Source organism: Ruminococcus sporogenes (genome assembly GCF_054655175.1).
Genome location: NZ_BAAHOA010000006.1, coordinates 1 through 46,248, shown reverse-complemented (window position 1 = coordinate 46,248; position 46,248 = coordinate 1). Strand labels below are relative to the sequence as shown.

The following is a 46,248-nucleotide window of genomic DNA, read 5'->3' as shown; positions in this document are numbered from 1 at the left end:
ATCTCCTATGCTTTATAAGATTGAGTTTAATTCAAATTAGTAATAATATAAAAAGACCACCCTATAAAGAGTGGTTATATAATATGTTATTTATCTTTTCTTTCAGTTGATTCTATAAAAACTTCAAGTAATTTAATAGCAAACTTCTTGTTTTCAATTGACATAGCATTAAGCATGGCTTTTAATTCATCGGATTCATCTGGTTCTTCATCACCATTAACAATATAATCTGTTGTCACAAATAATGCTTTAGATAATTTTCTAAGTGTATTTATTGTCATGCTTTTCTTATCTTTTTCAATGTCTGATAAAAATTGAACAGAAATATTAGCACGTTCAGCTAATACTTCTCTTGTATATCCTCTATTTTTTCTTAATTTAGTAATTCTACTTCCAACACTCATATTGTCACTCCCTTAGTTATAGTATAACGTAAACTAAAGTTTTTATAAATCATCAATAGTAGTTGACAATATACTACTATTGATGTATAATAATATCGGAAACAATATATTTGCTAAATATTGGTTATGTAAAAAAGGAAGTGTTAAAATGAAAAAGGAATTTGAAGGAATTAATGAATATATGAAAAGTAAGGCTTATAGGGAAAAATGTAAGATTCTTGGCAATAACATTAAATATTACAGAAAGAAAAAAAGATTAACAGAAATGCAACTTGGTAAAATGATTGGAAAAAGCAGAAAATTTATAAGTCGTATCGAATATAGGGGATATAGTATGATAATTTACATTTCTACTCTCTATGATATTGCAAAAGCTTTGGATATTGAAACAAGCTGGCTGTTAAGAGGTATAGATTAATCTCCTACTTGCAATTCACTTCAACTATGTTCTTATCTAACAGAGGAGATTTTTTCATCCGAGATATGTAAGCTTTTAATGGGAGTCAATTTAGTTATCTCACACATTCATGTATAAAATTTGCCGCTTTATGCGGCATAGCGGTCCGGCGGCGTTTGAGCCGGCGCATTTCTTTGTTTCGTTTCTTTGTGCGAGCAAAGAAATGAAAAATACTTTTGCTTTGCTTTTTTCAAAAGCTAAATTTTGCGTGCAAAGAAATGAAAAACAACTTTTACTATGCTTTTTGTAAAAGCAATAAAAAACCCCCGTTTCAAACGGGGGTTTCATTTATTGCATTGTAAATCCGATAAATATGGAGCCTGTGCCTGTAAAGTCAATAAGAATCATCTTGCTTTCCGTATCATAAATCAGCGTCATAACCGAACCGTCAGAATCGTCAGTCATAGAAATAACCGCTCCGTCGACCGTATATGTTCCGGTTTCTTCACCGTCGGAGGTGGAATTTACGAGTACTGTTTTATCGTCCTTAAACTCAATCTCCATATCGAGGGCGTCCGCCTCCTGACCTAACTGTTCGCTGTATTGAGCCACAGTAGCCGCGTTGCCTTGAGAATCGAGAACATATTCTGATTTCCATTTTCCCAAAATACTTTCTTCTGTATTAGCAGTGTCCGCGCTTCCGGAATTTTCACTTTCAGCCGCGGTTGGTTCGGACTCTGCCGGAGCTTCTGTCAGGGTTTCCGTCTCTTCCTCTGTGATTTCTTCAGTTATAGCTTCGGTTGTCGCGGAGGACTCGTTTTTTGACGATGAATCCTTATCGTTTCCGCAGCCGGCAAGAGCAGCGGTCATAGCTATAAGGATTAGTATTGCCGATAATTTTTTTAACATCTTTTTTCCTCATTTCATTTTTTGTATTCTTAATTATATCATATAATAAACGATATGTCATTATCAAACTTAAACAATAAAGCGATTATGATAAAAATATATTTGTATAGCTTATCGCCGTCTTTTTCTTGAAAAGAACATTCCAATACCTGATATTACGGGGACGGCAAATGAAAATCCCAGTGAAATGAGAAGAGGAGTTTTTCCAAGGGAAACTGTTGAAAAAACCGTCTGTACCACCGGTATGTACATGGCGGCGGCAAGTACGCCGAGAGAAATCAGAACGGCGCCTATCAGCTTTAAATTATCGAAATAATTGATACTGAAAATCCCCTTTGTTTCCGATTTACATTCAAAAACGTGGACAAGCTGTGAAATTATAAGCGTAGCCAGCGCGCCTGTTCTTGCGGCGGCTATTCCGCAGTTCATCCGCAGCAGAACAGTAAAGCAGCCTAACGTGCAGAGACCGATCATAATGCCCCTGAAAATTATCTTGAACATAAGACCGTCAGAGAAAAAGCTTTCGTCCGGCTTTCTCGGAGCTTTTTTCATGACGTCTTTTCCGCATGGCTCCATTCCCAGCGCAATAGCCGGAAGTCCGTCTGTAACAAGATTTACAAGCAAAAGCTGAGTCGGAAGCATAACCATAGGAAAGCCCATCAGAATACTGAGAAACATTGTTATTACCTCTCCTATATTGCAGGAAAGAAGATATCTTACAAATTTTCTTATATTCGCGTATATTCCTCTGCCCTGCTCGGCGGCTTTCACCAGCGTTGCAAAGTTATCGTCAAGAAGTATAACGTCGGCCGCCTGCTTGGTAACGTCCGTTCCGGTTATACCCATAGCTACTCCCACGTCGGCTTCCTTGACGGCGGGAGCGTCGTTTACTCCGTCGCCTGTCATGGTTACTATATGCCCTTTTCTCTTATATGCCTTGACGAGCCTCAGCTTATGGGACGGATTAACTCTGGCATATACGGTGAATTCATCAAGCCGTCTGTCAAGCTCGGCGTCGCTCATAGCGTCGAGCTCGGCGCCGGTAACGGCCTTTCCGCCCTTAAGCAGTCCCGCCTGCTTTGCGATAGCTACCGCTGTTTCCTTATGGTCGCCTGTTATCATAACTGTTTTTATCTTTGCGCCGGCACACTTCCTGATAGCCTCCTTGGCCTCCTCCCTCGGAGGATCCTGCATTGCCGCGAGTCCAAGAAAAACAAGTCCGCTGCCGGAGGCGGTATCGCTGTTAATAGATTTTTCCGCAAGCGCAAGAACTCTTAAAGCCCTTGATGATAACGAGTTTATTTCATCCTCTATTTTTCTTCTGAGCTGTTCAGTCATTGGCTTTTCGCCGTCAGACGTCATAATAAAGGCACATTTTTTAAGGAGTATATCCGGAGCGCCTTTAAGATATTCCGTAACCGAGCCGGAGCTTGCTTTCATTTTTACGGACATGAATTTCGTCTTGCTGTCAAAGGGTATTTCCGATATTTTACGCATATCGTTAAGTCCGCTTTTTGTTATCCCTCCCTTAGCCGCCGCAATAAGCAGAGCCGCCTCGGTAGGATTTCCGCTTACCTGCCAGCTTCCGCCGCCTGAAATAGAGCCTCTGTTTCGCATATTAAGCTTGCTGTCGGAAGATATTTCAGCGTTGGAGCAGTAAACGGCGCATTTTAAAAGCTCGTAAAGGGGAGGTACGGCTTTCGGATTAGGCTTTGTTTCTCCCAGTCTGATTTCTCCGTTTATCCTGTAGCCGCTGCCCGTTACGTCAAATTCCTTCATATCCGTGTAAATATTTTTGACTGTCATTTTATTTTCAGTAATAGTGCCTGTTTTATCCGAGCAGATAACGGAGGTACAGCCGAGAGTTTCAACAGAATGAAGCCTGTTTACCAAAGCCTTTTGTTTCAGCATTCTGCTGACCGCCAAAGCAAGAGCTATAGTTACCGTTGCGGGAAGTCCTTCGGGAATAGCGGCAATTGCTATTGTTATACCGGTCATAAGCATTTCAAAGACCGGTTCTCCTCTTAAAACTCCGGCGCCGAACACAATAAAGCAAACGGCTATACAGATAGCCGCAACCACCTTTCCAAGCTCCCCCAGACGCTTTTGCAGCGGAGTCTGCTGGTTTTCAGCCTGACTTATCATTGTGGAAATATTGCCCATCTGTGAATTTTTACCTGTGGCTATAACCAGTCCCTTTGCGTTTCCTCCTGTTATAACAGTACCGGAATAGGCTATGCAGCGGCGGTTCAGGGAATTGTCGGTATCCGATTCGGAGCCGTTGGTTTTGTTTACCGGTTCGGATTCTCCCGTCAGCATTGATTCGTCCGCATAGAAATTGTTTGTTTCCAGCAGAACGCAGTCCGCCGGAACCCTGTCTCCCGTTTCCAGCAGCACCAGATCCCCCGGCACTATTTTTGCGGCGGGAACAATAGTTTTTTTACCGTCTCTCAACGCCTTTGCAGACGGCGCGGTCATGTTTTTCAGCGCCTCCAGCGTTTTTTCGGTACGGTATTCCTGAATAAATCCAAGTATAGCGTTTAAAAGTACTATGAGAATGATTGTTATAGCGTCGTAAATTTCTCCCAGAAAAACCGAAATTCCGGTTGCCGCAAGAAGGATCATCACCATTACGTCCTTGAACTGTCCTGCAAATATTTTAATCGGACCGTTCCCTTTTTTGCTTTCCATAACATTTTCGCCGTATTGCTCAAGCAGCTTTTCCGCTTGCTTTGATGTCAGTCCTCTCATAATTATATCTCCTTTGATACAGTTGTCCTTAAATTTTATGAGAGTTTGTCTGTAAATATGTTTTTTGCTTTTGAAAAAAGCAAAAAATATCCCCCCTTTTTCGGGGGATATTTTTATTTAAGGCTTTTTGAGCTTATTGCGGGAAACGCCTCTTTATATTCTATCCATTCATTTTCCAGACTGTTTATATCGTAGCTTTCACCCTTTTCGTCCGCGTTATATTTATATTCCTCCAGCGACGTAAAGTTGAAAAATTTTTTAAGCAGATTAAATTCGTTCCAGGTCTGCTTTGCCTCCTCTGAAACATCATTGCCCAAATTCCGTGAATATTCGCTGAAATCACCGACGTTTCTTATCCATCGCATATCCATCGCTTTTTCTATATCAGCATAAAAATAATAATCTCCATCAATTAAATCGTTTATAAAAGCGTCCGCGTCGCTGTAATAGCTTAAATCCTCCATAAATTCGTCAAATTCATATCGGTTTACTTTATTCCTGCTATCCTCATAAAGCTTAGCCGCCTTTTGGCTGTTTTCCGCCGGCACTGCGTAATATTCGCCGTTTATTTCCATAACATAGCAGTCTTCCTCTGCGTAAAAGCTTGAGGTTGCGTATTTAAGCAGATCCAGAGTCTGACCGTTTGTTAAAACATGTCCCAGCGATTCCATTACCTTAACGTAGCCGAAGGTTGCCGTTACATCATTTCTGCCCCAGCTTTCAAAGCCCTCCGGCGGATAAAGTATACCCTCTAATTCCAGCATGTAATACGGATAATGTGAAGAAATCTCAAGACCGCCGTGATTTTTTATAAAGCTTATTGTCCTCTCAAAGCATTCCCTGATTGGTATATTTCCGTTTACATAGCATACGACTCTTGAGGACGAAAGCTCGTCTAAGGAGGATTCAAGATAGTCGAGCCTGTAATTTTCTTTGAGCTGCTTGGCCTCGTCAGGATTCATAGATATTTGTTCCGTATCGCTGTAATTATTTTTTATGTAGTTATAGTTTAGCGTATATACCTTATATTTGTTATTGTTGAATTCCCTGATAAGCGAATCGTAAAGATAGTCCGCACGCCGCTCCGCAAGCTCCTCTGTGGAATCAAGAATGAAAAGCTCCTTTATCTGATTAAAGCTTAGCTGATAATTTCTCTTAACCTTTCCTCCCGTCTTAAGATTAAACCTAAAGGTTATATCATAACAGGGATAATCATAGGATTCTTCATAATTTAAATTGTAATCTCCCTCATAATAAACAGATTGGTAAAAAATATTCTCCATGCTGCTGTAATTGCCGTATTCTCCGCTGCGGTAGGTTTTTATAGCGTCCTTTTGAACCTGCGTTATTTTCTCTATTATTTCACTGTCCTTATATTCAATCAGATTACCGTTTTCCATATACATAGACATGCTGTATCCGTCTATTACGCTATATAAGTCCATAATATTGTCAATTCCGCCGTAGCTTACCTCCACGCTTTTAACTCTAGACGGCGAATATGTCTTTCCCTCAACGCCGAAACCGCGGGTACCTATTGCGGCAACGCAGATAATCAGTATTCCAACCATTGTGACGGCGTATCTTATCAAGGACTTATAAATTTTCTTAAAGCCCCTGTTTGTTATTACCTCAAATATCATATAAACTATAAATGAGAAAATGATTACCGGAAATATCATAGAAAACTGATATCTCGCAATAAGAGATATTGCCATTGATATAACGGTAACAACTATGTAATATAACAGCTTGAAAACGTAAGGCTTAGATACGTCCTCCGCCTTTCTGCGGTTATAGAGAAACATAGTCAGCAGAAAATAAAGCGCCGTCGCGCCGAGAAAAAACAATACCCACTTTCCGTAGACGCCCGCATTTATACTGAATACTTCCGAGCTGTATATATATTCCTCGCTTCCCAAAACGTAAATCATATATATAACCGCGCCCAAGGGACTTGTATATCCTAAAACCGGCGCTACCGTTTCAAATATCGGCACTCCGTAAAGATTGGCGAAAAGCATTGCCGCAACAACCGATATTGCCCCGGGAATAAGTCCGTTTATCATAAATATATTCATGATGCTTTCAAAAAGCGTCCCGCAGCAGGATAAAACAAGTACTGAAAGCGTATAAAGCATTATCATAACTAACAGTCCCGCAAACTCTCCCTGCATAACAAGAGTCATTAAGGAACCGTCTGAAAATATTTCAGTAAGCTCATCAACGCAGACTCTGCCGCAAAAAAGTATAAAATTGCAGATAATGCACGCGACTATGTAGGGTACTATATATATAACAAGTCCGGACGCATAATCGCTGAGGAACTTGAATTTTTTCTTTATGGGAAGGGAATAAATCATATCGACCTGCGATTTTTTATAGAGATAGCTGAAATTGTTCACAGCTATAATTATTCCGCAGAGTACGGCGGCCGCAAGACAGAAAATTGATATGAGTATGAAAGCTACCTGAGACTGCGCCGAGTTTCCGCCGTCGTCCGCCGCGGCTGAAACCGCTACCGCCGCCATGACAGGCAGTCCGAGAAGCTGCAAAACTGATAAAACGATAAGTATTTTCCTGCCGGATTTTACAGATAATTTAAAATTGGTCAGAAATCTCGTATTATTTGTCGATTTCAATCGCGTTAAAGTCATAGCCCAGCGCCTCCATTTCATAAATAAATATTTCCTCCAGCGAAAGCGGTATAATGTCAAGCACTACAGGATCCTTAGGCTGAAGCTTTTCTTTTATATCCTCCACATCTCCCTTGGCGATTATGTGATAAACGCTCTGGTTTTTTTCAAAATGGAGAATCTCAATCCCCGTTCCGGAAAGCTCCTCCTTGCTGTAATACTGAGGCATAGACGAATCCGCGGCTCTGAATACCGCCTGAATCTTATGTATATTACCCTTTACGCTGTCAAGCTCTCTTGCAAAAACTATTTTCCCCTGATGAAGCAGCGCTACCCTGTCGCAGACCTCGTTAATTTCCTTGAGATTGTGGGAAGATATAACCGTAGTCAGCTCCCTGTCTAACATGGCGTCAACCAGCATTCTTTTAACAATTATTCTCATGGTAGGATCAAGACCGTCAAACGCCTCGTCCAGCAGCAGATAGTCCGTTTGGCATGCAAGAGCCGTTATTACAACCGCCTGACGCTTCATTCCCTTTGAAAAAGCGTTCAGCTTCTTTTTTAAAGGCAGATTTATCGTAGTTCTCAGCTTTTCAAAAAGCTCCTCTGAAAATTTAGGGTAAAAGCTTTTATAATAATTTTTAAGCTCTTCCAGAGTAAAATTAGTAAATTGTATAGTTTCGTCGTTTATAAAAAATATTCTTTCCTTTATTGCCGGATTATCGTATATGTTTTCATTATCCGCCGTTACCTCGCCCTCCTCCGCCGAATAAATACCGGATATAAGGCGGAGAATCGTCGATTTTCCGGCGCCGTTCGAGCCTAAAAGCCCAAAAGCAGCGCCTTTTGGAATAGTAAGGCTTATTTTATCAAGCACCTTGAAATCGTCAAACTGCTTTGTAACCTCTTTAAGCTCTATCATATTTCCATCTCCTCTATTCTTTCCTTGAGCTCATCCTTTGAAATACCGATTTTCAGCGCCTCGGAGGCTTTTTCATCAAAATCGGAAAGTATATAATCCTTGACTGAAGAATCCACGATCTTTGAAACAAAGCTGCCCCTTCCGGACACCGAATATATTATCTTATTTCTCTCAAGCTCCTGATAAGCCTTTGATACTGTATTAGGGTTTACGCTCAGATCCTTTGCAAGACTTCTAACGCTGGGTAATTGTTCATTTTCCTTTAACACCCCTTTGATGATCAGCTCCACTGTTTTTTTATAGAGCTGCTCGTATATCGGAGTTCTGCTTTGAAGATCAAGGTCAAACATTATGCCACCTCCCCGGCCATTTGGTGTACGATATCAACTAATACAGTTAGTATACAACAATTTTTAGCCTTTGTCAAGATATATTTATAACGGAAAATTTTCAAAGAAAAAGGAACGCCTTGTAAACGTTCCGTAAAAAATATATTATTTTCCGGATTTTTTTAAATTCCGCCATATTTTTGAAATAAAAATATCAATGCCCGAATAAGCCAGAAGATAAACAGAGGTTATAAATATTCTGCCCGAATAAAGGGCAATCAGCTCGGAGGGTATGCCGCTTTCCTGCCTGACCGCTGAAAACGTGCTTATATCGGGATAATTCAAAAGCATAAATACGCTTATTATAAACGCGGCTGCAAGGGGCAGCGCAACCGTAAATATAAATATAAACGGCTTGGAAAATCTTCCTCCGTTTTCGCTGTCCGCCATGAGCAGACGATACATAAAGCATAGTACAAGCGGAGTAAAAAACAGATAAAAGCTTGAAAATTCTATCTTTTCAAATATAAACCAATGCGCCCACTGTGCGAAAAGACTTGCCGCGGTCATAACCGCGGCGCATCCCGCCTTTGTTTTTACATTCAAAGACTCCATTATTTTTCTTCCTCGTCAATAGCGTCCAGATCGGCGGCTTCGCTTTCCGCCTCCTCCGCCTCAGAATTTTTCATATCCTCGGCAATTTCCTCTTCTGTCGGCTGTTCCACAGCCTCAACCTCAGCTTCCTCGTCCCTTTCGGCTCTTGTAAACGATACTACCTTGTTTTCATCGGAAACCTTCATAACTCTAACGCCCGCGGCATATCTTCCCATAACCCTGATATCCTCGCACCTTATTCTTATTATAACGCCGTCGCTGGATATAAGAATTATATCGTCGCTTTCATCAACCACCTTGATACCGCAGATATAGCCCTTTTCCTCTCCGACCTTATAATTTTTCAAGCCGTAGCCGCCTCTGTTCTGAACCTTATATCCTGATATTTCGGTTCTTTTTCCGTATCCCTTGTCAGTCACAGTCAACAGAGTGGCTCCGTTTCTTACTCTTGCCATTGAAACTACATAGTCGCCGTCCCTGAGCTTGATAGCTCTTACTCCGTGCGCCGAACGCGACATTGCTCTTACCTTATCCTCTTCAAGATGTATAACCATTCCGTCATGCGTAGCCACGAAAAGCTGAGCGTTTCCGTCCGTCATTCTCACTCCGGCAATCTCGTCGCCCTCGTCAAGACCTATAGCGATAAGACCGTTCTTGCGGACGTTTTTATAAGCTGAAAGAGCCGTTCTCTTGATTTTGCCGTTTTTCGTAACCATATTGATATATTTGCCTTCGTCAAAATCTGAGGTTTTTATCATTGCGGCAATTTTCTCATTTTCCTCCAGCGGCAGAAGATTTACGGCGTTTAAGCCTCTTGACGCCTTTGAGCCTTCCGGCACCTCGTAGCACTTTAGCTTATACATGATTCCCTTATTTGATATGAAAAGAATATTATCATGTGCGGAGGCTATAAACATTTCGCTTACAAAATCCTCCTCGCGCTGCTTCATACCGGAAACTCCGCGTCCCCCTCTTTTCTGAGTCTTATAAACGTCGACCGGCATTCTTTTAATATATCCGATATTCGTATAAGTCACGACGCATTCCTCATTGGGAATAAGATCCTCTATATCGACCTCTCCGCTTACGGATTCAATCATAGTTCTTCTGTCGTCGTTATACTTTCTTCTTATTTCGGCAAGCTCGTCCTTTATAATCTGATGTATTTTTTCCTCGTCGGCTAAAATTGCCTCAAGCTCGGCTATCTTCTTCAGAAGCTCGTCCAATTCGTCAAGAATTTTCTGTCTTTCAAGACCCGTCAGCTTTCCGAGCGTCATCTGTACTATCGCTTCAGCCTGAGCCTCTGAAAGATTAAATCTTTCCTGTAATCTCCGCTTGGAATGAGGTATGCTTTCAGAGGTCTTACATATCTCTACTACCTCGTCTATATTATCTGCGGCAATTACCAGACCTTCAAGTATATGCGCCCTTGCCTTTGCTTTTTTCAGATCGAATTCCGTCCTGCGGCGGATAACCTCTACCTGAAACTTTACATATTGCTCAAGGCACTGCTTTAAGGTCAGAACCTTCGGCTCTCCGTCAACCAGCGCGAGCATAATAACTCCGACCGTATCCTGAAGCTGGGTATATGAAAAAAGCTTATTCAGCACAATCTGCGCGGCAGCGTCCCTTTTCAGCTCAACCACGATTCTCATACCGTCTCTGCCAGATTCGTCCCTTATAAAATGAATTCCGTCGATTCTCTTGTCCTTAACAAGGTTAGCCATACTCTCGACCAGTCTTGCCTTGTTAACCATATAGGGAATTTCGGTTATTATGATACACTGTCTGCCCTTTATCTCTTCGATGGAGGTTTTAGCCCTCAGCGTTATTTTTCCTCTTCCTGTTCCGTAAGCGGCTCTGATTCCCGAGCGTCCCATGATAATACCGCCTGTAGGAAAATCCGGTCCCTTTATACACTCCATTATTTCGTCGAGAGTGCAATCGGGATTTTCCATCACCATATCGATAGCGTCGATGACCTCTCCCAAATTATGAGGAGGGATATTTGTAGCCATTCCCACTGCGATACCGGTTGAGCCGTTCACCAGAAGATTAGGAAATCTGCTTGGCAAAACCACAGGCTCTTTAAGCTTATCGTCATAGTTTGTGGTATAGGGGATCGTATCCTTTCCTATATCGGTCAGCATTTCCCCCGCCATTTTCGACATTCTTGCCTCAGTATAACGGTAAGCAGCCGGCGGATCTCCGTCTACCGAGCCGAAGTTTCCGTGACCGTCTATAAGCGGATAACGAAGGGAGAATTTCTGCGCAAGACGAACGAGGGCGTCGTAAACGGACGCGTCGCCGTGAGGATGATATTTACCCAGCACCTCTCCGACCGTATACGCGCACTTTCTATAGGCCTTGTCATAGGTGTTTCCCGACTCGTTCATTGTGTATATAATACGCCTGTGCACCGGCTTCATTCCGTCTCTGACGTCCGGAAGCGCTCTTGCCACTATAACCGACATAGAATATTCAAGGAATGATTTTCGCATTTCCTTGTCTATATCGACATTGCGGACCTTTGAATTGTCATTATACATTTTCTTACTTCCTCTTCACTGTTGTTTTACTCAAGCTTTTATCTGCACTGTAATTTTTTTCAAGCTTTTTTTGAAAATGAATCTGCATAACGGTTATTTCCTCTTCGGTAAAATCCTTTTTTGGAATAACGTAAAACATAGCCCTTTTTAAATAAACCATAAAAAAATCTTTTTTTTCTATTACCCTTACGTCTTTTGTAAGATATATTTCGGTATCTCTTATTTCTTCAGCCTTCGGAGTATCTCCGAAAACCTCCTCGTATTCCTCTTTCTGCCTTTCCCCGTTTTCCTCCGGCTCTATAACCGTTCCGATAATAAGCTTATCCGCCATTACCTGAAGCTGATAAACGTCGTTTTCTATCCCCTTTATGGATTCCATAAGATTTCTTCTGAGCTTTTTCGGATTATACCAGTTTACAAACGCAAGCGCAAGACATACGAGCACAAGCACATATCCGAAGGTCGTCGCTTTTCCCTGCGCAATATAAACTACGTTGAGAGCCGCCGCGACGATAAGCAGCGACGCCATAACGGTATTCCGAGGATAAACGAACTTCTTCTGGAACGTTATGAACGCCTCTCCGAACATCTCATAGGGAATAGAATATTTTCTCTTTATGATAGCTTCCTCTTCCATATAAATCCTTTCTCCGTTAAAATCCTCTATATATCAAGATTTTCAACATATTTGGCGTTGGCTTCTATGAATTCTCTTCTGGGAGCAACCTTGTCGCCCATCAGGATAGTAAACGTTTCATCAGCCTTAACGGCGTCCTCCATGTCGATTTTAAGCATTGTTCTGGTTTCGGGATTCATAGTCGTTTCCCAAAGCTGCTCAGGATCCATCTCTCCGAGACCTTTATATCGCTGAACCTCCGGCTTTGTACCGTTTTCCGTTGTAAGCTCGGCTATATATTCGTCTCTTTCCTCATCGGAAAAAGCATATCTTACCTTTTTTCCTCTGAAAACCTTGAAAAGCGGAGGCTGTGCAATATATATATTTCCGTTTGTTATAAGCGGCTTCATAAATCTGAAAAAGAAAGTAAGAAGCAGAGTTCTGATATGAGAACCGTCAACGTCCGCGTCGGCCATAATGATTATTTTACCGTACCTGAGCTTGCTTATATCAAAATCCTCGCCTATGCTTGTTCCCAGAGCAGTTACCACAGGCATAAGCTTTTCATTGCCGTAAACCTTGTCTATCCTTGCCTTTTCAACGTTGAGCATCTTTCCCCACAGAGGGAGAATCGCCTGATAGCGTCTGTCTCTTCCCTCCTTGGCGGAGCCTCCTGCCGAATCTCCCTCGACTATATATATTTCCGTCATTTCAGTATCGTGCTCCGAGCAGTCGGCAAGCTTTCCGGGCAGCGACGCGCTTTCCATAGCAGTTTTTCTTCTGGCGGTCTCTCTCGCCTTTTTAGCCGCCTCCCTCGCTCTCTGCGCCGCTACTGATTTTTCAAATATAGCCTTCGCCTCGACGGGATTTTCTTCAAGGTAACACATGAGCTTTTCCATTACCATTTTTTCAACAAAGCCCTTTACCTCCGGATTTCCCAGTCTGCCCTTGGTCTGTCCCTCAAATTCGCAGTCTGTCAGCTTAACGGATATAATTGCAGTCAGTCCTTCTCTTACGTCGTCGCCCAGAAGTTTTTCTCCGTCCTTGAGAAGATTGAATTTTTTTCCATATTCGTTAATAACCTTAGTAAGCGCGTTTTTAAAGCCTGTTTCATGAGAACCGCCGTCCACTGTATGTATATTATTCGCGAATGAAAGAATAACCTCGTTATAGCTGTCGTTATACTGCATTGCCACTTCCGCAAAGGAATCCCCCTGCATACCGGAAACATAGATAACCTTATCCGAAAGAGATTCAAGCCCCTTTGTTTTATGGATATGCTCCACAAATTGCCTTATTCCGCCCTCATAATGCAGAACCTCGGATTTTATATTCTCCTCGTCCCTCTTATCGCTGAATACGATCTTTATTCCGGCGTTTAAAAATGCCTGTTCCCTTAATCGCTTCAGCAGCACCTCGTAATCGTAGGTCGTATCCTCGAATATTTCTCCGTCCGCCTTAAACATAACGGAAGTACCCGTTTCTTCAGTTTCTCCTATTATTTTCAGCGGTTCGGAGTATTCTCCTCTTTCAAAACGCTGAAAATGCACGCTGCTGCCGTCCTTAACCGTAAGCTCAAGCCATTCCGACAAAGCGTTTACAACAGACGCGCCCACACCGTGGAGACCTCCGGAAACCTTATATCCGCCGCCTCCGAATTTTCCTCCGGCATGCAGAATGGTATATACCACAGTTGCCGCGGAAATACCCTCCTTAGGATGTATTCCGGTAGGTATGCCTCTGCCGTTGTCCGACACCCTTATAACGTTTCCCTCTAATATATCGACTCTAATTTCGGAACAGAAGCCTGCCAGAGCCTCGTCTATTGAATTGTCCACGATCTCATAAACCAAGTGATGGAGACCCTTCGGACCTGTAGATCCTATATACATTCCCGGACGCTTTCTAACCGCCTCCAGTCCCTCCAGCACCTGTATCTGATTTTCGTCATAATTCTGATTTTCCGTTATCTGATTTTCTGACATTTAAAATTTCCTCCTGACCGATTTATATGTATTCCCATCGGCTTAACTCTTTAAATTCAAGAAATACGGCGATTTCCTACCATTCCATGATCGGTTTATCTCCCGGCTTAAAAACCGTTTCCTTAAATTTATTTTACCGCGGATTGCAAACATTCTGCATTCATCTAAAAAGGCTTTTATATCTTTTTCTTAACGTCGCCGCTGAAATCTGAGAAATATATACCCTTTCCTCACCCTTTTCAACGCATATTATAAAGCTCTTGGGCATTTCATAGGATACGTTTACAACGCGTTTCTCCCTCTGCGCCCTGTCGAGCAGATGACCGGTGGTTTTTCCGGTCGTTGTATTTTCTATATCAAATATCCCGATTATTGAAGCGTCGCTTACCGACACGTCGCCGCCAAGGTGCAAATACAAGGCTTATCACTCTCCGTTTTCGGAAACTCTTCCGTTTTCTACTCTGTAATGCTTTCCGTCGCACAAACCCTTTACCGCGTTCTCATTGCAGGCTGTTATAAAAACCTGCATACCTTCTATCACTTCAAAAACAAGCTTCTGCCGGCTTTCGTCCAATTCTCCCATAACGTCGTCAAGGAGTATCACCGGAGCCTCGTCGCGGTTTTTATAAAAAATCTCCGCTTGTCCAAGCTTTAAAACAAGAGCCGCCGTTTTTTTCTGTCCCTGCGAGCCGTATTCCTTTATGCTCATTCCGTTTATTTTAATAATAATGTCGTCCCTGTGCGCTCCCCAGACGGTATAACCGAGCCTTATATCGTCTTCCTCCGAATCCCTAAGCCTTTTAAAATATCTGCCTACTGCAAATTCGCCCTTATCCTCTTCCTCAACCTCGCACCCGAAAATATTTGAGCTGTAACCTATAGAAAGCGTTTCCCTTCCTCCCGTTATACTGCTGTAAAGCTGGCGGCAGGTTTCGTCAAGCTGCTTAATATACTGACACCTTCTCTGTGAAACGGCTGTTCCTATTGCGGCAACCTGCTGATCCCATACGCTGAGAGAATCCGCCGAGGATCTTCCCGAAGCGATAGATTTCAAAAGAGCGTTTCTCTGATTCAGCAGTATTTCATACCGTCTTACCGTATCGAGATTTTTATGTCTAAGCTGACAGGCGCAGAGATCCGCGAAGCTTCTTCTTTTATCCGGCCCTCCCCTAATAAGATCAATATCGTCGGGAGTAAACACAACGCATTTAAAGCTTTCAAAAAGTCCGCCTGTACCCTTCATAGGAACTCCGTTTAAGGAAACTCTTTTTTCCTTTATACCGTCCCTGCTCATGGCATAGCTTATAATCTGCTTTCTTCTTCCGTCATAAAAAGAAAGCCCTATGCTCATACATCTTTTATCTATTCCGATATAATCTCTGTCCTTAGAGCCTCTGAAGCTGCGGCAGCCTGTCGTAAGCCAGATCGCCTCTATCAGATTTGTTTTGCCCTGCGCGTTCATTCCCGTAATCAGGTTAAGCTTAGGGTGGGGATTTATCAGAACCTCTTCAAGATTCTTAAAGCCGTCCGCTGCAAGCGATGTAACGATCATGACACCCTGATAATGAATTTTTCCACGGAAACCTCGTCCCCCGGTCTTATTTTCTTTCCTCTCATGGTGCATACCTCTCCGTTGACGCATACCGAACCGTTTTGTATAAGCTCCTTGGCAAAGCCTCCGGTATCCGTCAAACCGGAAAATTTAAGCAGAGAGTCGAGCTTTATAAATTCCGTCGTTATTGTAGTTTCAATGATTTCCTTGTCCATTTTTACACCTATCCCTTTATCTGGACCGGCATTACAATGAATGTAAAGCTGTCCCCCTCCATCGGAGCAATCTTGACCGCTCTGTTAGAGCCGGTCATCTGTATTCTTACCTTATCCGTTTCCGCCGCCTTAAGAGAATCCAGCAGATATTTGTTATTAAACCCTATAAGAACTTCGTCTCCGCTTATATCTGCGGGAATGCTGTCCTCAAGCCGTCCTATTGCGGTCCGGCAGCTTACCTTTATCTGACCGTCCTTAAAGCTGCATTTAACAGGCGCCTTGTTTTTTTCATTGAGCAGCAGCGAGCATCTCTCAAGACAATGCACGATATCGCTTGTATTTACTATCGCCTCTGTTGTAAAATCCTTGGGAACGCTGTTTTTATAGGCGTGAAATTCTCCCTCTAAAAGTCTTGTGAAAATCCTGTAGCCGTTTACCTCTATTACCACATATTTGGAGTCCACATAAATTTCGCAGTCGTTTTCAGCGTCGTCCTTGAGAAGGCGCGAAGCCTCCATAAGCGCCTTTGACGGAACTACAAAATAATATTTTTCCGAAGCGTTTATCTTCTCGTGTCTGATAGCCAGTCTGAAGCCGTCGATAGCGACCATATTGAAGCCGCCGTTTTCAATGTCGAAAAGCTCTCCGGTCAGAATCGGCTTTGTATCCAAAAGAGAAACGGCATAGTTTGTCTGGTTTATCATGCTTTTTAGTATTTCCTGATTGAGAAAAATACCGTTTTCTCTTGAAATATCCGGAAGCGCGGGATATTCCTCCGCGCTTATTGCTGAAATCTGATACTGGGCGTTTCCTCCGCTTATTTTCATATTCAGATTCTCATCAACCTCAAAGTATACCGTATCGGAAGGCATTCGCCTGGTTATCTCACTGAAAAGACGTGAATTAAGCACTATCTCTCCCCTGTCCTCCGAATCAACCTCTATTACGGTTGTAATACCGATCTCAAGGTCATAGCCCGTCAACTCAAGGCTTGTACCGTTTAGCAGAAGTCTGATTCCTTCTAAAGCGGTTATTGTGGATTTAGGCGAAACAGCCTTGGATACGTTTCCGATAGCGGCGCATATCTCATCCTTTTTACATGCAAATTTTATAGGATTCATATTATTCTCCTTTCACTCTTACTTTTTTGAAAAAAAGTAAGCAAAAAACTTTTATTTCTTTACCAATCATTTGAAATTTTTCAAGTATTTTTATATCTCCCATTTTTTTATATGTCGGAATATTATTTTTATAAGAGCAATCGAAAAGCTTTTATTTCTTTACCAATCATTTTAAATTATTCAAGTATTTTTATTTCTCTCATTTTTTTATGTCGGAATATTATTTTTATAAGAGCAAGCGAAAAGCTTTTATTTCTTTACCAATCATTTGAAATTATCCAAGTATTTTTATATCTTCCATTTTTTTATATGTCGGAATGTTATTTTTATAAGAGCAAGCGAAAAACTTTTATTTCTTTACCAATCATTTGAAATTATCCAAGTATTTTTATATCTCCCATTTTTTTATATGTCGAAATATTATTTTTATAAGAGCAAGAGAAAAGCTTTATTCCTCTACCGACTATTTAAATTTATCTAAGTATTTTTATATCTTTCAATTTTTTAGAAAGGAGCTATTATACTAAACGTAATAATTACAGTCTGTATAGAATTTAACATTCAGACTGTTTTTTATTTTATAAGCGAAGCTTATTAATCAATAATATATATTATTATTTTTAGTAGTAGTAGTAGTGTCTGTGGATTTGTTGAATTTTAGGACAAACCCTTAAATTTCGCGTATCAGAGGGTAATAAGTTTTCATAAAGCTCCTGTTGACAGAATATTGAAGATGTTTAATGTCCAAAACGTTGTTCGGAATGTTGAAGGATTGTGTGTTGAAATAGAAAAAAAGGTTGAAAAAAATGTGGAAATTATTTTTTGTTTAAACAGCCTGTTCAATCTAATATTTTGAATATTGTGGAAATATTATTTCCTTTTTCATAAAACCGCGGAGAACCGGCTTCAGAAATTCAACACAACTTTCAACACACTGTTGAAAACGCTGTTAAAAACTGTTTTTATAAAAAAATCAGGCGTTACTGCGGTCCTTGATATTTTTTATCATATCCTCGACAAGTTCTTTTAGATGAGAGTCCTTTTTTATGCTTGCGGAAACATTATTGACCGCGTAAACAATAGTGGAGTGATCTCTTCCGCCGAATTCCACTCCTATGGAAGCGAGCGGCATCTGCGTGATTTCCCTTACAACGTAAATTGCGATTTTTCTTGCGTTTGAAACTGCGGAGGCGCGCTTTGTCGAGCGTATATCCTCCGGCGTAACGCCGTAAACGTTTGCGACCTCGGCAATTATTTTTTCAACGGTTATAGGCAGCGGCTGATCGTCGTTGAGAATATCTCTTATAACGCTCTGCGCCATGGATATAGAGGGCTGACTGCCCGCGTAGTGATTTAAGGCCTTAAGCTTTTTTACAGCTCCTTCGAGCTGTCTGATATTTGTTTTTAGCTTGTTTGCGATGAACTGTGCAACGTCGTCCGGTATTTTAAGCTCTAAAAGCTCCGCCTTGCGCTTTATGATGGCCATTCTGGTTTCAAAGTCCGGAGTATTTATATCTGCGATAAGTCCCGATTCAAATCTGGAGCGTATTCTGTCCTCAAGGGTTTTGATAGCCTTAGGAGGACGGTCGGAGGTAAGAACAATCTGCTTTCCGTCCTGATAAAGAGCGTTGAAGGTATGGAAAAATTCCTCCTGAGTACTGTTTTTTCCTGCGATAAACTGAATATCGTCGACTAAAAGCACGTCCGCGCTTCTGTATTTGTCATGAAATTTAGTCGTGCTGTTGGTTTGTATGGCGTTGATGATCTCGCTTGAAAATGTTTCTCCGGTAACGTATATGATGTTGAGATCGTTATTCTTATTTTTCATTTCCTTTGCGGTCGCGGTTATAAGATGAGTTTTGCCAAGCCCCGAGGGACCGTATATAAACAGCGGATTGTATACCATTCCGCCGCCGCCGTCGGCCACAGCTTTGCACGCGGCGTAGGCGAATTCGTTCGAGCTGCCGACTATAAATGTATCGAAGGTATAGTCATATTTTGCGTATTCATAGCTTTTTTCAAGCTCGTGCTGCTTTTCCTCAAGAGAATCAAGATCCACAGGCTTGTTTATTCTCATTTCGTCGGGAATCCTGATGTCGATTTCAACGTCGAAGCCCAGCGTTGCCTTGAAAGCCTGCTTGAGGAGGTCTCCGTAGTTTGCTATGACGACTCCTCTCTGGAAATCGGAGTCTACCGAAAAAATAGCCCTGTTACCCTCAAGGCTTATGGGCTGGAGCGTTTTTATCCATAGCTTTATGGCGACGTCGCCTACTTCTCCTACGTCTCTGCAATAGTCTATTATACAGTTAAATACCTCTTCAAAGGAATTCATATCTTTTTACCTCCGGTTACCGAAACCGTTTAAAGTTCCTGATTTTTTACAATTAATAATAGTATAGCATAATTTATTAAAAAGTGCAAGCTGAGAGGAGGGCTTTTTTTAAGAGAAATTAAGGCGGAAGATAAAAAAATCGGGCCTTATAAAAAAATACTTGACAAGCACAGAATAATCATGTATAATTTATGGGTACATTAAAAGCTATGATTGGGCGAAAGTGTATCTGCTTGAATTTTAAAAGACCGCGCCGCTTGGAAACAGGCGCGTTTACTTATCTACCTAACGGGAGGAGGAAATAAAGTGAAAAGAACTTATCAGCCTAAGAAGATCCACAGAAAGAAGGAGCACGGCTTCCGTAAGAGAATGTCTGATTCGAACGGAAGAAAGGTTCTTGCCCGCAGAAGAGCAAAGGGCAGAGCAAGACTGACTCACTAAGCATAAGCGGACCACATTTTTCTTGTGGTCTTTTGTTTTAAAGTGCCGGAGGACGCCGCTTCAAAGCGAGGTCCGCCGAGCAGTTTCTTGCACGCCTTAAAGCTTAATCTGTCCGTTTTGACGGGCGGGAATAAAAAAATAAAATTTTAAAGCGTATAAGCCGTATTCTCGGAAATTATGCGGAATGTATAAAAAAACGTTTGATTTGTGCGCTTTAAAATATTCTCCTTTGAAAATTAAAAGGAGGATTTCATAAAAAAGAAAGAAAATTACAGCCGCATTGATAAAAGCGGGATAATAAAAAAATTATGCTTTACACCGAAATATTGAATAAAAACAAGGATTTCCTTTTTCTTTACAGAAAAGGCAGATCAATAGTTTCAAAATATGTCGTGCTTTATGTGCGTCCAAACGGAAAACCGTATAATCGGCTGGGTATAACCGCGGGGAAAAAAATCGGAAACGCGGTATGCAGAAACCGCGCTAAAAGAGTTATAAGACAGGCTTATTTTGAGAATGAAAAGGACTTGCCCGTCGGGATTGATATGGTTATTGTAGCGAGAGCGCCGGTATGCAGAATAAAGAGCTTTGTACTCAGCGGCTGGCTTGCAAAGAAAGGAATAAGAGAAATATGCTCCGCTTTATCCGGGGGGAATAAAATTTGAAATATCTGCTTATGGGTATTATCAGGATTTATAAGAAGATAATATCGCCGCTTTTTCCGCCGTGCTGTAAATATTATCCTACCTGTTCGTCCTACGCTTTGGACGCTGTGGGAAAATTCGGTTTTATTAGGGGAGGCTGGCTTGCCCTGTGGCGGGTTTTAAGATGCAATCCGTGGAGTATGGGCGGAGTGGATTATGTTCCTGAAAAATTTGATATTTTAGGACGTCATAACAAAAAATCAAAACGTAAGGAGAAATGAATTTGGGTAAGATCGGTGAATTGCTGGGTATTCCTCTCGGCTGGGTCATGTACTGGATTTATGAAATCGTTAATAATTACGGTTTGTCCATTATAATTTTTACGCTTCTGTCAAAGCTTATAATGCTTCCCGCTTCTTATAAACAGCAGCTCGGAACAGTAAGAATGCAGTCCCTTAATCCGAAGCTGCGGCAGCTTAAAAAGCAGTATGCCAACAATCCTCAGAAAATGCAGGAGGAACAGCAGAAGCTTTATCAGCAGGAGGGCGTAAATCCGATGGGAAGCTGCCTGCCGCTGATCGTTACCATGATAATACTTTACGGTATTCTTGACGTCGTATACCGTCCGCTTTCTCATATCCTGAGAATTTCCTCGGACGTTATTGAAAAGGCTAAGACGATTATAGTTGACAACGATCTTGCGGACAAGTATTTCAAGACGCGTCCTGAGCTGACTATTTTAAGGCAGGTAAAGGACGATCCCGGTTTATTCTCAAGTCTGGGAAATGAATTCGTTGAAAAGGTGAGCACCTTTAAAAATACGTTTATGGGGGTTGATCTCGGTTCTATCCCTACAATTCGTCCTGAAACATGGAACAGCGCGGCGATAGCTCTGATAATGATCCCTATAGTATCCGGTCTTGTTCAGCTTGCGTTTACGATTTATTCACAGTATAAAACAAGGAAAATGAATCCTGATATGGGCTCTGCCGCAGGCGCGGGTTGTATGAACGTTATGCTTTACGGTATGCCGCTGTTTTCAGTATGGCTTGCGTTCACAGTGCCGGCCGGCGTCGGCTTTTACTGGATATGGTCTTCGGTTTTCTCGCTTATTCAGTCGGTTGCGCTTTATTCCTATTTTACTCCCAAGCGTATTGAAGAAATTAATGTTAAGCTTAAGGAAAAGAACAAGAATAAAAAGCCCGGGCTTATGCAGCGTATGATGGATCAGCAGAATGAGCTTATGAGACAGCAGGAAGCCGCAAAAAACGGGGGACGCGTGGATTATGACGCGGATACCGAAGGTATGTCGCGTTCGGAAAAGCAGAATTATAACAGACAGCTTATAAACGAGGCAAGGAAAAGAATGGCTGAAAAATACGGCGAAGAATACACTGAGGATGATAAGGAAAAATAAGGTACCCCCTGTGTTATTTATTTGCTGTGACGAGAGGAGCGCTTCAAAATGGTTTATGACGACGAGGGAAAATTGATCCCGATGGATCTTTGCGGAGTTTTTACCGGAAAATCTATTGAAGAGGCTAAGCAGAAGGCCGCTGACGAATTTGATGTCAGAATAGATCAGATAACCTTCAGAGTAGTTAATGATGTAAAAAAAGGCTTGTTCGGTAAAATAAAAGAAGAAGCAAAGGTATGGGCGGGATATAATCATCCGGTTATAGCGGAGGTTACCGTTATAGATAGTATTAAAGCTGAAAATAAGCTAAAGGAGCAGATAGAAACATGCCGCAGGTATCTTCAGAATATTATGGAGAAGATGGGAATTGAGGCTGAAATTAATATCGCTGACTCGGAAGAGGGATTTTTTGTAGATATAGACAGCAACGGTTCCGGAGCGATAATAGGAAGAAGAGGTGAAACGCTTGACGCGCTTCAATATCTGACTTCTCTTGTAGTGAATAAAATGGACGGCGAATACAAGAGAATAACTCTTGATAGCTGCGGCTACAGAGAAAAAAGAGAAGAAACTCTTATTCAGCTTGCGGAAAAAATAAGCAATAAGGCGTTGAAAACAGGAAGACCTACTACGTTGGAGCCTATGAATCCTTATGAAAGAAGAATCATACATTCGGCGGTTGCAAAGGTAGAAGGAGTCAATTCAAAATCGGTGGGTGAGGAGCCTTACAGAAAGGTTGTTATTTCACCGGATCATCCTAAGAAAAACGACGTAAAAAAGAACGGCGGCTATAAGAAAAAAAGAAACGACGGACCGCGTTCTCTTGATTTAAAAACAAGCTTTGAAAAGGATTATAAAAAACCAAAGCCGGAGGACGATATAAACGCCGGTCTTTACGGTAAAATTGAACTTTAAAAAAGGCGGATTTTTATCCGCCTTATATTTTTGAAATATAAAGATATAATACCATGTATATAGAAATATATATTATATATTATTAGGAAAGTCTGGTGAAATAAATATGTCTATAATTGCAGCAATTGCAACGCCTGACACGCCCGGTGGAATTTCCGTTATAAGGATTTCCGGTGAGGAAGCAATAAAAATATGCGATAGATTTTTTAAACCGTTTAATGGCAGAAAGGTTTCTGAAATGGAGGGATATACCTGTGCATACGGCAGAATTTTCGACGGTGAAGAATATATTGACGACGCGGTGATTACGGTTTTCAGAGAACCTAAAAGCTATACGGGAGAAAATGTAGCTGAAATATCGTGCCACGGCGGTTTATATATAACAAGACGGATTTTAAGAATAGCGTTAAAAAACGGTGCGAGGCCGGCGGAAGCGGGTGAATTTACAAAAAGAGCGTTTCTCAACGGTAAAATGTCCTTGACTCAGGCAGAAGCGGTTATGGATATTATTTCTTCTTCCGGCGAAAGGGAATTGAAATATGCTAACGCGTTAAAGGAAGGAGCAATATTTAGGCGTATAAGCTCATTAAAGGATACTCTTATAAAAATATTGGGAGATTTGGCGGCTTGGGCAGATTTTCCGGAGGAAGACGTGCCGGAGGTTAGGCCGGAGATATTATCGTCAGAGCTTGAAAGTTTAATAAAAAGATTTAAGGAAACGGCGAAAACCTATGATTACGGCAGGATAATCAGAAACGGTATTAATACGGTAATAGTAGGTAAACCAAATGTCGGGAAATCTACCCTTATGAATTATTTAAGCGGATTTGAGAGAAGTATAGTAACCGATATTGAGGGAACAACAAGAGACGTTATAGAAGAAAGTGTAAGAATAGGAAGCCTGACTCTGCGACTTTCTGATACTGCAGGAATAAGAAAAACTGATGATGTTATTGAAAGTATGGGCGTTGATATTGCTTTCAGGCGCGCGGAGGAGGCGGATCTTATTCTTGCCGTCTTTGACGGTGGCAGAGAAATTTCTGGGGAAGATAAAGAAATAATTAAAAGAATTGTGGATAAAAATGCTGTAGCGATAATTAATAAAACCGATAAAGAAATAATTATTGATAAGTCATACTTAGAGAGAAACTTTAAATTTATAGTAGAAATTTCCGCAAAGAATGAAAGCGGTATGGATAAACTTGAAAATTGTCTGGAAAAATTATTTCTTGATTTTGACGACAATCCGGAACAGGGATTTATAGCAAATGAAAGACAGAAAAATTGCCTGGAAAAATCATTGGAAAATGTAATTGAAGCAAAGGAAGCTCTGGACGAGGGAGTATTGCTTGACGGAATAACAGTGCTGCTGGATTCAGCTGCGGAAAAGCTGATGGAGTTAACGGGTGAAAAGGCGTCGGAGGCTGTTGTAGACGACGTTTTTTCAAGATTTTGTGTTGGAAAATAAGTGTTCCACGTGGAACATTTTTTTAGTTTGGAGGTTGAGATGAGCTATTTAATGGGTGAATTTGACGTTGCAGTCGTTGGGGCGGGACACGCCGGAGTAGAAGCGGCTCTTGCGTCGGCTCGTTTGGGGTGCAAAACGGCGCTTTTTACAATATCGCTTGATCAGATTGCTAATATGCCCTGCAATCCTTCAATAGGCGGAACTGCAAAGGGACACCTTGTAAGAGAAATAGACGCTCTTGGCGGAGAGATGGGAAAGGCGGCTGACAGTTGTTTTATACAGAGCCGTATGCTTAATAGAGGAAAAGGACCTGCCGTTCATAGCTTAAGAGTTCAGGCCGACAGAGTAAAATATCATAATTATATGAAAGGCGTTTGTGAAAAGCAGGAAAATCTGTTTTTGAAGCAGGCTGAAATATCTGAAATTGTTGTTGAAGATAAAAAAATAAAAGGAATTATAACAAGGCTGGGAGCAGAATATAAGGTAAAGACAGTTATAATATGCACGGGAACATATCTTAAGGGTAAAATATATGTAGGCGAGGAATCCTATGAAAGCGGTCCGGACGCCGCATTACCATCGGTTTATTTATCAGAGAGTCTTAAAAAGAACGGTATTGAAATCAGAAGATTTAAAACCGGTACTCCTTGCAGAGTAAACAAGCGAAGTATTAATTTTGATATAATGGAAAAGCAAGACGGGGACGACGATATTATACCGTTTTCTTTTGAAACCGAAAAAGAAGAACTTAAAAATATAGCTTCCTGTTATATTACATATACTAATGCTGAAACTCATAAGAAAATACTTGAAAATCTTGATCGTTCCCCATTATATTCCGGAAGGATAGAAGGAGTTGGGCCTCGGTATTGTCCGTCTATTGAGGACAAGATTGTAAGATTTGCCGATAAGGAAAGACATCAGCTTTTTGTAGAGCCAATGGGACTTGACACTGAAGAATATTATCTGCAGGGTATGTCGTCCTCTTTGCCTGAGGATGTTCAGAAAAGCTTTCTGCGTACTATAAAAGGTCTTGAAAATGTCGAGATAATGAGGCCCGCCTATGCGATTGAGTATGACTGCTGCGATCCTGTTCAGATGAAGGCCACTCTTGAATTCAAAAGTATAAGCGGTCTTTACGGCGCCGGTCAATTCAACGGAAGCTCGGGCTATGAAGAAGCCGCTGCACAGGGACTTGTTGCCGGAATAAATGCGGCGCTGTCCGTCAAAGAAAGACAGCCTTTAATTCTTGACAGAGCAAGCTCCTATATCGGAACGCTGATAGACGATCTTGTGACAAAGGGCTGTGCCGATCCCTATAGAATGATGACTTCAAGAAGCGAATATAGACTTGTGCTGAGACAAGATAATGCGGATCAGCGACTTACTCCGATAGGTTACGATCTGGGACTGATAAGCAGAGAACGATATGAAAATCTTATAGAAAAAATGGATAAAGCAGATGAGGAAATAAAAAGAGTAAGAAAACTGAATATTGCACCGTCTGAAAATCTGAACAGCTTTTTAGAGAAAAAAGGAACATCTCCTATTTCAACAGGCTGCAAGCTTGCCGATCTTATAAGACGTCCGCAGCTTGGATATGATATTTTGAAGGAATTTGATGAGAGCAGACCGGATTTATCCGACGAGGTAAGAGAACAGGTTGAATTGCAGATAAAGTATGAGGGATATATTCAAAAGCAACAGGAGCAGATAGAAATTATGAGAAAGCTGGAAAATAAGCAATTGCCGGACGACGTTGATTATTTTTCCGTCAGAGGATTGCGTATTGAAGCCTCTGAAAAGCTTAATAAACAGAAACCCGAAAATTTAGGTCAGGCGTCAAGAATATCAGGAGTTTCACCCGCCGACGTGTCAGTGCTCGCGGTTTGGCTTGAACAGAAGGGCAGGCAAAAATGATAAGTTTTGAACAGGGTAAAGCAATATTTGTTGAAAACTCGCTGGAATATAGCAGGGAAATACATGAAAAATTTGAGATTTATTGTAATTTTATGGTAGAATATAATAAAAATGTGAATCTTACTGCGATTACCGAGCCGGAGGAAATATGGCTTAAGCATTTTGCCGATAGTATTTTGTTGATGAAGTATGTGGATATTCCTGAAAATGCGTCGTTGATTGATATAGGAACAGGCGCGGGGTTTCCGTCAGTGCCGCTGAAAATATACAGAAACGATATAAAGCTGACAATGCTTGACAGTCTTAATAAAAGGATAAGATTTCTCAACGAGCTTTGTGAAAGACTGAGTATAGAGACTGAAACGGTACATGGGAGAGCTGAGGAATACGGAAGAAAGGCGGAATTTCGCGAACGCTATGATATAGCCGTGGCTCGGGCGGTTGCGTCAATGCCTTCGTTAAGCGAATATTGTCTGCCTTTTGTGAAAACAGGCGGTATATTCGCCGCAATGAAGGGACCGAACGAGGACGCAGGAAATGCTGAAAACGCAGTGAAAATATTAGGCGGTGAAAAAATTCGGGTTTATGACTATTTACTTGGAAAAGATGATAGAAGAAAAATATTTTATGTAAAAAAAATATCGCATACCCCGACAAAATATCCAAGAAATGGCGGTCAGATAAAAAACAAACCCTTGTAAAATTAAATAAATGTGACGTAAATTCCGCTTTTATTAGTGTTAAAAGCGGAATTTTTGTATGGAAATTATTTCCTTTATAATATATAATAATTTCAGAGGCATACGGACAAGTATGTGAGAACAATAGAAAGGAAGTTGAAAATGGCAGCATTTCTTAATTTTACTAAGGAAAAGGAACGTGAGCGCGAGGAAAATAAGGTTGTGCAGATACCGGTTGCTGAAATTGTGCCGAATCCGCATCAGCCAAGAACTGATTTCGATTATAACGACATAAGCTCGCTGGCCGAGAGCATTTGTCAGAACGGCATACTTCAGCCGCTTTCCGTCAGAAGAATAGAGAGAGGCTATGAGCTTATAGCCGGTGAAAGACGTTTAAGAGCTTCAAAGCTTCTGCAACTGAAATACGTGCCCTGTATAGTTCTGGATATTTCAGCAAGAGCAAGCGCAGTGCTGGCGTTAGTGGAAAATATACAGCGTCAGGATTTATCTTTTTTTGACGAGGCAAACGCTATTGAAAAGCTTATAAGTTATTACGGAATGACGCAGGAGGACGCGGCTGTAAAGCTGGGAAAGGCTCAATCTACCATAGCGAACAAGCTAAGGATATTGAAGCTGAGCGACGAGGAAAAGGAGCTTATAACAAAATTCAATCTGACAGAACGTCATGCGAGAGCGCTATTGAGGCTTGGCAGCAAAGAGGACAGGATAGAAATAATTAATAAGATTATAAAGTATAATCTTAATGTGGAACGCACGGAAGCCGCTATCGACGAATACATAGGTAAGGTGAGGGATAAAGAGAGCTATAGGAAGAGAAGCAAGGTATTTCAGAATGTGAAAATATTTGTAAATACCATAAATAAGGCGGTTGAAACGATGAAAGCCGCGGGAATAGCCGCCGATTCAAAAAAAATACAGAATGAGGATTATATAGAATATCGGGTTAAGATACCGATAATAAAAGGTCAGAATGTTCCACGTGGAACAAATTATCCGTGAAAATAAAAACTGCTCTGAAAATCAGGGCAGTTTTTGCTGTTCAGGGGCAAAAAAAGCTAATATTGTCTTTACACATGAAAGAAAAAGTGGTATAATTTAATACAGTAACGAAAGGCAGGGGAAGCTGAATGGGATTGGTTTTTGCAGTTGTTAATCAGAAGGGCGGAGTGGGAAAATCCACTACTACCGTTAATCTTGCGGCCTATTTGGGATCGCGGGATAAAAAGACGCTTTGTATCGACATAGACGCTCAGGGTAATACTACAACAGGATTCGGAATAAGAAAAAAATCGGCTAAGGTCACGTCCTATGACGTGCTTATAGGGCAGGCAAGAATCCAGGAAGCAATAATCCGTACCGAATTTAAAAATGTCAGTCTTGTTCCGGCAACTTCTGCGCTCGCAGGCGGAGAAATAGAAATGATAGAGCTTGAGGATAGAATGAACAGACTCAAAATGCAGCTTCTTACATGCCGTTTGGATTATGATTATATATTAATAGACTGTCCTCCTTCGCTCAGCCTTATAACGGTTAATGCGCTTGTTGCCTGCGATCGTCTGATAATACCTATGCAGGCAGAATTTTATGCTCTTGAAGGACTTAGTCAGTTAATGGAAACAGTGAAGATAGTAAAGTCAAAATATAACCCTTCGCTGGAAATAGAGGGAATATTGTTTACCATGTTCGATCCCAGACTCAACGTCAGCGCTCAGGTGGTCGAAGAAGTAAATAAGTATTTTCCGGATAAGGTATTTGAAACAAAAATACCAAGAAACGTTCGGCTTTCAGAGGCGCCGAGTCATGGAAAGCCGGTTATGTATTACGATAAAAATTCAAAGGGCGCGGAATTTTATGAGGCGCTGGGTCTTGAAATATTAGGAGAAGCTGTTAAGCCCAAGGAAAAAAGAAAGCTATTCAGCAGAAAAAAATAAAGAGAGGTTGTAGAAATGGCGGCAAAGGGAGGACTGGGCATTGGACTGAGCGCACTTTTTGATGATAATACCACCGATTCAGCGGCGTCGCAGACGCTGCGTTTATCTGAAATTGAGCCGAACAGGTCGCAGCCCAGAAAAAAATTTGACGACGAATCAATATCCGCATTGGCGGATTCGATAAAGCGGCACGGTATTTTACAGCCGCTTCTGGTCAGACCATACGGAAGCGGATACCAGATAGTAGCCGGCGAAAGACGGTGGAGAGCCGCGAGAATGCTGGGAATGACGGAGGTGCCTGTTCAGATAAGGGAATTCAGCGACTCCGAATCCATGCAGATAGCTCTTATTGAAAATTTACAGAGAGAAAATCTGAATCCGATTGAAGAAGCGCAAGGATATTTTGAGCTTATGGAAAGCTTCGGAATGACGCAGGATGAAATATCAAAAACAGTCGGCAGATCGCGTTCGGCTGTGGCAAACGCAATTCGGCTTTTAAATCTGCCTGAAAAAATTAGGGACATGCTTGAGGACGGAGATCTGACAGTGGGACACGCTAAGGCTCTGATGGCGTTTGACGACGAGGGACTGATGACCGAGGCGGCAGAAAAAGCCTGCGGCGGCAGACTGACAGTGCGAGAGCTTGAAAAAATGGCGCAGAACAGGGATAAATCAGATAAAAATAAAACGAATGAAAGAATAGACAGCTATTTCAAGGAAATGGAGATAGGACTTCATGAGGCGCTGGGAAGAAAGGTAAAGGTTGAATACGGTAAAAATAAGGGCGCTTTGATACTTGAATTTTACGACAGGGACGATCTGTCGGAGCTTGCTAAAAGGCTTACAAAGGAATAATTAAGGAGAAAAAATTTATGCTGGACATTAAACTGATTAGAACAAATCCTGAAATTGTTAAGGATAATATAAAGAAAAAGTTTCAGGAGGAAAAGCTTGCTCTTGTTGATAAGGTTGTGGAATTGGATAAAAGGTATCGTGAAATAAAGGTTGAGTGTGATAATTTAAGAAATCAGCGAAAGACAAAGAGTAAGGAAATCGGCGGGCTTATGTCTAAGGGATTGAAAGATGACGCTGAGAAAATAAAGTCCGAGGTTGGCGAGATCGGTAAAAAGCTTGCCGAGCTTGAAGAACTTGAAGTAAAAATGGAAGGCGAAATCAGAGAAATAATGCTGGTTATACCTAATATTATTGATGAAAGCGTGCCTATAGGCAGGGACGACAGTGAAAATGTCGAGGTTGAGCGTTTCGGCGATCCGTATGTTCCGGAATTTGAAGTTCCTTATCATGTGGATATAATGGAAAAGCTTGACGGCATAGACCTTGACAGCGCAAGAAAAACCAGCGGAAACGGTTTTTATTATCTTTGCGGAGATATAGCTCAGCTACAGTCCTGCATACTTTCCTATGCGAGAGATTTTATGATTGATAAGGGCTTTACATATTATATTCCGCCGTTTATGATACGAAGCAGCGTTGTTACGGGCGTTATGAGCTTTGCAGAAATGGAAGGAATGATGTATAAGATTGAGGGAGAGGATCTTTATCTTATAGGAACCAGCGAACACTCCATGATAGGCAAATTTATTGACACGATTATTCCGGAGGGCGAGCTGCCCAAAACTCTTACAAGCTATTCGCCTTGCTTCAGAAAAGAAGTCGGCGCGCACGGCATAGAGGAAAGAGGAGTTTACAGGATACATCAGTTTGAAAAGCAGGAAATGATTGTCGTATGCAGACCTGAGGAAAGCATGGATTGGTTTAAGAAGCTATATATGAACACTGTTGAATTTTTCAGAACTCTGGATATTCCCGTAAGAACGCTTGAATGCTGTTCCGGAGATCTTGCCGATCTTAAGGTTAAGAGCATCGACGTTGAGGCATGGTCGCCAAGGCAGAAGAAATATTTCGAGGTGGGAAGCTGTTCAAATCTGGGAGACGCACAGGCCCGGAGATTGGAAATAAGAGTGAAAAATGAAAAGGGCGATAAGTATTTTGCTCATACTCTAAATAATACTGTTGTAGCGCCGCCGAGAATGCTTATAGCGTTTCTTGAAAACAATCTTAACGAGGACGGCAGTATAAGAATACCCGAGGCTTTAAGATACTATATGCGCAAGGATAAAATCGAGGTTAAAAAGTAATAAAAAGCAGCGGGAATACCGCTGCTTTTATTTTACATGTTTTAGGTATTGATAATAAAAAGTATGCGCTTTAAAAGCGCATACTTTTAAACCGCGGCTTTTCCCAAAGCAAGCTTAGGAGCTCTGACTGTGCATTTGGCTGCGGACAAAGTTATGCTAGAGCAAATGAATCTTATATAATTCCAGTCGTTTGCAACGGAGCTTTTAGCTCCGTAGTATTTTTGCTGCATTTTTTCAAGGAGAGAAACGCATTTTTTCGCGTTTGAAATATCAAGGCTGTCCTCCGTCATGATTTCGTTTTCAGATGTAATAATATGATTATGCAGACGACGCTCATAAGCAATATGAGCTGAAAGACTTCCATTGAAAAGAGGAGTATGCGGAAATGTGAAATAATCGCCTATAAAATGCATAGCTCGTCCGAGGTCGAAGTAATCCATAGGGGATTTAAGCCTGCTGTGAAGACGCGTAAGAGTATTTTTAACGTATGAAATAGTAGCGGAATAGGTATGTCCCTTGATATAGGTGAGAGGATTTATATCCGGGGAGATACATCCGTATTCAAAGGCCGAATTTTTCAGTCTGCCGCCCAGATCTGCCGCGGAGGTAATCAGCCTTGCAAGGTATAGATGATCCTTTGTTTCCATTGGTATCGCCTCCTTTATCTAAATTATATAATACAAATGTGATAATTTTATTAAAATCCGGTTAAAATTAACTGTTTTAGAATAAAATTACTTATCCTTCGGTTTGAAAATCAAAGCTGTAAGCAGACCGAATATCAAAGCGGCGGTTATGCCGCCTGCGGCGCTGGTCATGCCTCCGGTAAACACGCCGAGCAGGCCTTTTTCGTCAACCGCTTTTTTAACTCCCTCTGCAAGCAGATGTCCGAAGCCTGTTAGAGGTACGGACGCGCCGCCGCCGGCAAAATCAACGAGCTTTGAGTACCAGCCGAATGCTGAAATTATAACGCCTGCGACAACGTATGCTACAAGAATTCTTGCGGGAGTAAGCTTAGTATAATCTATAAGAAGCTGACCGATAGCGCAAAAAACGCCGCCGATCAAAAATGCCCATAGTAATTCCATTGAAAAAAATCCTTTCTTTTCAAAGTTTTCAACATTTATTTTTATTATGTTGAAAACTATATTTTATGACAGATATGAACAAGGTGAGCGATGGAAGGAATTGATTCTCCCTGCTGCGAGGCCGTAGGCGACATGAGAGCGCCTGTTCCGATAAACAATAATTCTTTTATTTCGCCGGTCTGCAGCTTTGGCAGAAAATATCCGCAGAGAACGCTTGCGCTGCATCCGCAGCCTGACCCTCCGGCGTGGGTATCCTGTTCCTCCGGATCGAATATCATGACTCCGCAGTCCTTGTGCTGACTCCTGATGTCAATGCCGTCCTTTTCAAGAAGCTGAAGAAGAAGATCGCTTCCGACGATACCGAGATCTCCGGTTACAATATAGTCAAGATCGCTTGGAGAAAGCTTTGTATCCTCCAGATATTTTTTTATGGTTGAAGCGGCGGCCGGGGCCATTGCAGCTCCCATATTGTTGGCGTCGGTTATTCCAAGATCAGTTATAGTACCTATTGAAGCTCCTCTGATATAAGGGGCTCCTCCCTCCGGGGAAAGTATAACGGCTCCGGACGCCGTACAGGTCCATTGCGCGGAGGGAGTTCTCTGACCTCCGTACGAGAGGGGAAAGCGGAATTGTCTTTCCGCAGTAGAGAAGTGGGATGAGGTAGCGGCGGCAATATTTCCTCCGATACCGCTGTCTGTAAGGAGCGAACCGAGAAGCAGTCCTTCCGCCATTGTAGAGCATGCTCCGTAAATTCCGAGAAAAGGTATATTAAGAGAACGTAAACCGTAGGTTGTGCCTATGCATTGATTTATCAGGTCGCCGGAAAGAATGTAGTCTATATCGGCGTCCTTAAGACCTGCCTTGGAAATTGCCAGACCGACAGTTTGCTTTTGAAGCTCGCTTTCAGCCTTTTCCCATGTATCCTGACCAAAATAGCTGTCAGTTTCAATTTTGTCAAAGCATGTACCTATCGGACCTTCCGATTCCTTTGAGCCAGCTATTGAAGCGAAAGCTTTTATTGACGGTGAATTATCCGTTAAAAATGTATTTCTGCTGATTTTTTTTGCCATAAAAATGACCTCCGATAGAAGTTTTTATTATTATCCTCCAAAAATAAAAGAATATTCGGAAAAATTAAAATTGCTCTTGACCTGATATATTTAATGTGGCATAATAAATATTATAAAATAAAAAATTATTTTTTGAAGTGGGGAGGTTATAATATATGGACGAGCTTTTTAAACCTATAAGCGAGCTAAAGGGCGTCGGAGAAAAAAAAGCGTCTTATTATAAGCGTCTCGGCGTTTTAACTGTTTATGATCTCATATATCATCTTCCCAGAGGATATATTGATTATTCATGTCCCGTTTCGCCGATGGACGCTCCGCTTAATGAATACAGTGTTTTAAGAGGCGCGGTAGTAATGAAAATGCCTGAGCAGCGAATCAGAAAAGGTCTTAGCATATTTAAGGCAAAGGTATCCGACGGTCATAACGATTTTATGGTGGTCATATATAATAATTACTATGGCTTCAAGGCTTTGCAGATAGGCTGTGAGTATCTTTTTTACGGTAAGGTAACGGGGAATCTTTTAAGGCGCGAGATAAGCTCTCCGAGAATAGTGAAAGCAGATTCAAGCCCTCTTGTTCCGGTTTATCATCTCACGACGGGGCTTACCTCGGCGGCAATATTGCAGAATATGCGCGAGGCTTTAACGATATTGGAAAGAGAACCGTTTGAAAGCATGCCTGCCTATTTACTTATTGAAAACGATCTTATGAGCCTTCCCGCGGCGCTTAGGGCGATACATTTCCCAAAAAATCAGGAGGAGGCGGATTCGGCCGCAAAACGTCTTGCCTTTGATGAAATGCTGATACTTCAGCTTGGTATGCTGATGCTGAAGGAAAAAAGCAGGAAAAGCACTCCCTGCGTAATGAATAAAAAAACCGGTTTAGACGAGTTTTACGCAAGTCTGCCGTTTAAGATGACCGCCGCACAGCTTCGCTGTGTAAAGGAAATTACCGACGATCTTAGTTCCGGAGTTCCTATGAACAGACTTTTGCAGGGGGACGTGGGCAGCGGAAAAACGGCGGTTGCCGCCGCCGCATGTTATTTTTCTTATAAAAACGGGTATCAGTCCGCTCTTATGGCTCCCACAGAAATTCTTGCCGTTCAGCATTATAAGACTCTTAGCGGATTTCTGGAGCCGCTTGGTATTAAAACAGTATTGCTTACAGGCTCTATGACGGCTAAGGAAAAACGTGCTGTTAAAGACGAGCTGATGTCGGGCGAAGCGGGAGTCGCCGTGGGAACTCACGCAATTATACAAAAGGACGTTGAATTCGCTTCTCTGGGCCTTGTTATAACCGACGAGCAGCACCGCTTCGGCGTTTCTCAGCGGGCGGCTCTGGCGGATAAGGGTAAAAGTCCTCATAAGCTTGTAATGTCGGCCACTCCTATACCAAGAACGCTTGCGCTGATAATTTACGGGGATCTTGACATATCCGTCATAGACGAGATGCCGGCAGGCAGACTTCCCGTCAGGACATATGCCGTTACAGGGAAGCTGCGTAAGCGAGCTTTTAATTTTGTCAGACAGCAGCTTGACAGCGGACGTCAGGCATATATAGTATGTCCTGTTATAGAGGAAAACGAAAGCGATATGCTCGCCGTTAAGAGCTATTTTGAAAAGGTAAGGGGAAACGACTTCGCCGATTACAGCGTGGGACTGCTGCATGGAAAGATGAAGGCGGCTGAAAAAGAGAGCGTAATGGAGGATTTTAAAAACAGAAGGATTGACGTCCTGATTTGCACAACCGTTGTCGAGGTAGGCGTCGACATTCCGAACGCTTCGGTAATGATGATAGAAAACGCGGAGCGTTTCGGACTCTCACAGCTTCATCAGCTCAGGGGACGAGTCGGCAGAGGAGAATCCCAGAGCCACTGCATACTTGTTACGGATAATTCAGGAGAAGAATGCATAAGGCGAATGAAAATAATGAGTAGTATAAACGACGGATTTAAGATTTCAGAGGAGGATCTGAAAATGAGAGGCCCCGGAGATTTTTTCGGAAGCCGTCAGCACGGACTTCCGCCGCTTAAAATGGCCGGTATCGCAGGTAATATGGATATGGTAAACCAAACAAGAAATATAGCGGAAAGACTGCTTAGGGACGATCCCGGTCTTGTAAAAAGAGAAAACAGCGGACTGAAAATCGATGTTATAAGGCTTTATTCTAATAATGGAGAAAACGGATTTAATTAAAATGCATAAAATAAAATGTTGACAATTATACAAAATGCTAATTATCATCTTTTTTTGAAAAAGTACTTGACTTTTGGCGGAATATGTAGTAAAATAATTAAGTCGCTAAGAGATATAGCGACATAAAGATAAATGATGTGGGAGCATAGCTCAGCTGGGAGAGCATCTGCCTTACAAGCAGAGGGTCATAGGTTCGAGCCCTATTGTTCCCACCATTTATGGCCTGGTAGTTCAGTTGGTTAGAACGCTAGCCTGTCACGCTAGAGGTCGTGGGTTCGACTCCCATCCAGGTCGCCATTTAAACGCCTCTGTAGCTCAGTCGGTAGAGCAGGGGACTGAAAATCCCCGTGTCGATGGTTCGATTCCGTCCGGAGGCACCATAAAGAATATGCTTGAACGCCGTATTTACGGCTGCCATTTTTATTTTCAAGGATAAGAATGCTTCATATTCTTTATAAGACGCGGATTTAGCTCATCTGGTAGAGCGCCACCTTGCCAAGGTGGAGGTAGCGAGTTCGAGCCTCGTAATCCGCTCCATTTCGCTGGGGAAATATTCTTGGCGTATTATCAATCCTAAGACTTGATGTCTTAGGATTTTTTATTTTATATAAAGGAAATTCTACAGATGGACGATACGGAATACATGAAAGCCGCGTTAGCGGAAGCCGCGAAAGCCTTCGATATAGGAGAAGTACCGGTTGGCGCCGTTGTTGTGAGAAAATCCGACGGAAGAATAGTCGGCAGAGGCTATAATAAGCGTGAAACTGAGAAGAACCCGCTGGCTCATGCCGAAATAGAAGCGATTGCCGAGGCGGCGGCGGAGCTGGGCGGATGGAGACTTATAGGCTGTGATATTTACGTCACTCTGGAGCCTTGTCCTATGTGCTGCGGAGCTATAATCAATTCGCGGCTGGAAAGAGTGATTTACGGCGCGGAGGATAAAAAATCAGGCTCTGCGGAATCTGTTCAGAAAATGTTCGAGCTGCCCTATAATCATAAGCCCCGCGTTATAAAGGGACTGATGGCGGACGAATGCTCGTCAGTTCTGTCGGATTTTTTCAGACAGCTTCGTGAAAGAAAAAAGGCCTTGAGCAACAAAAAAAACGGTAAAATTTAGTTTGACCTGTAGGTTAATATATGTTAAAATAAAAATAGTATATGTAAAGGAGCGTCAGAAAATGGTAGAGTTCGGAAACGACTGGGACGAGCTTTTAAAGGACGAATTTAAAAAGGATTATTATCTAAGGCTTCGTCAGTTTTTAATAAACGAGTATAAAACCCGCAGGATATTTCCCGGAATGTACGATATATTCAACGCCTTCAAATATACCTCCTTTGACAATGTTAAGGCGGTTATAATCGGTCAGGATCCTTATCATGGAATCGGTCAAGCTCACGGTCTCTGCTTTTCCGTTAAAAAAGGAGTTATGCCTCCTCCGTCGCTTGTGAATATCTTCAAGGAAATAAAAAACGATCTTGGAATTGATAATACGGGAAAACACGGCGAGCTTACAAAATGGGCAAAAAACGGAGTTTTGCTGCTTAATAATGTTCTGACAGTCCGCGAGGGCTGCGCTAACAGCCATAGGGGTATGGGCTGGGAGGAATTTACAGACTATGTTATAAGGCTTCTGAATACCAGAGAAAAGCCGATGGTATATCTTCTCTGGGGAGCTAATGCAAGAGCGAAGAAAAAGTTGATAACCAATCCCGCGCATCTTGTGCTGGAATGCGCTCATCCAAGCCCTCTTTCAGCCTATAACGGATTTTTCGGATGCAGACATTTTTCAAAGGCAAACGAATTTCTTAAAAATAACGGATTAGAAGAGATAGACTGGAGCATCGACTGATGAAGATTAGGGATATGTTTGAAAGAGGAACGGTATTCTCATTTGAGATTTTTCCTCCTAAAAAGACTGCTCCTATTGAAACAATTTATAATACGCTTGAGGAGCTGGGAGACTTAAAGCCTGATTTTATAAGCGTTACATACGGTGCGGGAGGAAGCTCTCAGAGCGTTTCAACATGTGAGATCGCTCATACTATTAAGGAAAAATACGGTATAGAGCCGGCGGCTCATCTCCCGTGCATTAATTATGCCAAAGACGAAATAACCGCTATACTTGCGGAATTCAAAAGTCGCGGAATTGAGAATATACTTGCTTTGAGAGGAGATATAAACCCCGAAGTACCTCCTAAAAGCGATTTCAGATATGCAAGCGAGCTTGTGGAGTTTATAAAAGGCTTCGGAGATTTCGATATTGCCGGAGCATGCTATCCCGAGGGACATATAGATACGCCTGATATGGTTCAGGATATTCTGAATCTTAAAAAAAAGACGGACGCAGGAGCTTCTCATCTTATATCACAATTATTTTTTGACAATAGCTGTTATTATTCATTTATGGAAAAAATAAGGATAGCCGGAATAAACGTTCCGGTAGAAGCAGGAATAATGCCGGTTACGAATAAAAAATCAATAGAGCGCATGGTTTCTATGTGCGGAGCCAGCCTGCCGCCGAAATTCACAAAAATAATGCAGAAGTATGAAAATAATCCGGAGGCTCTTAGAGACGCGGGAATAGCTTACGCGATAGACCAGATAGTAGACCTTGTGTCAAACGGAGCTGACGGTATTCATCTTTACACCATGAATAACGCATATGTGGCAAGAAGGATAAGCGAGGCTGTTGAAAGCATTATAAGAGTCTGAATTATAGATCCGCTGCCTGAAACGGTCTGATTATAAATCTTTTTTAGCTTTTTATAGAAAAGGGAACACTTTTATGGTAGAATTGAAAGGCGTCAACAGAGACGAAGCGCTTCGCTATATGGGACATCAGGGAAAACCCTCGGAAGGCCTTGAAAAAATAATAGAGGACTGTGAAGCAAAATTGCTTGTAACTGCCCGTCCCGGCTATGTATACAGGATATTTGATATTTCGTCAGAGCCGGAAGGAGTAAGAGTCGAGGGCAGCTCTCTTCTGTTAAGGGGAAACGATATAAGAGGACATTTAGAGGGGTGCGGGAGAGCGGCTCTGCTCTGCGCGACGCTTGGAGTTGAAACGGACAGGCTCATAAGAACTATTGAAATAACTGATATTTCTTCGGCTTTCGTCATGGACGCTCTTGCAAGCGCCGCAATTGAAGAGGTATGCAGAATCGCCGACGAAGATATCAAGGGACAGCTTGACGGAGAATTTTTAACATGGCGGTTTTCGCCGGGCTACGGAGATTTTCCGTTAGAAATACAAAAAGAATTTCTGGAGGCTGTGAACGCCCCTAAAAGAATAGGACTTTGCACGGGGGAAAATAATATTCTTATTCCGAGAAAGTCCGTAACCGCTGTCGCGGGAATTTCAGAAAAGCCGATTTCGCGTAAAAGAAGAGGATGCGCATGCTGTAATATGTCGAAAACGTGCGCTTTCAGAAAAAGAGGTGAACATTGTGGATTTTAAAGAGCTTATAAAGCAGGGAACGGTATTGCTTGACGGAGCTATGGGGACCATGCTCCAGAATGCCGGACTTGAAGCGGGAGCCGCTCCGGAGCTGCTGAATATAGACAAGCCCGAGCTTATAGAGGATATACACAGAAAATACGTTGAAGCAGGCTCTCAGATAGTTTATGCCAATACCTTCGGAGCAAACCGTTATAAGCTGAAAAATAACAGCGTCAAGGAAATTATTTCCGCGGGAATTTCCATTGCCAAAAAAGCCTGCGGTAAAAAAGCGCTTGTCGCATTGGATATAGGACCTATAGGACAGCTTCTTGAGCCAAGCGGTACAATGACTTTTGAGGAAGCGTACGATATTTTTAAGGAACAGATTATTGCGGGAAAAAGCGCCGACGTTATAGTATTTGAAACCATGACCGATCTTTACGAGCTGAAGGCGGCCGTACTGGCGGCAAAGGAAAATAGCCGTCAGCCGATTGTATGCACTATGACCTTTGAGGAAAACCGGCGTACCTTTACCGGCTGCTGCGTTTCCTCAATGGCTTTGCTTTTGAACGGTCTGGGCGTAGACGCCGTAGGAATTAACTGCTCGCTCGGACCGTCTCAGCTTATTCCTATATGTAAGGAGCTGCTGGAATGGACGGATATGCCGGTAGTACTAAAGCCTAACGCCGGTTTGCCGGATCCGGTTACTGGAAAATACGACGTTTCTCCGGAGGAATTTGCGGAGCAGATGAAATACGCCGCCTCCTGCGGCGTCAAAATATTCGGAGGCTGCTGCGGAACGACGCCGGAGTATATATCGGCTCTGAAAAAGGCGCTGGATGGAACGGAGGTCAGACGGCGTAAAGCCTTGCCGCGGTCCGCTGTCTGCACGCCTTCCAGAACCGTTGTAATAGACCGGCCGCGTATTATCGGAGAGCGGATAAATCCTACGGGAAAAAAGCTTTTTAAAGAGGCGCTCAGAAATAACGATACGGGCTATATTCTGAATCAGGCCATAGAGCAGATCAGAGCAGGAGCCGATATACTTGACGTAAACGTCGGACTGCCGGAGATTGACGAAAAAGCTATGATGATAAAGGCTGTAAAGGAAATACAAAGCGTTACCGACGCGCCCCTGCAAATTGACTCGACTATACCGGAGGTATTGGAGGCGGCTCTCAGGATATATAACGGAAAGCCTATAGTCAATTCCGTAAACGGCGAAGAAAGCTCTCTTGAAACGGTTCTTCCGCTGGTTAAAAAATATGGCGCCGCGGTGGTCGGACTTACCCTTGATAAGAACGGTATACCTCCCAAGGCGGAGCAGAGATTTGCCATTGCGGAAAAAATTCTGAAAAGGGCGATGTATTACGGTATTCCAAAGGAGGACGTGTTTATTGACTGCCTTACTCTTACCGCGTCGGCGGAGCAGGAGGCCGTTATGGAAACTCTGAGAGCGTTGGGACGAGTTAAAAAAGAGCTTGGACTTAAAACTGTTTTAGGTGTTTCAAATATTTCCTTTGGACTTCCAAACCGTCCCCTTATCAATCAGAATTTTCTTACGATGGCTCTGACCTACGGTCTTGATCTTCCTATAATCAATCCTAACGTAGACGCTATGACAGGGGCGGTAAGGGCGTATAAGCTGCTGGCGAATATTGATAAAAATTCGTTTGATTTTATAGCGGCATATAATTCCGCCGCTGTGCAGAAAACGGAAAATAAGGACGAAAATAATATAAGCCTTGAATATGCCGTTGAAAACGGGCTTAAAGATGAAAGCGCAAAGGCCACGGCAGAACTGCTTAAGATCGCAGATCCTATGGAAATTATCAACGGGGCTCTTATTCCCGCGCTTGACAAGGCAGGAGAACAATTTGAAAAGGGAACGATTTTTCTGCCGCAGCTTATACTTACGGCAGGCGCGGCGCAGGCGGCGTTCGGCGTAATCCGAGAAAAAATGATTTCTGAAAATTCGTCTCCGGTCAGCAAGGGTAAAATAGTGCTGGCTACGGTAAAGGGAGATATACATGATATAGGTAAAAATATAGTCAAGGTACTGCTGGAGAATTACGGATATACCGTTATAGATCTTGGAAAGGACGTTCCATGTGAAGAGGTGGTAAGGGCGGCTTTGGAGCATAGAGTAAAGCTTGTGGGATTGTCCGCGCTTATGACTACTACTCTAAAATCTATGGAGGAAACCATCAGGCTGCTAAGAGAAAGCGGATCGGAATGTAAGGTTGTCGTAGGCGGAGCGGTGCTTACACCGGAATACGCTGAAAAAATAGGAGCTGATTTTTACGCTAAAGACGCTAAGGAAAGCTGTGATATAGCAAAGCTTGTCATAGGTTAAACCGGTTCTGTAAAGCCATCCGGCTTCTGTTCAATCAGTGCGGCGCAGATAAGCTCGTTTTCCGGCGTTAGCAGCAGCTCGGCAATTACTTCGCTGTCGCCGTAATTGTCAACGGAATAAGTAAACCGCTTTACTTCCTCGCCCTTATGAGAATCAAGATTGTAGCCTGCCTGTTTCATTTTGCCGGCAAATTCGGCATAAACGCCGTCAAAGCTTTCGGGGATCGTTACGGCGTCGCAGGCTTCTCCGCTGACCTTCCAGCCTCTTATGTTTAGGAAAGGCTCAAGCTGATGCTCTGTGAGTATAAGCTTTTCCTGTGATTTATCTTCTTTGCCGCAGCGGCGGCTGAAAACAAATATGGCGGCGAGTACAGCTATTATCAGTAAAACAGCTATAATTTTCTTCATGGTAAGATATTCTCCATTCTGTTTGATTTTAAGCTCCTGATACTTTGAAATCTTGATGTATTAACAAGGAGCTGCGCTTTTTAATAAATATTATGATAAGAAATAATTTTTAATGCAAGGGGGAGTCAATGAAGAGTCAGAGACTTGATAAATTCCTGTCATCGCAGACAGTGTATACCCGAACAGATATCAGCAAGCTTTTATGGAAAAGAAAGGTCAGCGTAAACGGAAAAACGGTCAGGGACGGGGAGTTTAAGATTAATCCGGATTTGGACAGGATCGAGGTTTCCGGACGTGAAATCAAATATCGTGAAAATATGTACATAGTACTTAATAAGCCGGCTGGCTATGTCTGCGCCACAGAGGATAAAAACGATCCTACGGTGATCGGGCTTATACCCGAGGAGCTGAGGAGAAAGGATCTTTTTCCGGCAGGACGTCTTGATAAGGACAGCGAGGGTATGGTTCTGATAACCGACGACGGAACGCTCGGTCATAAAATTTTATCTCCGAAAAATCACATTGCCAAATATTATGTTGTGAAATTAGCCGAAAGGTTTGGTGAAAATTATGAACGGCTTTTCAGGGAGGGTATTACTCTGGGGAACGGAGAAAGTTGTCTTCCAGCCGCTGTCAGATGCTGTCCGGACTCGGAAAATATAGCGTTTATTGAGCTTTTCGAGGGTAAATATCATCAGGTAAAACGCATGTTTGCCGCTGTTGAAAACCATGTTGAAAAGTTGGTGAGGATCCAGATGGGAGGGCTGGAAATGCACGCAGGCATTGGAATTGGCGAGTGTATGGAGATTTTGCACAACGATGTTGAAAAGTTGTTGAAACCGACACGCTTTGATGAGGTTTTCAGCAGTTTTTCAGAAAAATTTTCGTCATATTGGATAAACAAGTTATAATAACTTTGGGTAATTAGTGACTTGAAACATTGTTAAAAATTTGGTATTATATTATTATGGTTAATCTGGAGATTCGGGTTAGCAAAAATTTATGTGGGAGGAATAGGTAAAATGGCAAGTTTATCATTACGCGGAATTTACAAAAAATATCCCGGTGGCTTTGTTGCCGTTAAAGATGTAAATTTGGAAATCACAGATAAGGAATTTATTATATTGGTAGGACCTTCCGGTTGCGGAAAATCTACAACCCTTAGAATGATTGCCGGTCTTGAAGAAATTTCGGAGGGCGAGCTTTATATCGGCGATCGCCTTGTAAACGATATTGCTCCGAAGGACAGAGATATCGCGATGGTTTTCCAGAACTACGCTCTTTATCCTCATATGACGGTTTACGATAACATGGCGTTCGGTTTAAAGCTCAGAAAGGTTCCTAAGGACGAAATTGACCGCAAGGTTAAGGAAGCTGCAAAGATACTCGACCTTGAGCATCTTCTTGACAGAAAGCCTAAGGCAATGTCCGGCGGTCAGCGTCAGCGTGTGGCGCTCGGTCGTGCTATCGTGCGTTCTCCTCAGGTGTTCCTGCTTGACGAGCCGCTTTCAAACCTTGACGCTAAGCTTCGTGCGCAGATGAGAACTGAGATCGCTAAGCTCCACCAGAAGCTGGGAACAACGTTTATTTATGTAACGCATGACCAGACAGAGGCTATGACAATGGGCGACAGAATCGTTGTAATGAAGGACGGAATTATTCAGCAGGTTGATACTCCGCAGGCTCTTTACGAGAAGCCCTGCAATAAATTCGTTGCCGGCTTCTTAGGTTCGCCTCAGATGAATTTCGTTGAATCTGTTCTGAGAAAGAACGGCTCCAAGTATGTTGTTGAATTCGGTTCTGCTGATACTAAATCCACAAGAGGCGTAATATATTCCGTTGAGCTTCCTGAAGCGAAAATAGTTCCGGAGCTTGCAAATTATGTGGATAAGGAAATAATAATGGGTATTCGTCCTGAAAGCGTGCACGACGAGGAAATGTATCTTTCCAACGCTTCTACGGGAATCATCGAATGCGATGTTGACATAACGGAAATGATGGGCGCTGAAACGTTCCTTTATCTTACATGTCAGGGTATTCCGCTTACTGCAAGGGTTTCTCCTCGTTCTAAGGCAAGACCTCAGGATAAGATAAAGGTGGCCATTGATCCTAACAGAGTTCATCTCTTTGATAAGGATACTGAAGCTACGATCATTAACTGATTATAATTATAATATACTGTCAGGGACCGGTTTTATCAACCGGTCCTATATTTTTTAAAATATAAAAATTTTCCTTGATTTGTCTTAAATCCTGCACTACTTGTAAAAATTATTGAAACGTGGTATACTATTTTAAATAACATGCAAAATATAAAAAAGGAGTGTCGGTTTTTGATAATTACAGAAAATTATCTGGGTAAAATAAATATTACCGAGAATTATATAAAATCCGTCGTCAGCAAAACAGTTTCAAGCTGTTTCGGAGTAGCGGCTATGAATTGCAGCAGTCTGAAAGAATTTTTCTTGTCGAAAATACTACGCAGAAAGGTTCCGGGATTGGGAGTGTCAGTTTCGGTTGTGGATAACGAGGCAGCGGTTGTCCTTCATATTTCAATGGCTTACGGAACGAATATATCGGCGGTTGTGAGGAGCGTTAAAAACAAGGTGTATTTTGTGCTGTCCGAGACCGTAGGCATATCGGTTAGGTCAGTTAATATTTTTGTAGATGAGATAAAGTCGTAAATGAAAGGGGACAAAACCTTGCTCAATGGTAATTTATTGAGAGACAGTCTGATATCCGCGGGAATCAGCATAGAAAATAACAGAAAGGCTGTCGATAGGCTCAACGTTTATCCGGTTCCCGACGGCGATACCGGCACTAATATGTCGCTGACTATGAACGCGGCGGTAAAGGAGCTTGAAATGCTCGAAGACAGCGCGGGCGTATCAAAGGTTGCGGAGACCGCTGCGACAGCGTTGTTAAGAGGCGCGAGAGGAAACTCAGGAGTTATACTCTCATTGATATTCAGAGGATTTTCAAAGGGGCTTAGCGGCCTTGAAAAGGCGGGCTGCGCCGACATAGCGAAAGCCCTTGAATCGGGCGTAGAGGCGGCTTATAAGGCGGTTATGAACCCGACGGAGGGCACTGTTCTGACAGTTTCAAGGGTTGCGGCAGAGAAAGCGGCGGAGCTGGCGGAAAGCGCCGGAGATATTGCGGTTTTCTGGAATGAAATCTGCAAGGCCGCAAAGGAGGCGCTGGAAAAAACGCCTGAACAGCTTCCGGTACTGAAAAAGGCCGGAGTCGTTGACGCGGGAGGTCAGGGACTTGTTATAATCTTTGACGCTATGCTGGAAATATTCAGAGGCGGAAAGGTCGTAAAGAGGGATACAAAGAAAAGTGAGCTTAAAACCTTTGAGGTAGCGCAGACTGACGCCGAGGAGGAAATCAGGTATTCCTACTGCACCGAATATATAATTGAGAGAAACAAGCATTCAGATCCCTTTATGCTGAGGGCTTATCTTGAAACTATCGGCGACTGCGTTGTGGTTGTTGACGATGAGGAAATAATAAAGGTTCACGTTCATACGGACAATCCCGGACTTGCTCTTGAAAAGGCTCTTGAATTCGGAAGGTTCATTAACGATCCCAAGCCTAAGATAGAAAATATGCGGATCCAGCATGAAACAAGAATAAAGGACGAAAAAATAACTGAAAGACAGCATTTCGAGCCGACAAAGCCTGAAAAGGACTACGGTTTTGTGGCTGTCGCGGCTGGACGCGGAATAGAATCCATGTTTGAGGATCTTGGAGCCGACTGCGTTATAAGAGGCGGTCAGACAATGAATCCCTCCACAGACGATATATTGAAGGCCATACATTCCGCGCCGGCAAAGACGGTGTTTGTTTTGCCGAATAATAAGAATATAATTATGGCGGCGGAGCAGACTAAAAATCTGGCTGACAGAAACGTCTGTGTTCTGCCCACAAGGACGATTCCACAAGGCATAGCGGCAATGATGGCGTTTGACGAAACAGTCGGATTTTCCGAAAATCGTCTTGCTATGACAAAGGCCTTCGAGCATGTGTCAACGGGACAGATAACCTTTGCGGCGAGAGATTCCGAATACGAGGGACATAATATAAGAAAAGGCGAAATTCTGGCCTTTGACAACAGCAGACTTTCGTTTACGGAAAAGGACGTTTCAAAAGCGGCTTATAAGCTGACTAAGAAAATGATAAAGAGCGATTCTTCCTTCGTAACCGTTATTTACGGCGCCGACGTAACCGGAGAGCAGGCGGAAAGACTTCAGGAAACGCTTGAAGCAAAGCTCGGTAACAAGGTTGACATAATGATGGTCAACGGCGGTCAGCCGGTATATTACTATATAATTTCTGTTGAATAGCGTTAAAAAACCCGTCCGAAAACTGGACGGGTTTTGCTTTTTATAAAAAGCAAAGCAAAAGTTTAAGTATTGTTTGTTTCTTTGCCCGCAAGATTTAGCTTTTGTGAAAAGCATGGTAAAAGTGTTTTTCATTTCTTTGCCCGCAAAATTTAGCTTTTGTGAAAAGCATAGTAAAAGTATCTTTCATTTCTTTGCTCGCACAAAGAAACGAAACAAAGAAATGCGCCGGCTCAAACGCCGCCGGACCGCTATGCCGCATAAAGCGGCAAATTTTATACATGAATGGGTGAGATAACTAAATTGACTCCCATTAAAAGCTTACATATCTCGGATGGGAGAATCTCCTATGCTTTATAAGAATGTGGTTTTACTTGACTTATTTCTTTATTCTACTTTTTTAGCTTTTACGAAAAGCAA

General features: G+C 42.3%; 42 protein-coding genes and 4 tRNA genes. 27 read left to right on the top strand and 19 right to left on the bottom strand.

Annotation, left to right across the window (positions count from 1 at the left end; genetic code table 11):
* Positions 1 to 86 precede the first annotated feature (86 nt).
* Complete coding sequence (locus ACYQ0N_RS14780; RefSeq protein ID WP_460163115.1) at positions 87 to 404, bottom strand: helix-turn-helix domain-containing protein; 318 nt, start codon at positions 402 to 404, stop codon at positions 87 to 89.
* A 148-nt stretch (positions 405 to 552) separates the two neighbouring features.
* Between ACYQ0N_RS14780 and ACYQ0N_RS14775 the strand changes: the two genes are divergently transcribed.
* Positions 553 to 822, top strand: a complete 270-nt coding sequence (locus ACYQ0N_RS14775; protein WP_460163114.1) for a helix-turn-helix domain-containing protein — start codon at positions 553 to 555, stop codon at positions 820 to 822.
* Positions 823 to 1,149: 327 nt separating this feature from the next.
* Here ACYQ0N_RS14775 and ACYQ0N_RS14770 read toward each other — a convergent pair whose 3' ends face one another.
* From ACYQ0N_RS14770 to dnaA, 14 genes are all read right to left on the bottom strand, one after another.
* Positions 1,150 to 1,710, bottom strand: coding sequence for a lipocalin family protein (locus ACYQ0N_RS14770; protein ID WP_460163113.1), 561 nt, complete (start codon positions 1,708 to 1,710; stop codon positions 1,150 to 1,152).
* 111 nt (positions 1,711 to 1,821) lie between these two features.
* On the bottom strand, positions 1,822 to 4,461 hold the full coding sequence (locus tag ACYQ0N_RS14765) for a cation-translocating P-type ATPase (protein ID WP_460163112.1): 2,640 nt from the start codon (positions 4,459 to 4,461) through the stop codon (positions 1,822 to 1,824).
* Positions 4,462 to 4,574: 113 nt separating this feature from the next.
* Positions 4,575 to 7,118, bottom strand: coding sequence for a hypothetical protein (locus ACYQ0N_RS14760; protein WP_460163111.1), 2,544 nt, complete (start codon positions 7,116 to 7,118; stop codon positions 4,575 to 4,577).
* The gene (locus ACYQ0N_RS14755; protein ID WP_460163110.1) at positions 7,087 to 8,019 is read right to left on the bottom strand and encodes an ABC transporter ATP-binding protein; all 933 of its coding nucleotides are present in this window, start codon (positions 8,017 to 8,019) and stop codon (positions 7,087 to 7,089) included. Before ACYQ0N_RS14755 ends, ACYQ0N_RS14760 begins: the two co-directional genes overlap by 32 nt.
* Positions 8,016 to 8,369 carry a GntR family transcriptional regulator gene (locus ACYQ0N_RS14750; RefSeq protein ID WP_177532885.1) on the bottom strand — a complete coding sequence of 118 codons (354 nt, stop codon included), beginning with the start codon at positions 8,367 to 8,369 and terminating at the stop codon, positions 8,016 to 8,018. Before ACYQ0N_RS14750 ends, ACYQ0N_RS14755 begins: the two co-directional genes overlap by 4 nt.
* 144 nt (positions 8,370 to 8,513) lie before the next feature.
* Positions 8,514 to 8,963 (bottom strand): hypothetical protein, encoded by a 450-nt coding sequence (locus ACYQ0N_RS14745; RefSeq protein ID WP_177532884.1) that lies wholly within the window; start codon positions 8,961 to 8,963, stop codon positions 8,514 to 8,516.
* Positions 8,963 to 11,512: a DNA gyrase subunit A gene (gyrA, locus tag ACYQ0N_RS14740; protein ID WP_177532883.1), complete on the bottom strand. Its 2,550-nt coding sequence runs from the start codon at positions 11,510 to 11,512 to the stop codon at positions 8,963 to 8,965. The genes ACYQ0N_RS14745 and gyrA overlap by 1 nt, the downstream gene beginning before the upstream one ends.
* A gap of 4 nt (positions 11,513 to 11,516) precedes the next feature.
* Positions 11,517 to 12,149 carry a YcxB family protein gene (locus ACYQ0N_RS14735; protein ID WP_177532882.1) on the bottom strand — a complete coding sequence of 211 codons (633 nt, stop codon included), beginning with the start codon at positions 12,147 to 12,149 and terminating at the stop codon, positions 11,517 to 11,519.
* A 26-nt stretch (positions 12,150 to 12,175) separates the two neighbouring features.
* On the bottom strand, positions 12,176 to 14,113 hold the full coding sequence (gene gyrB, locus ACYQ0N_RS14730; RefSeq protein ID WP_177532881.1) for a DNA topoisomerase (ATP-hydrolyzing) subunit B: 1,938 nt from the start codon (positions 14,111 to 14,113) through the stop codon (positions 12,176 to 12,178).
* 160 nt (positions 14,114 to 14,273) lie between these two features.
* Positions 14,274 to 14,531 carry an extracellular matrix regulator RemB gene (gene remB / locus ACYQ0N_RS14725; protein ID WP_177532880.1) on the bottom strand — a complete coding sequence of 86 codons (258 nt, stop codon included), beginning with the start codon at positions 14,529 to 14,531 and terminating at the stop codon, positions 14,274 to 14,276.
* 6 nt (positions 14,532 to 14,537) lie between these two features.
* On the bottom strand, positions 14,538 to 15,665 hold the full coding sequence (recF, locus tag ACYQ0N_RS14720; protein WP_460163109.1) for a DNA replication/repair protein RecF: 1,128 nt from the start codon (positions 15,663 to 15,665) through the stop codon (positions 14,538 to 14,540).
* Positions 15,662 to 15,880 carry an RNA-binding S4 domain-containing protein gene (locus tag ACYQ0N_RS14715; RefSeq protein WP_177532878.1) on the bottom strand — a complete coding sequence of 73 codons (219 nt, stop codon included), beginning with the start codon at positions 15,878 to 15,880 and terminating at the stop codon, positions 15,662 to 15,664. Before ACYQ0N_RS14715 ends, recF begins: the two co-directional genes overlap by 4 nt.
* An 8-nt stretch (positions 15,881 to 15,888) precedes the next feature.
* A complete protein-coding gene (gene dnaN, locus ACYQ0N_RS14710; RefSeq protein ID WP_460163108.1) occupies positions 15,889 to 17,001 on the bottom strand; it encodes a DNA polymerase III subunit beta in 1,113 nt (370 codons plus the stop codon).
* A gap of 973 nt (positions 17,002 to 17,974) precedes the next feature.
* Positions 17,975 to 19,333, bottom strand: a complete 1,359-nt coding sequence (dnaA, locus tag ACYQ0N_RS14705) for a chromosomal replication initiator protein DnaA (RefSeq protein ID WP_177532877.1) — start codon at positions 19,331 to 19,333, stop codon at positions 17,975 to 17,977.
* Positions 19,334 to 19,639: 306 nt separating this feature from the next.
* Here dnaA and rpmH point away from each other — a divergent pair, with 306 nt between their 5' ends.
* From rpmH to serS, 12 genes are all read left to right on the top strand, one after another.
* Positions 19,640 to 19,774 (top strand): 50S ribosomal protein L34, encoded by a 135-nt coding sequence (rpmH, locus tag ACYQ0N_RS14700; RefSeq protein WP_177532876.1) that lies wholly within the window; start codon positions 19,640 to 19,642, stop codon positions 19,772 to 19,774.
* Between the two features lie 308 nt (positions 19,775 to 20,082).
* Positions 20,083 to 20,439 (top strand): ribonuclease P protein component, encoded by a 357-nt coding sequence (gene rnpA, locus ACYQ0N_RS14695; protein WP_177532875.1) that lies wholly within the window; start codon positions 20,083 to 20,085, stop codon positions 20,437 to 20,439.
* Complete coding sequence (gene yidD, locus ACYQ0N_RS14690; protein WP_177532874.1) at positions 20,436 to 20,699, top strand: membrane protein insertion efficiency factor YidD; 264 nt, start codon at positions 20,436 to 20,438, stop codon at positions 20,697 to 20,699. The genes rnpA and yidD overlap by 4 nt, the downstream gene beginning before the upstream one ends.
* A gap of 2 nt (positions 20,700 to 20,701) precedes the next feature.
* Positions 20,702 to 21,835 (top strand): YidC/Oxa1 family membrane protein insertase, encoded by a 1,134-nt coding sequence (locus ACYQ0N_RS14685; RefSeq protein ID WP_460163107.1) that lies wholly within the window; start codon positions 20,702 to 20,704, stop codon positions 21,833 to 21,835.
* Between the two features lie 48 nt (positions 21,836 to 21,883).
* Positions 21,884 to 22,750, top strand: coding sequence for an RNA-binding cell elongation regulator Jag/EloR (gene jag / locus ACYQ0N_RS14680; RefSeq protein ID WP_460163106.1), 867 nt, complete (start codon positions 21,884 to 21,886; stop codon positions 22,748 to 22,750).
* A 106-nt stretch (positions 22,751 to 22,856) separates the two neighbouring features.
* Positions 22,857 to 24,218 carry a tRNA uridine-5-carboxymethylaminomethyl(34) synthesis GTPase MnmE gene (gene mnmE / locus ACYQ0N_RS14675; protein WP_460163105.1) on the top strand — a complete coding sequence of 454 codons (1,362 nt, stop codon included), beginning with the start codon at positions 22,857 to 22,859 and terminating at the stop codon, positions 24,216 to 24,218.
* Between the two features lie 39 nt (positions 24,219 to 24,257).
* Positions 24,258 to 26,138 (top strand): tRNA uridine-5-carboxymethylaminomethyl(34) synthesis enzyme MnmG, encoded by a 1,881-nt coding sequence (mnmG, locus tag ACYQ0N_RS14670; protein WP_460163104.1) that lies wholly within the window; start codon positions 24,258 to 24,260, stop codon positions 26,136 to 26,138.
* On the top strand, positions 26,135 to 26,839 hold the full coding sequence (gene rsmG, locus ACYQ0N_RS14665) for a 16S rRNA (guanine(527)-N(7))-methyltransferase RsmG (protein WP_460163103.1): 705 nt from the start codon (positions 26,135 to 26,137) through the stop codon (positions 26,837 to 26,839). Before mnmG ends, rsmG begins: the two co-directional genes overlap by 4 nt.
* A gap of 141 nt (positions 26,840 to 26,980) precedes the next feature.
* Positions 26,981 to 27,838, top strand: a complete 858-nt coding sequence (locus ACYQ0N_RS14660) for a ParB/RepB/Spo0J family partition protein (protein ID WP_177532869.1) — start codon at positions 26,981 to 26,983, stop codon at positions 27,836 to 27,838.
* 128 nt (positions 27,839 to 27,966) lie between these two features.
* The gene (locus ACYQ0N_RS14655; protein ID WP_460163102.1) at positions 27,967 to 28,770 is read left to right on the top strand and encodes a ParA family protein; all 804 of its coding nucleotides are present in this window, start codon (positions 27,967 to 27,969) and stop codon (positions 28,768 to 28,770) included.
* A 15-nt stretch (positions 28,771 to 28,785) separates the two neighbouring features.
* The gene (locus ACYQ0N_RS14650) at positions 28,786 to 29,625 is read left to right on the top strand and encodes a ParB/RepB/Spo0J family partition protein (RefSeq protein ID WP_460163101.1); all 840 of its coding nucleotides are present in this window, start codon (positions 28,786 to 28,788) and stop codon (positions 29,623 to 29,625) included.
* Positions 29,626 to 29,642: 17 nt separating this feature from the next.
* Entirely contained in the window at positions 29,643 to 30,929 is a 1,287-nt protein-coding gene (serS, locus tag ACYQ0N_RS14645; RefSeq protein ID WP_460163100.1) for a serine--tRNA ligase, read from the top strand.
* An 86-nt stretch (positions 30,930 to 31,015) separates the two neighbouring features.
* Here serS and ACYQ0N_RS14640 read toward each other — a convergent pair whose 3' ends face one another.
* From ACYQ0N_RS14640 to spoVAD, 3 genes are all read right to left on the bottom strand, one after another.
* The gene (locus tag ACYQ0N_RS14640) at positions 31,016 to 31,576 is read right to left on the bottom strand and encodes a zinc dependent phospholipase C family protein (protein WP_460163099.1); all 561 of its coding nucleotides are present in this window, start codon (positions 31,574 to 31,576) and stop codon (positions 31,016 to 31,018) included.
* Positions 31,577 to 31,663: 87 nt separating this feature from the next.
* Positions 31,664 to 32,017, bottom strand: a complete 354-nt coding sequence (spoVAE, locus tag ACYQ0N_RS14635; protein ID WP_177532864.1) for a stage V sporulation protein AE — start codon at positions 32,015 to 32,017, stop codon at positions 31,664 to 31,666.
* A gap of 56 nt (positions 32,018 to 32,073) precedes the next feature.
* A complete protein-coding gene (spoVAD, locus tag ACYQ0N_RS14630; protein ID WP_177532863.1) occupies positions 32,074 to 33,087 on the bottom strand; it encodes a stage V sporulation protein AD in 1,014 nt (337 codons plus the stop codon).
* Positions 33,088 to 33,242: 155 nt separating this feature from the next.
* On the opposite strand from spoVAD, the gene recG reads away from it, so the two are divergent.
* From recG to ACYQ0N_RS14580, 10 genes are all read left to right on the top strand, one after another.
* The gene (gene recG / locus ACYQ0N_RS14625) at positions 33,243 to 35,282 is read left to right on the top strand and encodes an ATP-dependent DNA helicase RecG (RefSeq protein ID WP_460163098.1); all 2,040 of its coding nucleotides are present in this window, start codon (positions 33,243 to 33,245) and stop codon (positions 35,280 to 35,282) included.
* Positions 35,283 to 35,421: 139 nt separating this feature from the next.
* Positions 35,422 to 35,497: transfer RNA gene (locus ACYQ0N_RS14620), tRNA-Val, on the top strand.
* Between the two features lie 5 nt (positions 35,498 to 35,502).
* Positions 35,503 to 35,579: transfer RNA gene (locus ACYQ0N_RS14615), tRNA-Asp, on the top strand.
* A 7-nt stretch (positions 35,580 to 35,586) separates the two neighbouring features.
* A tRNA-Phe gene (locus ACYQ0N_RS14610) sits at positions 35,587 to 35,662 on the top strand.
* An 81-nt stretch (positions 35,663 to 35,743) separates the two neighbouring features.
* Positions 35,744 to 35,819: transfer RNA gene (locus tag ACYQ0N_RS14605), tRNA-Gly, on the top strand.
* Between the two features lie 88 nt (positions 35,820 to 35,907).
* On the top strand, positions 35,908 to 36,399 hold the full coding sequence (tadA, locus tag ACYQ0N_RS14600) for a tRNA adenosine(34) deaminase TadA (RefSeq protein ID WP_177532861.1): 492 nt from the start codon (positions 35,908 to 35,910) through the stop codon (positions 36,397 to 36,399).
* Positions 36,400 to 36,460: 61 nt separating this feature from the next.
* Positions 36,461 to 37,132, top strand: a complete 672-nt coding sequence (locus ACYQ0N_RS14595) for a uracil-DNA glycosylase (protein WP_460163097.1) — start codon at positions 36,461 to 36,463, stop codon at positions 37,130 to 37,132.
* Positions 37,132 to 37,995: a methylenetetrahydrofolate reductase [NAD(P)H] gene (metF, locus tag ACYQ0N_RS14590; RefSeq protein ID WP_177532859.1), complete on the top strand. Its 864-nt coding sequence runs from the start codon at positions 37,132 to 37,134 to the stop codon at positions 37,993 to 37,995. Before ACYQ0N_RS14595 ends, metF begins: the two co-directional genes overlap by 1 nt.
* Positions 37,996 to 38,068: 73 nt before the next feature.
* A complete protein-coding gene (locus tag ACYQ0N_RS14585) occupies positions 38,069 to 38,740 on the top strand; it encodes a vitamin B12 dependent-methionine synthase activation domain-containing protein (RefSeq protein WP_460163096.1) in 672 nt (223 codons plus the stop codon).
* The gene (locus ACYQ0N_RS14580) at positions 38,730 to 41,078 is read left to right on the top strand and encodes a homocysteine S-methyltransferase family protein (protein ID WP_460163095.1); all 2,349 of its coding nucleotides are present in this window, start codon (positions 38,730 to 38,732) and stop codon (positions 41,076 to 41,078) included. The genes ACYQ0N_RS14585 and ACYQ0N_RS14580 overlap by 11 nt, the downstream gene beginning before the upstream one ends.
* Here the strand turns inward: ACYQ0N_RS14580 and ACYQ0N_RS14575 are convergent.
* On the bottom strand, positions 41,075 to 41,485 hold the full coding sequence (locus tag ACYQ0N_RS14575) for a DUF4830 domain-containing protein (protein ID WP_460163094.1): 411 nt from the start codon (positions 41,483 to 41,485) through the stop codon (positions 41,075 to 41,077). The genes ACYQ0N_RS14580 and ACYQ0N_RS14575 overlap by 4 nt on opposite strands.
* Before the next feature lie 128 nt (positions 41,486 to 41,613).
* On the opposite strand from ACYQ0N_RS14575, the gene ACYQ0N_RS14570 reads away from it, so the two are divergent.
* The 4 genes from ACYQ0N_RS14570 to ACYQ0N_RS14555 all read left to right on the top strand — a co-directional run bounded on the left by ACYQ0N_RS14570 (position 41,614) and on the right by ACYQ0N_RS14555 (position 45,831).
* Positions 41,614 to 42,396: a pseudouridine synthase gene (locus tag ACYQ0N_RS14570; protein WP_177532855.1), complete on the top strand. Its 783-nt coding sequence runs from the start codon at positions 41,614 to 41,616 to the stop codon at positions 42,394 to 42,396.
* Between the two features lie 111 nt (positions 42,397 to 42,507).
* Complete coding sequence (locus ACYQ0N_RS14565; protein ID WP_177532854.1) at positions 42,508 to 43,647, top strand: ABC transporter ATP-binding protein; 1,140 nt, start codon at positions 42,508 to 42,510, stop codon at positions 43,645 to 43,647.
* A 171-nt stretch (positions 43,648 to 43,818) separates the two neighbouring features.
* Positions 43,819 to 44,169 carry an Asp23/Gls24 family envelope stress response protein gene (locus ACYQ0N_RS14560; protein WP_177532853.1) on the top strand — a complete coding sequence of 117 codons (351 nt, stop codon included), beginning with the start codon at positions 43,819 to 43,821 and terminating at the stop codon, positions 44,167 to 44,169.
* A gap of 18 nt (positions 44,170 to 44,187) precedes the next feature.
* Complete coding sequence (locus tag ACYQ0N_RS14555; RefSeq protein ID WP_460163116.1) at positions 44,188 to 45,831, top strand: DAK2 domain-containing protein; 1,644 nt, start codon at positions 44,188 to 44,190, stop codon at positions 45,829 to 45,831.
* Positions 45,832 to 46,248 lie beyond the last annotated feature (417 nt).

Excerpts from the sequence above, each read along its gene's own strand:
- ACYQ0N_RS14565 (WP_177532854.1), top strand. The coding sequence starts at position 42,508 with ATGGCAAGTTTATCATTACGCGGAATTTACAAAAAATATCCCGGTGGC.
- ACYQ0N_RS14780 (WP_460163115.1), bottom strand. The coding sequence starts at position 404 with ATGAGTGTTGGAAGTAGAATTACTAAATTAAGAAAAAATAGAGGATAT.
- ACYQ0N_RS14585 (WP_460163096.1), top strand. The coding sequence starts at position 38,069 with ATGGTAGAATTGAAAGGCGTCAACAGAGACGAAGCGCTTCGCTATATG.
- gyrA (WP_177532883.1), bottom strand. The coding sequence starts at position 11,512 with ATGTATAATGACAATTCAAAGGTCCGCAATGTCGATATAGACAAGGAA.
- dnaN (WP_460163108.1), bottom strand. The coding sequence starts at position 17,001 with ATGAATCCTATAAAATTTGCATGTAAAAAGGATGAGATATGCGCCGCT.
- rnpA (WP_177532875.1), top strand. The coding sequence starts at position 20,083 with ATGCTTTACACCGAAATATTGAATAAAAACAAGGATTTCCTTTTTCTT.
- ACYQ0N_RS14775 (WP_460163114.1), top strand. The coding sequence starts at position 553 with ATGAAAAAGGAATTTGAAGGAATTAATGAATATATGAAAAGTAAGGCT.
- ACYQ0N_RS14750 (WP_177532885.1), bottom strand. The coding sequence starts at position 8,369 with ATGTTTGACCTTGATCTTCAAAGCAGAACTCCGATATACGAGCAGCTC.
- gyrB (WP_177532881.1), bottom strand. The coding sequence starts at position 14,113 with ATGTCAGAAAATCAGATAACGGAAAATCAGAATTATGACGAAAATCAG.
- ACYQ0N_RS14640 (WP_460163099.1), bottom strand. The coding sequence starts at position 31,576 with ATGGAAACAAAGGATCATCTATACCTTGCAAGGCTGATTACCTCCGCG.
- ACYQ0N_RS14765 (WP_460163112.1), bottom strand. The coding sequence starts at position 4,461 with ATGAGAGGACTGACATCAAAGCAAGCGGAAAAGCTGCTTGAGCAATAC.
- ACYQ0N_RS14755 (WP_460163110.1), bottom strand. The coding sequence starts at position 8,019 with ATGATAGAGCTTAAAGAGGTTACAAAGCAGTTTGACGATTTCAAGGTG.
- ACYQ0N_RS14760 (WP_460163111.1), bottom strand. The coding sequence starts at position 7,118 with ATGACTTTAACGCGATTGAAATCGACAAATAATACGAGATTTCTGACC.
- tadA (WP_177532861.1), top strand. The coding sequence starts at position 35,908 with ATGGACGATACGGAATACATGAAAGCCGCGTTAGCGGAAGCCGCGAAA.
- ACYQ0N_RS14745 (WP_177532884.1), bottom strand. The coding sequence starts at position 8,963 with ATGGAGTCTTTGAATGTAAAAACAAAGGCGGGATGCGCCGCGGTTATG.
- ACYQ0N_RS14735 (WP_177532882.1), bottom strand. The coding sequence starts at position 12,149 with ATGGAAGAGGAAGCTATCATAAAGAGAAAATATTCTATTCCCTATGAG.
- jag (WP_460163106.1), top strand. The coding sequence starts at position 21,884 with ATGGTTTATGACGACGAGGGAAAATTGATCCCGATGGATCTTTGCGGA.
- ACYQ0N_RS14570 (WP_177532855.1), top strand. The coding sequence starts at position 41,614 with ATGAAGAGTCAGAGACTTGATAAATTCCTGTCATCGCAGACAGTGTAT.
- ACYQ0N_RS14655 (WP_460163102.1), top strand. The coding sequence starts at position 27,967 with ATGGGATTGGTTTTTGCAGTTGTTAATCAGAAGGGCGGAGTGGGAAAA.
- mnmE (WP_460163105.1), top strand. The coding sequence starts at position 22,857 with ATGTCTATAATTGCAGCAATTGCAACGCCTGACACGCCCGGTGGAATT.
- spoVAE (WP_177532864.1), bottom strand. The coding sequence starts at position 32,017 with ATGGAATTACTATGGGCATTTTTGATCGGCGGCGTTTTTTGCGCTATC.
- recF (WP_460163109.1), bottom strand. The coding sequence starts at position 15,665 with ATGATCGTTACATCGCTTGCAGCGGACGGCTTTAAGAATCTTGAAGAG.
- rsmG (WP_460163103.1), top strand. The coding sequence starts at position 26,135 with ATGATAAGTTTTGAACAGGGTAAAGCAATATTTGTTGAAAACTCGCTG.
- spoVAD (WP_177532863.1), bottom strand. The coding sequence starts at position 33,087 with ATGGCAAAAAAAATCAGCAGAAATACATTTTTAACGGATAATTCACCG.
- dnaA (WP_177532877.1), bottom strand. The coding sequence starts at position 19,333 with ATGAATTCCTTTGAAGAGGTATTTAACTGTATAATAGACTATTGCAGA.
- ACYQ0N_RS14770 (WP_460163113.1), bottom strand. The coding sequence starts at position 1,710 with ATGTTAAAAAAATTATCGGCAATACTAATCCTTATAGCTATGACCGCT.
- ACYQ0N_RS14715 (WP_177532878.1), bottom strand. The coding sequence starts at position 15,880 with ATGGACAAGGAAATCATTGAAACTACAATAACGACGGAATTTATAAAG.
- ACYQ0N_RS14660 (WP_177532869.1), top strand. The coding sequence starts at position 26,981 with ATGGCAGCATTTCTTAATTTTACTAAGGAAAAGGAACGTGAGCGCGAG.
- metF (WP_177532859.1), top strand. The coding sequence starts at position 37,132 with ATGAAGATTAGGGATATGTTTGAAAGAGGAACGGTATTCTCATTTGAG.
- ACYQ0N_RS14595 (WP_460163097.1), top strand. The coding sequence starts at position 36,461 with ATGGTAGAGTTCGGAAACGACTGGGACGAGCTTTTAAAGGACGAATTT.
- ACYQ0N_RS14650 (WP_460163101.1), top strand. The coding sequence starts at position 28,786 with ATGGCGGCAAAGGGAGGACTGGGCATTGGACTGAGCGCACTTTTTGAT.
- recG (WP_460163098.1), top strand. The coding sequence starts at position 33,243 with ATGGACGAGCTTTTTAAACCTATAAGCGAGCTAAAGGGCGTCGGAGAA.
- ACYQ0N_RS14575 (WP_460163094.1), bottom strand. The coding sequence starts at position 41,485 with ATGAAGAAAATTATAGCTGTTTTACTGATAATAGCTGTACTCGCCGCC.
- serS (WP_460163100.1), top strand. The coding sequence starts at position 29,643 with ATGCTGGACATTAAACTGATTAGAACAAATCCTGAAATTGTTAAGGAT.
- mnmG (WP_460163104.1), top strand. The coding sequence starts at position 24,258 with ATGAGCTATTTAATGGGTGAATTTGACGTTGCAGTCGTTGGGGCGGGA.